Here is a 57,671-nt window from a genome sequence, read left to right as displayed (position 1 = left end):
GGGGAAGGACGGGAATTTTCCTGTCGAACCGGCCCGGGCGCTTTAACGCAGCGTCCATCAAATCCGGCCTGTTGGTGAGTCCAAGAAATACTACTTTACCTCGGTGGCTGGTATCGGACATATATTCTAGCAGTCTTTTAAAGAGCCTGTTCGACACCCCAGAGTCACCAGAGTTCTCACGACTCAGTCCGCTCTGATCCAGCTCGTCGCAGATTACCAGGCACGGAGCCAGGGCATCCAGACAGGCGAGGGCTTTGTCGAGGTTCCTTTCAGAACTGCCAACATACATGTTGAATATCTTCGAAAGGTTCAGAGCCGCGCAGTTCAGCGAGCTTTCCTTTGCAACAACCTGGGCGAGGAGTGTTTTGCCTGTTCCGGGAGGACCCGGCAGAAGGACACCCATGGGAACCCTGCGAAGGTTGCCTGCTTTAATCGGGTTGATGATGTTTCTGCGAAAGAAGTCCTTCACATAATCCATCCCGCCGATTGCCTCAAACCCCATTTCAGGATCTAAGAGCTCCAGCACTTCCCCGAATTCAGCCCTGACGATTTCGTCTTTACGGGCTTTGATAAGATCGCTGTCTACTACTCTTTCTTCCAATCTCGCTCGAAGGACTATGTCCTCTATGTGGATACGTTTTAAACCAGCGGTCATCGCTGCCGCCCGGTTGATATCCTTGATGGCCACACCGTTAATTTCACATATCTCCTTGATATACTTCAGGCGTTCTTCCATATTGGGGTACGGTATATGCACCGCCTCAATTCTGGAAGACGCTCCCCGTAAACAGGGGTGTATGTCGCCGATGTTTTCAGTTATTAAGAACACCGGCGGGCCGATGTCGATGAACTCCGGTTCCCTGGCCCACCTTTGCAGGGTGACTAAAACAGTCCTGTCCTCACCAGACATTGAAGATAAGTCAGTGGAAGGCATAACTGTCTCAGCGAACGATATTATCGCTGCTGCTAAAGGCACGCGCGTGTTGTTCGGCCCCTCTTTCGTTTGAAGAAGGACTCTCTCAATCAGGCGAAGCGCGCCGGCGGGTTCACGCGGGAGAAGGTCATCGTCTTCGGGAACCTCCATACCCAGGCTCTTAAAAAATATTTCTCTGTGAGAGGCGAGAGGAAAGGTTATCCCTCTACTGCGGTCATATTTGATCACCACATCTCTTTGGAGGCATAATCCGGATTTTTCACTGAGGTATGTCTGTACGGTATTTACTCCGTCCACCGTGTCGCCAGTGTTGCCATAGACAACGAAGACATGGGCGATTCTGGCAAGCCACTTGTTTACGATCTCCTGATACCACATACAAATCACATCCTTTTTAGCCGCAGAAAGGGTTTGCGTTTAAGCAAACCCTTACCTGTAGTTCGTTTTTATTTAGCTCATTTTTATCGCATTCTTTACCGCAGAGCAGGCACATGTACTCCGACATCTCTCTGCTCCACCAGGGCGACTCAACAGTGTCGCCGTTAATAATTAACTCTATTTCTTGCTGCATTCGCCACAGAACCTCCTTCTGACAGCAGTTCAGGCTTTTTCTTTCTGACTTCCGCTATCCCCAAGTCTTTCTCATAGGGCTGAGAGGCTTCAAGGCACTTGGTTCCGCTGTATCCCACGGCATCAATTTCCACTGTGCCGTCAAGATTGACTGTGATATGAAGTTCCATTATTACACCCCCGTTCTTACCACCAGGCGCACAGAGCCGTCTTTACGATTCTCTTTTGCAACCTGATGACCCATGAGCTTTGCCCTTCGAAGGACATTTTGAACCGCATACTCCTGCGGGATCTTTTGCTCAAGCATCGGGATTGTCATACTGGTTCCCCACCAGTCGCCAACTAAATCAAATGTGCCGTCAGCGTTTTTAATGGCACCGACATCATAATTGTCGCTAACCTGCCATACGGCATCAGCAGTAGTCTTGTTGCCCATGTAGCCGTTAACTGTTTGGCGCTCTACCATCTGAAGGTTAAGAGCTTTCATCGCCGCCTTTAACAGGGTCAATTCTTTAATTTGAGTTTTAACTGTTGTGAAGTGGGACATTGTTTTCCTCCTTAAAAAATCATGAATTTGTGAGGATTACATATTGCTCATCACCTTTTATAGGAACAAGTGTTTGCAGGTTTATCGGGCTAACGCCCGATGCTCCTTATATCCCCACGGATGAATCCGGGGGTCTTACGGACCGTTGACGATAAACCCCTTTGTTTTCGGTTTACAATACGCCGGATATACGGCCAAAAGCTGTGCCGACGGCTTTGCCAATTACTGATCCCAGTATGATGACTGCAATTGTTACCGCCGTGACTAAAAGTCCATAACCCATGAGCGCGTTTGTTTTTGGCATATTATTATCCCCCTTCGCCCCCTTGACGGGGGCAATTATTTTGCCCCCGCAGGTTGCGAGGAAGTTGAATTCTTATTTAGTTGTCTGAATAGTGCCCTTGTTAGATGAAGGACAGCCCACTTGGGGCCTATCCTCCGCTTACTTTAGATTGCTTTCTTTTGACCGAGAGCAACCAAGAATTTCTTGTTTTTGGTCTTATTCTTATTGGCTAACATCTCAATGGCACACAGGCTGACCCTGCGGCTCGCACTGAGCAGGCTTTCCAGTTTAGCAATTTTTTCTTTTTGCTCGTTGATGATATCGTACAGTTCCAATACCTGGGCGATTGTGACGCCTGTGTTCTGCGCTATTGCTAGTTCTTTGGCGTTCATTTTGCCCCAAACACCAAGTGCGGTGTGGTAATGCACACCGGCTTTTTCCGCCGCCACCTGGATGTCTTCTTTCTTTAAGGGTAATTCCTTTTTTGCCTTAACGGTGTCAATGATTGCCTGTTCAATTGTTATTGTCTTGTCTGTCTGCTTAACAACGGGTTTTGTTTTTGGCTTTTGCTGTACCCCCAGAGGCAGGCGCTGGTTAAGCTCGGGGGTTAGGATTTTGCTGTAAAAAACGTTCTTTACTCCGGAAAGCTTTACGCCGTTGTTTTCAGCAAAGGTTTTCATACCCCTGATTCTCGAGCCACATTCCTCGATCTGGGTTAAAAGCTCGCATATCTTACCGCTGTCTCCTAGAATTTTGGAAGCTGATTTTGCCCGATTTCTAGACCGACGCTTTGTCGAAGACAGTTTTTTGGCGAGACAAGGATTTTCCTGGAGTATCCTCTCAAGCCTTTTTGTAACAGACTTAAGTGTAGCCCCATGTTTTTCTGCCATAAGTCGGCAACCCTGGGTACGGGTTGCGCTGTTCTTCACGAGAGAGATTAATTCTTTGTCTTTTTTTGAATCCCAACACATACGCATATTAACTCCTTTCCCACTGCACGGGCCTTGCGGCCACATATTGCAGTGGCCGCCTTTTAATCCCGGCGGAAAGGGATGTTTTTGAAAAAAATTCTGGAGGCGGCCTCGTGAGCCAAACTACTTCCACTTGTCCTGTAATAGCATCAGGACATGGCCAACCCCTTGACTTCTTGTTTGGTTAATTAAAATATTGTTACCAGGGTGTGTTTACCAAGGTACTCTTTAACTACCAGCGCTTCGCAAGGATTGAATCCTTTCTCATAAATTTTATAAGGGTATTCAGATGCGTCTTTAGGCGGCCTCGTAAGCCAAACTACTTCTACCAGATATCCTTTTGCCTGCAAATCCAACTGCATTGTAATAGTTTCAGGACTTGGCCAACCCCTTGACTTCCATTTTGTATGTTCGTCGAGGTCAACATAAAAGCCGGGAAACTCCATCGCCGCCCTCTCTTTTACATACAACCCCTGGCAGCTATAACCAAGAGCAGTGGCACGACGAAGATGATTGGAACCATGCTCCTCTATCCATGCAGTCTTTTCTGCCCTTGATGTAATTCGTGCTGCTTCCTCTTTGGCTTTCCTTGAATTTTCAACTTCTTGTTCTTCCTTATACTCTTTTTCAAGCAAGGCTATCTCAGCGAGGTTAACTGGGTCTATCTTGATTCTTCCGATATCCCGGCAAACCTCTTTCATGTGAGCAACAAGTGAATCAACTGTTTGTGGTTCACTGAATTCGGTTACTCCGCATCCATCCCAGCACCAGCCGGGTTTTTCGGATGTCTTTACTACCACTAATCTAGTGTTGCAGTCTGCTGGGAATCTGACAAGTCCGTCTTCTTCCACCAATGCAAGTTCCAGAATCTCCGGCGTGGCCTTTGTTACAATCTCTTGAAAACGCTTGCCGTTTCCGCCGGCTAATATTGATTTCTTGCGCCCCTCCTCGTTGAGGTAGTACTCCAGTCTTGCTGTTGCTTCCATAGTTTTATCCCCCTTCTACTGAGGTTCACTCAGCTCCGGCAATCGCCGGTAGTTTTATTGGACTGACATCTCGCCGTCCTTTTTCTCCGTATCCTACGGTTCCTGAAAACAGCTTAATTCATCTTCACTTCGATCCGTTCTAATGAGATGAAGTCACTGTAGTCCAGTAATTCGTGCCGGGCCGTGATGCAGTAGATGGTGTCACCGTCCACTATCGCGCTTCCTTTGACCGTTTCACCTTTTCCGAAGACCTTTACAAATCGTCCCCAGTTATCAGCTAATTGGTCAGCCAGGAACGTTACGGACACCGGTACTTTTTTGTCGCTGCAGCTCTTAGCTATCGGGCAGTTACCACAGCCTGAAAATTGTGCAGTTTCAATGTTTTTACTCCTTTCTACTAGCAGTTGCTAGTTGTTTATTGGCAATCCACTTGGCTGCCTTGACTACGCAGTGTTTTTTGCGCAGTTGTTTTAACAAAAAAAGAACTTTTTTAAGTTCTTTTTTGTACCCCCTTCTTTGTTAGTCGGGAGCTGTTTTTTCTTGTATTACCCTTACAATCATGTCGTAAGAGCGGGGCTTGGGTTTTTAAATACAAAGGTTAATAATCATATTCAGAGGCCAACTCGGCTGCCTGAAGGCATCCACCCGGCACCACGCGGAGGTGTGACCTGTCGCCGGGCAAGCTCCCACTAAGGGAGCTGTTTGTTATTAGATTTTTGCGAACTTGATGCTTACCCTGACATATTTGCCGTCACTGTCTTCTTCGACATACACAGCCAGCCCTGATGCCGTTGCGGATACAGGGTCCGGGTTTCCGATAATGTATTTCTGTCCAACAGCAACTTCTTTACCGCTTACAATGTCATTGTAGTTCTGGTCGATGCAGTTCATTATTTCAGCCGCGTTGCCGGCGAAATTCTCAGTGAAGTATTTTTGGAAAAGACCCGGGTTAGCAGGGGTTGTGTAAAACGGCTTGTTGTAGAAATAGACGTCGTAATAGGTGCCGGTGTAGGCGCCGTTACGATCCCATCTGGTGAATACAGACAGGTTATTGTCATCCATTCTGAACCCGCCGATTACTGGCCTTGCTTCTTTGCGAGTAATATCCTCGGACATCAACACATCACACGGCTTATCACTGTCGCCCCTCCAGTAGGTCATCAGAACCGCGAGGTCGTTTACCTGCCTCGTAATGACAATAGCCTTGTCGGCCTGGCTCCACGTTACCTTCGCCATGAATTCATTGGCGACATATCGTGCAGGCAGATAAATCCTGCCATCTTTGATGACAGCGGAAGTGCCGATTAGAACCTTTATCATATTATTGTCAGTGCCGAACTCGTAATACGGCTTGCCAACAGGGACAACCATTTTCACAGAGTTGAAATTCAGGGTTACTTCCTGTTTATCCGCATCCCATACTAGGGCGGTACCGCCGATACCCAGACCTTTCGCCAGGTATCTTACAGGCACCAAAGTCCTGCCGTTATCGTCAATGAACGGAGCAGCGTCCATCTGCTCAATTTGGCCGTCCAGGGTATAATCGGTAGAACCAATCCAGAATTTCGTTTCAATTGCGGCATTTGCCTGAAGGCAGAAGCCAAAAAGCATTGCCATCGTTAAAGCTAACAGAATTACAGTTTTTTTCATGATTTTATCCTCCTTGTTTTTAACCCGCTTAGGGTTGATTTTTTAATGAAAGGACTGTTTTTAAACAATCCTTTGTTTATTAACTGGCCTTTTTAGTTTTTTTGGGAAGTTTGCCATCGTACTGAAGATCGCTTACAAGATCCTCCAATACAGACCAGCCGCAACTAATAGACTGTTCTTCAAGAGTTTTAGTGGCACGGCTGTTGATGAAAGCGTTGATATTCTCTTTGGTGGGCTTAATGCCCCGGTTCCTGAAAACAGCTTTCAGATCCTCGATGTTCCAGAGGATTTCCAAGAAGATACCTCCGTCACGGGGGATTTTCTTGGCCTTCAAAATTTCCTGAAACTCGTTGTCAAAGAATTCGTCCAAACATACCGGCGTACTTCCATCGGCGAACCTGTTTTCGTCTACAAACTCCCTTATATATCTGTCGTACTCTTTTGCGAGCATCATTGTAACCACAGCATTCATCCTATACGGCAATGGCATCACAGTGACCACCTTTCGTTTTTATCCCGCGGCAATGTCTTTAAAGTTTACTGTTGTCCTTAAATTTCCTCCGAGGGCTTTTATGTCGGCTTCGCTCCAGTTGAGCTTCTTGATCCCCTTGGCTGTCAAAGACATTACCGAGAAAGGATCAACGCCTTCCGACTTCATTTTGTTAAATGCCTTTTCGAGGCCGTCTCCATTGAAAGACCAGTATTGGCTCGGGGAAAGGGCGAATTCCCTTTTACCCACAACAACCGGGCCGTAACGCTTGACATAGGCTTTAAGTTTCTCTTTTAGGGATGTCAATGCAGACTCCAGGCGGAATATCTCGGCGCCAACTGCTGCTGCTTCTTCGATATCCTTCAGAGCGTCAGGGATTTCTATTGTTTTCCCGGTGCAGTGTTCGGCCCATCCGCAATACCTGCAGACATCACCAGGCGTGGCTGGGAATATTTCCTCCGCAGTGCCTTCTTTGGATTCAAGGCTGCTGATTCTTGACTGTATCTCACAGGCGACACCTTTTGCCCATTTTTGGGCTGCGACAATACCGTTGTCCGGCTCATAGAGGTGATCAAACACCTCTTTAGTGCGGAGAAACGTTAATTGCCCCTTCACACGCTTACCTGTCTTTCCAGCCAGGTAGCCGGCGTAAAGCCCCAACTGGTGCGTTGATGTCGGCACATATGATTTACGGTTAGACTTCCAGTCGTTCAACTCGACAAGGTCTTCCTCTTCATCGAGATAAAGGTCTATATAACCCTGTATCTCGGGGCTGAAGGGGTCATCCGGGTCAATTGGAATCTGGAAGTGTTCTTCAATCCTGCACTCTTTCCCAATGTATTTTAGTACATTGGGCTGATGGGTCATACCCAGAAGTTCATCCTTATCCAGCGACAATGGAGCGTTACCTATTACGACATCGCAAAGGTGACTGAACACTTCCCTGCTGTCCGTCTTCAGTTTTAACGCACCCTCTATTACAGAGTGGGCGCCTTTACCAAGCACCAGGGGTTCAGTGGGGGGTTCGTCAATTCGCAGGATGTACTTTGAATAAAAACAGGCTGGACAATCTTCGAATTTTGTCAGCCTGCTGAATGAGAACACCTGCATATCCATATTTATAACCTCCTTACCCTCCTGGCCAGGCCGGAGGGTTTGTTTTTAAGCCCCCTCCTGGCAGAGGTAAGGGAATTTTCTTTTTTATACAGCCGCCCCCTTAAAGGCGACATTCGCTTTTTTCGTCAAAGAATTCCTCCTTTAACCAGTTAATACTTTTTTCATTACGCGGCCCAGAATAAAGGGAAGGTTATTGGTTTCAGGCGCATATACAAGGTTGTTGTACATGTGCCTAGCGTTAGACAGGTCGCTTTCTGCACCGAAGTAGATGCCAATAACATTCACTCCAAGCCTTTCAGCTTCTCGAACAGCCTTTGCGGTGTCCGGGATGCCTTTATGTGGGGTGTAGTTTATATCCAGAGGCATTCCGTCTGAAAGGACTATCAGCAGCTTGTTTGGTTCATACCTTTTCAACAGCTCTTTGGTTGCGACTCTAATTGAATAGCCGTCGCGGTTTTCGCTTATTGCCCTGAGAGAGGGGATTTTAGAACCGTCTCGTTCATCCCATTCCACTGCCTTAAAGTGTGTCACAACAATGGTGACATCTGGGTTAAGCGAAGTAAAACCTGTTACAGCATGTTTTATTTTTAAAGCGTTACACATTTCGTGCAGGGCTACCGCAGCATCTCTGGCAAGGCCAATCTTGTTATCGCTGGACATTGATCCGGAGCAGTCAACCAGCAGCTTTACCACAAGCTGGGGAATGTCGCCTGGTTCGTCTTTTTTAGCGAAAACATTTGTGCCATTAACCTGCAGTTTCCAAAGGGCTCCTGTATCAAGAATTCCCTTTTTCAGACTGCGCCGGCGGACTGTGTGGCGAAATTCGAGGACTTGCCTGATTTCATCCACCAATTTTTTTGTTAAGCCGGTGGTTCTTTTTAAGCATTCCCTGTATTGCACAGGTTCTTTAGACAGCTCTCTGTTTCGGAAATCACATCCCCTGTGAATCCTCTCCTTGGAAATTTCTTTACTCAGCTCGTAATAATCGACTTCCTCTGTCTCCTCGGACTCAGATGCCTTTTTCTCTTTTACGGCCTCGTCTTTCATGGTGTCAATTTCCTTTTCAGCTTCTTCAAGCTGTTCTTCGAGTTCCGGGTCCACCTCGGGGATTTCGATCTCGATCTCGATTTCTATTTCCTCGGCTTCAGGTTCCGGTTCTTCGCCCTCGGACTCTACTATTTCGGGGCCTTTGAAACCTTCGGGTTCCTCGTGTTCTTCTGGCTCCTCAGTATATCCGGGGTCTTCATCAGGATTTTCAACCTCTTCGCTTTTACCGGGTTCTTCTTCGGGTTCTTCAGGATTTTCAACCTCTTCGCTTTTGCTGGGTTCATCTTTGGACTTCTCAGGCTCCTTGGATTCCTCAGGCTTATCCGATTCCTTGGATTCATCGGTTTTACCAGGCTCCTCGGTTTCCTTGGCTTTATCGGATTCCTCGGATTCCTCTGGTTTACTGGATTCCTCAGGTTTACTGGTTTCAGGCTCCTCTTTTTCGGGTTCCTTTTCAGGTGCCTCTTTAGGTTTCTCCCATTTTGACTTAGAAGCATCCTTTGGCTCTGTGCTGTCTGGTGTTTCAGATGATGGAGTTCCGCCATCCGATTTATCAGTCTTACCAGGCGAACCTCCTGAAGTGCCTGATGAATCTTTGTCTGTCTCTTTAGACTCCTCTGAAGATTTTCCAGGCTTCCTGACTTTAATTTTCACAACAAGCCTTCTTGGGTCCATTTCACCGTCAGGCGCAGCACGGGGGCTTAATGTTCCCCTGAAGCCCTTGGCTTCTCCACGAAATTCCTCCGGGTAGACATCTTTGACCAACTTGGCGATTTCTTCGGCGGACTCTAAAACGTCGCTTGTGTGTTTTGCTAGGCGGGCTTCGTTTACATAGTCGGCACACTGTCGGATCAGGTCTTTAGCCTTGTCCTCAAGCATTTCCGGTATTTTACCCACAACAGCGTAAGCACACAGGCCCATTAAAAAAGCCGAAACGCCGCTTCCGTACTCCTTGCGGTTACGGAAGATATATTCGTTGGTAAATCTAAGCCAAAGCATTGTGCCAGGATACATGTTAGACATGGCTCGCTCGATGCGGGCGTCTTCAAGGATATTGACGAGATGCTGTATAAGCGGTCCTTTCTTTACCGCATTATCCCATATTCTCTTATCGCTGAAAATTATATGCGCCGCTTCATGGGCGTTACCTGCCTTTGTCGCAATCCAGCACTCGCTCGGTTCGGCTTTAATCCCCTGAAGGATTTCTTTGTCCATATACCTCAGGTAAATATTCGTCATATCGGTTGCTGTGGAGCCTCCAAAAGACACAATCAACCTGTTGCGTTCTGTGTAGAATCTCGCTGCAGTTTGAAGGCACTGGCGTTTGATTTCTTTGAGCATATCAGTTCCTCCTAAACTATTGAGGATTCCACTGTCAGCCTGATTTGGTCTGCCTCGTACTTATCGCCGAGGCCAGCAGTCAGACAGGAGACTACGGTATCTCTTAAAGTGCCAACACCGTCATGGTATTCATTGACTGCTTGAATCATTGCCCGGACTGACACGCCTCTTTCGGTGATGTCGCCGTTAGCAACGCGGGAAGACAGCTTGGTGAACAAACATGCTAGTATATCCGCTATGCCTTCATCACATTTGGTGCACTCTTTAAACAGCTTTGACAGCTCGACTTCAGGAAGGTGAGGGACACTGATTGAACGGAAGCGGTCTTGAAATGCCTCGTTCAATTGCTTTACCCCGACATACCCGTGGTTCATACAGGCTACAAGCCGGAAGTTGGGATCGGCATCAACAGAGCCAAGCCCAGGAACGGACAGTGTGCGCTGCCAGTCGAGTAGTCCGTGCATCAGAGATGTAATTTCAGCATTCACCATATTTATCTCATCGAATACCACCATTTCGCCATTCTGAACGGCATTCAGGAGTAAACCGGGTTCATAGACAACCTTCAGTTGCGAACCGCGGAGTTTATTCAGAATGTTTTCAACTTCCACGCCTGCCGCTTTAGCAGCAGCCCTCAGCCTGGCATCGGTAACTGGGTCAATGTTGTTGTCAACCGGCTCCAGTGTTTTACCACCAAGGAGAGCGTCGAGGTTTATATCGACTCCGCCGAATACTTTAACAACCGGCAGATGAAGTATCGCGGCCAGTGTTTCAGCGAAAGTTGACTTCCCGCTTCCTTTAGGGCCTGCCAGTAGAGCAGGAACCCAAACACCCTCTTGGCAGAGGAGTGCGGATAATGCGGATGCAACCTCTATCCCACTTGCGATATAACGGGCTTCGGGAACTTTCGCTTTTTGTTCAGGCGTCAAGCGTTCTTCCTGTACCTTGCGGAAAGCAAGAACCCTATCCATAATCTTTTTGGGGATATGGTAGTGTCCAAGCCAGGCAAGTTCAGGCGGAAGTTCTACGGATGGGTGATCCTTCTTTGTGCTTTTTGGGGGTCTCGTCGATTTAACCGGCTCGGAGGGCGGTTCGGGCGGTATTTCAGGTTCAGGGTGTGCAAATTCAGGTTCAACAGGTCTATCGGTGTCTGTGGCACCCATGACATTTAAAATACGGAAGTGACCGTCTTTATCTGCCATGTGCCTGCGGGTGACATCTTCCCATTTTATATCCAGCGAGAAAGGTATTGCACTTTCAACGCTGACGTTTTTGGGAAGCCCCCAGCTCATAACGTGAGCCATTCCGCCAAGGTGCCAGCACGGATTGCCTTTACCCGTAGCAAGACATTCGTGATACACCTTATCCACGCTTTCGTCATAGACAATCAACCTGCGGGAACTGCGGCCGCTTTCGCTTGTGTACTCGATAGCGGTTATATTATCACTTTTTGCAATCCCGTGGACATTCGCTTTATTCTTCCAAAACATCTCCAAATTTTTATTTCTCAGAGGTATTATTTTCATTTACAATCACCTCGCGGTTTTTAAAAAAAATAATAAGGGCGGGATTTACCCGCCCATTGTTTTTATGCAGTTCTTGGTGCCGTTTCAAGGAACGCCATGCTGTCTACGATAATCGCCTTTTTACCTTTTTCTTCAAAAGGTTTGCCGGCGACTTGGACCTTGTCGCCTACGATTACTTCACCCAGCACATCGGCGCAACCAGAAGACTTTTCGCACATAACGATATAGTCAGTTTCTTTATCGGCGCCCTTGAACCATTTCATCGGAGTTTCTTTGCCGTCCACAACGCGATTATACTCGCTTGCATTTTTACTTACGACGAGCTCCAGTGTAACCTTGCCGTCTGCATCAGCCGGTTTTTCAGCGGGCTTTTCGGCAGCAGGTTCAGCGGGCTTCTCACCAGCAGGAGCTTCTGCAGGTTTTCCGGCCGGAGCTTCTGCAGGTTTTTCGGCCGGATTTTCACCAGCAACTTCAGTACCGATTACTGTGATGGTTTTGACAAGAACAAAGACCTTGCCGTTTTCCCTTTTGTCGCCGGTTACTTTTACGAAGTTGCCAGGTTCCAGCTTTTTCATGGCCTCTTTTATCTCGGGTTCCATGCCAATAAGACTGATCTCGTTATTGGAGATGTCAGTCCCGACGATCCCAACCTTGGTTGAAGGATTTGTTTCGGAACCGGGGATTTCCTTCGGCTCAGAAGTGATTGTGATGGTGCTTTCGTAGACATCACCTTTTGCCGATTCGGGCTTGCCTGCGGGCTTGTCTGCGGTCTTAGCCGATTCGGGCTTCCCTGCAGGTTTATCCTTGGGCTTTTCGTCTTTTGCTGCTTCAGGCTTATTCTCAGGCTTCTCGGGTTGGGTCCCCGGCTTGCTTTCAGGTTTTCCTGATTCAGCCTTAGCCGCTCCGGGCTTGCCTGCGGGCTTCTCTGCGGGCTTATTTTTAGCCGGGTCCGTTTTTGCGGGTTCAGGTTTACCGCCATTTTTCGGATCAGGCTTATTTTCAGGGTCTTCGTTGAGGAATTCCTCAGCAACGTAAATCCCTGCGAGCTGGGCTGACCAGGCCATCCTGTGGGCGGCCGCTTCAGCGCACTTCTTTAACATCGTTTCAGGCATTTTACTTCCTAAACCGCCTTCGCCGGCAGGAAGATATTCTCTGGCTGATACTTCTTCTCGCGCTGGGCAGTCCCAATCCTTGCGATAGACCTCAGCCCATGCGCCGATAAGCCTTGCCTTGTCGTCGTAATTAACGCCTCTCTTGATGCCGGACATTTTTCCGGTGCCATCCCCGACAGCCCTGAAGCCGTCTATGCCAACAATTATTACGTTTGTGGGCCTGTAAACCCCGTCAGTGCCCTTGCGCCTGCGGGATAACAGGTGAATCGTTCCGTCCAGAGGGTTTAACCCCAGTTTGCTTGCACGGTAAAGGAAACGCTGAAATTCTTCCTCATTAGCAGCGTCCTTACCAACAGTCTTGCGGATTAAAGCTACCTCTTCGGCTGAGAAATTGTGCAGTTGATTTTTTTCAGTCACGAAAATGACCTCCTTCGATTTTAGTGAAAAAACAAAAAAGACCCAGATATCAAGATCCAGGTCTTTTTGTTTTTGCTCCCTTATCAGGGAGTGGTTTTCAGTTTAGGGTGTGTTCTCAAAATGGTATGTCGTCCTCGTTAAAGGACGAGGTGCCAGATGCAGTTCCCGGCGGTTCTCCGGGAAGCGGAGCTTCGCTGCTGCTGCCGCCGTTCTTGCTGCCGATGAACTTGACTCTATCAACGATAATTTCGAAGGCTTTACGGCGGATGCCGTTGGAGTCTTCATAGGAACGGATTTCAATCTGTCCCCTTACCGCGACTATGTCACCCTTCTTCTTGTAGTTGGCAACACTTTCTGCCTGTTTAGCCCAGATAACACAGTCCACAAAGACTGTTTTGGCTTTACCGGATTCGTCCCTGTACGGGCCGTCTACAGCGAGTGTGATCTTGGTCACCGCTGTACCTTTTCCGGTGTACCTGAGTTCGGGGTCGGCTGTCAGCCGCCCAATGAGAATGGTTTCGTTTAACATGACAATTCCTCCTTTTCTTTTTTTGAGGTAGTTTTTAGTTTGACTTTGACACTCCCCATGCCTGAAGGCAGGGGATTCCTGGGTGATTAAACAAACATACATTTCTGCTATCTGAGTATGACCCCAGGTTAAGGGCTGTGCCATCAGCCCGTCCTGAACCAGAGCGTATGAGCTGTTCAGGCTGACAGGCTGTTACCACCTGCCACAGCTGCGGAAATCATTAAACCACAGCTGCATAAAATTTGTTTTTACGACTTGTACTTGTCGTCTGGCATATGCCAGATGAAGTGCCTTATATCCCCATAGCTAAAGCAAGGGGCTTTACGGCACTCTCTGGTAAAGGCTCTGAATCCAGCACTTTAATAACGCCGGGTACGAGTTCAATCACAGTCTTTGCCTCTTTTGGCAATTGAATTTTGTTGGTGCTTCCTAAGAGCACTTCAACCTTGACATAGCCGGGCCAGGGTGTAAGCGATGCGGAAATGATTTCTTTGCACTTCCATGCTAACTTAACCAACCTTCTGGCTATGACCTTCTCGTTACCTACACGAGTATTTACTGCAAATACTGCTGTCATCTGTATCCCTCCTGGTAATTTTAAAAATTACCCCCGATCTCCGGGGGCGTTGTTGTTGCCCCCGATAATCGGGTGAGCTGTTACAGATAAATTTTAATACTCCTTTCCCCGTGGCCAGACGGCCACAGAATTGACCGTCCGCTTTTCCCCGGGCGCTGGGAGATTTTTTGATTAAGCCGATTAACCACGCATATTTAAGATGGTGGTTTACGGCAAATATAAAAAAGACCTAAAGGTCTTAATTATCCCTCCAATATGAATTACCAGAGGTTCGTTTTGATTTTGTGTTTTTTCGAATCATGTTCGTAAAACTGTTATTGGGTTTGAAAAACTAAATTAAAATAAATATCATGTTTTATTCAGGCCAAGGTCATCTCAGTTGTCCTAAGACATCCACCCAGCACCACGCGGAGGTGTGACCAACCGCCGGGCAAGCTCCCGCTTAAGGGAGCGTTTAAAACTTGAAGTCTGTTATTAGACCACAAGCGCGTTTTCAAGCCGGTTTTCCCGGGCAACCCTCAGCTTTGCGGCGAAAGGGTTTTCCATCGGACGCATCGCAGCAATTCTTTTCTTGAGTTCGGGTGTCATACTTGAGCTGAACCGCAGGTAAACGAGACCGGCACTGATTCCGTGCCTTGCCGCAAACTTGCAGCAGCCAGCCCAAACTTCACCTTTCGCCTCGCGGATGCACTCGATAAGTTCTTCGTCTTTATGCAGAAAGAAATCTTTAATTTTCATTTTCTGAACCTCCTGTTTTTAGTGTAAGTAACACTTGACGTTGTTAATATCAACACACCAAACAGGTCTGCTCTTGTCTCTGTACGGCAAGCTCGCCCGTTGGGGATATCCAGGCCAGGGTATCCAACCTTTTTTAAGGCCAGAGCAGGTTGGATACTCTACTTGGATTCCATCGCCGGGGTAACAGAGAAGATCCAGGCCGTTTATACGGACAACCATCTCTGGTCACCCCCTACTGGCGATAACAAATGCAGGGCGTTGTATTTTTGGGAAACCTTTTGATCTCCGCTTCGATCCCCATGGCTCCTAATTCCTTCTTCCTTCTTATAGGAAAACGGAATGGGTCATAGTTGTCGCGCAGGTCGTTGTTGTTGCGGATGTCCCGCCTGTACCTTCCAGTGATTGCTTTCATGGCAATCTCTTTCTCACTCATTGAACGAAGGGATGAAGGCACTCCAAGGTGATCTCTAATATACATTGCTCTCCTTTCCCGCAAAAAACAAACAGCCGCCCGAAGGCGGCCGCAGTTTTTGTGCGACCGCCTTCGATTGGCCCCGAGACGGGAGGGCATATTTTTTAATATAATCATCCGGGGTTTCCGGTTGATGTAGAAAGAAAGGAACTTACCAGGCGGGCCGGTAAGTTCAGATTTCATAGGCACGATCATTTAATCGTGTCAAATGATCAGTCTTGGGTTTGTAAGATTTTTAGAGCTTTACGCCCTTTCCGGCAGCTACCCGGAAAGATAGGAGCTGGAAAGGACGCAGAGAAAAACAAAAAACCCATATCTGCCCCGAAGGACGGAAATGGGTTTTAATTAACAGGCTTTGCCGATCATGCCGGCTCTGCGGATATGCGCGTGACGCTTGACCAGAAAACCTTCTCTGGACCAGTAGAGTCCGCGCATAATTATGATTTCAACACAAATTGACACCAGCCCTGGTGCCTATAATGATTGTACCACACTCAAGATTTCCCTGTCAATAATATCTTCATTATTTTTATCGAAAAATTTCTTATCCTCAAAATCTTGGTCTAGCTCCAGTTTATCATTTTCAAGGTAATAGAAGAATACCCCGTTTCTTAACAGGTCATCCCATGTGTAACGAACTGTACCCTCAGGATTTAAACGAGCCAGATCAAGAGCCTGCTCCTGGGTTGCTGCAACCACCAGTAAGGGGTTCTTGCCGGCAAGGTTTACTGCCCGCAGTGCAAAATGCTTTTCTCTGTCTGCGAGCCTGGGCGCCACTATCATATAACTGGCTCCCACTTTGGACAAGATAGGGTAATCCCCCGTGGTATCCCATACCGAATTGGGCCACATTTTGGAAAGCTGTACCCATAGCTGATTAGCCGCCACCATTCTGAGCAGTCTGATGCTGTCCCATTTTCGATAGCGGGCATTTAAAATCTCCGCGCCCTTTTTGCCAAGACTGTAAACTGGCGGGCATCGGTCACTTGTATATTCATCCAAATAACCCTTGGCTGCCAAACGCTTCAGCACCTTTGCTGTGTTGGCGCAGCCAGTAATAATTGATATTAGATGCCTGGACAGCACTCCGCACTGCCCTATGGCTGTCAGAATCCTTGCCCCTGACTCTTCGACTATAAACCTGCCGCTGTAGTAACCGGGCCGGCACTTGAATTCCACGCCAGATCCATTAAAAGGTCCCATTAAAACACCTCCTATAAAAAAGGCCGGGGGTTAACCCGACCCTTTTTTAACTTGCCCAGCGCGACTCCCCGACAATGGTGCCGAGGATGTACCGGTTCTCAGCATCCAGCTTGGAGATGTGTACCCTTACTGGGGTGCCGGTGTCAAGAGCATGCAGCGAGAGCGGCGGGCATACAACGACAACGCTGGGCTCCAGTTCAACCTCAACCTTGCCGCCGCTGGTAATCCTGCGAACCTCGCCGGCGTATTTACCATCCTTAATGTACCTTGTAGGCACTGTCTCCCACGGGTCCGGGAGCAGGGCTTTTAAGCTGACCCTGACCTGCTTGGTTTCGAAATTGACTTTGATAACCCTTACATCAAAAGATTCGCCAGGCTTTAAGGTATCACGGGCATCATCCACCCTGCCCCAGCTAATTTCATACTTTGGCAGGAAGGCGGTCACGCCGCCTATGTCCATATAGCAACCGCTGTCGATAACTGTCCTTACGGTGCCAGTGCGAACGGGGCCGGCTTTACGGGCTTCGTCGTTCAACTCGGCAATGGCCTTGCGAACTTCCGGGGTATGTTCAACTTTCTTTTCTTCCTTCTTTTTGCCTTTCGTTTTAGGAATGGCGGCCTGGATTTTCTTTTCGATGTCCATAAGCGGATCGCAATCACGCTTCAGTTCTTCCCAGGTAAACTCGGCCATTTCCTCAATGGCTTTCTTTCTCGACAGGTAAACCTCATTTTTAGAGCGTTCGCAACGGACCACCTTAAAGGCGACTGGCACCCCTACCAGGACGGATAAATACTTCGGGCGGGTTCCGCCGATTTCGTCCGCAGGGATAATCCCCTTGATATTGTCGAAGAAAATGATCAGCTTTTCACCTTCGACGCCGTCGATCTTGCTTTGCAGGATTTCCTTGTTGAGCATGGCGGCATATAACCTGTCCCATGCTGACATTTGCTCGGTTTTCTCACCAGTAAAACCTTCGCTCATGCCCTTTTGTAAAGTTTTGATATTACGAAACAGACTTCTTAACATCATGTTTTGTTCCCCCTTTTTTTTATTTGCTGTCGGCTTTAGCGACAGTTATTAATGATTTTTTTGCTGCTGTTTCAACCAGGCGTCCCACCTCGACTATTATCTGTGCGTGTTTTAACAGGTTAGCCGCGGTGTTGCCGTCCATCGGTGTCTGCAGATAGGTTTCAATCTTTGGCTTGGCTCCAGATATCATCCTGGCCATAGCTTCAACTAAATACAAAAGAGCGGCTCCTTGTCTTTCCATCCGCTCCTTTATTTCTTCCGCCGCGTTGTGGGTGTCGATTAACTGATACTCCATTTCTTTCTTCTTAGACCTCAACGCAGACAGGCGTGTTTCCAGATCGGTTATATCGCCTTCCTTCTCACGCCTTTCTTTTAACTCTTTCTCAAGTTCCTCAATCTTGTTTTTCATCACCTCCAATACAAGGAATCCTTTTTCGTTCTGCTCCCGGAGTTTTCTCACCTCCTCCGGGGCAACTTCTCCTATGGTTTCACCAAAGAACTCAAACATTTCTTTCTGGGCTTCAGGCTCAAGGGAAGCGAGTTTTTCGCCAAGTTTTATACTTATTACTCCCTTGTCCAACATGGCCTGGTATTCTGGGATTAATTCGTTCAGTTTGTCATACAGGTGCAGGGTGCTTTTTGATACCTGGAACTTTTCGAGCAAACTCCGACTGTCGGACTTTGCCTCTTTAGTCCTGTCCCCGCCCCTTGTGATGCCCAGTATTTCTTTCTGGTGCCTGATTGCCCTTGCCCTCTGCATCGGTGTCAACTCGCGGAAATTCAGGTTTGTGTCAGTGAAAGCAAGGTCACTGTTGACGTCCTCGGGCTTAAGGGCGCAGGGTAAAGTTTTGATTCCGGCCTCTATAGCGGCGTACTTCCTCCTGTGTCCTGCCAGTATGGTGTACCTTCCGCCTTCTTTCGGCTCGACGAGCAGTGGCTGAAGAACACCTAATTCCTTGACGCTCTCTATCAGCTCGCCCAGCTTGTCCCGGTCTATTCCAAATATAGCGCTGTTGTCCGGGTGGTCATCCAAGAGGTCTATGGATATATCCACTAAAGAACTCAAACTACCACCATCCTTTTTTGTATTTTAAGCAGCTTTCGCACTGCCTTCTTGATTTGCTTCAAATATTGCCACCGCGATGGCTTCTGCGTCTTTTACAGTCATAACAGAGCGGCCTCCCCTATAAAACAGTTCATGCGGGAACATTATCCTCGTATTTCCGGGCGGTACTATATAGGAATCAATATCCTTTAACCCCTCTTCCCTGGAAAGGACAATAATTGAAGCGATTTTAGGGCGGATTTTAAACTTATCATAGAGAAACTCCTTTAAAGATAGGACATGCCCCAAGTTCTGTTTGGAGGGGCTGTTCATTGTCCACCAGCTTCCATTTTTCTTTTTAAACCAGTTCCCGTTTCTGCACATAATATCGATGTGGTTTTTCGTCTCAAGGCAAAAGATACCGCCTGGGCCGACTACCACATGGTCAATCTGGCTGCCGTAAATAGATATATCGTTAACAACGAACCAACCGTCAGGGAATTCTGCCAGCCTTCTTGCCACTATCAACTCGCCCTCATACCCACTGCGATAAGCCTTTATATCGACTTTATCTTTATCTGTTGGCTTGGGTGTTTTTATATACCAGACAGCAAGCGCAATCAAGCCGGGCCAGGCTATATACCATACAATATTGAACATAACCGAGAGTGCCAGGAATAAGAAAAAAATTGATTTTGCCACTTGGCTGTCACTGTATTTAGATTCCATGCTATCCGCTTTTTTCTTGAGCGATTCCGGCCACCTCAATGTCTGTGCCAATAAATTTACCTCCTAATATACGGATTTAATTTCAAGTCCAGTTTCAGCGAGGAACCTCGAAAGTTTCTTCTTTTTATCATGGTAGCCCGTGATAATCAGGTTGTCCTGCGCCCTGGTTATTCCCACATAGAGGACTCTACGCTCCTCCTCGATCTTTCCTTCTTCTATTGAGGCCGCGTGGGGCAGGTGTCCCTCAGTCAGGTTGACTAATATCACCTGGGGGAATTCAAGCCCCTTTGAAGAGTGAACCGTCATCAACTGAGCTTTACCTTCGGCCTTGTTGTCATCACCGAGCAGCTTTACTTTGTTCACCCACTTTATAAACTCAGGGACAGACTTAAACCGGCTGGCTATGCTCTCGATAATATCAAGCCGCTCAATTCCCTCTCCCAGACCAAAGTATTTTTCGATGTCACTGAAACGGCTCCTTATATAACTGATGACCGTCCCCACATTGGGCATTGCAACCAGCCTTGTATTTCCGATCTGGTGGCAGAACTCAACTACAGATGTCTCGTTCTCCCTGTCAGCGATTTTTATTATCTCAGACAGCGGGCTTTTACCCGTCACGGCAGACTCATACTTCTTATGGACCCTGGCCCTGCGAGGGATACGCAGGCACCCCAGAAGGGCTCTGTTGTACTCAGGGGTTCCTCTCAGGCTTGTCTGGACAACCGTGAGGTGATTAATAACCGACTCCATCTCGGTGCTCTCAAAGAGTTTTGGGCCGCTTCTGTGGACATAGTGCGGTACTTCGTGTTCTTTCATAATCACCGACAGGGCGTCGCCCTGTGTGTTGGTGCGGTACAAAACAGCTATGTCCTCAGGCTTGACACCGCCCCCTATCATCCTCTTGATGTTCAGGGCAATCCACTCATACTCGTCAAAGATATGCTTAAACTTTATAGCGCTTACGGCGGGACCGTTTATCCTGCGTGCCGCCACAATTGTCTTGTCTCTCCTCTGAGTGTTGTTCCTGATAGTCCTGTCAGCCACCTCGACGATTGCGGGATGGCAGCGGTAGTTTGTTTTAAGCTGGATCTCCCTGATGTTCGGGTAGACTCTGGACATACCGAGTATCCTCTCAATGTCGCTTCCTCTAAACGAATAAAGGAGTTGGTCTTCATCCCCCACCATAAAAAGGTTGTCCCATGCACCCACCAAAAAGCGGGTGATTACGTCCTGGGCCAGGTTATTGTCCTGCGCTTCATCAACCAGCGTGAACAGCCACCTACCCTTGGGATAGCCCTTATTCTCACCCGGCGGCGAAAAGTCCATTAAGGAATTCCTCCTCGGTGCTTCCGTGCGGAGCAGCTCGTGGAGTTTCAACAAGAGGGCGTCCTGATCAATCTGGTTGGTTTCCTGAAGGTAATCCAAATATTTTGCATATACCTCAAACAGGGCTTCCTCGGTCTTGTTTCTCGGTCTGACGCTGTCAGGCAAGACAAGGTTATTCATCTGAAAGCTGATGAAGCTGTCAATTTCCCTGACGGGTTTATTGCACTCCAGCCCATTTTCATATATCAGTTTATTTAAGACCCCAAACCGGCTTAACAGGATGTTGGGGGGCTTCCCCTTGAACTCCGTGAGGAGCATGTAGGCCAGGGCATGGTAAGTCTTGACCATTACTTTTGAGCCTTTCTCCCTGCCCAGTTTTGCTACAAGCCTTTCCTGCATTTCTTTCTGTGCTTTCCGGGTGAAGGTCATGCAGAGTATCCTATCAGGCTTAATTCCTTTCTTGACCAGGTACTCCACCCTGGAGACTATCGTTCCGGTCTTACCCGCACCCGCGGGCGCCACGCACATCGCAGGCCCAAGGAAGTGCGATGCAGCCTGCTTCTGTTCAGGGTCAAGGTAATCACTTACCTCAGCTATGCAGGGCTTTATCTCTGGAAACCTATAGCCGTTTATACTGCTTACCTGCGGGAGCCTTAACAGGTGCCTTGCCGCCTTCTCCCCGGTAAGTGGGCATCCCACGGGAAAAGGATCGGAAATAGAGGTGATCTTTTTTATGAGAGCACCTACATCCTTAATTGCGTACACTGCCGGATCACTGCTCAGATAGTGCGGGTATATGGCGTAGTGGTAGAGCTTATAAATGTCAATATGGTTAATAGGGTTGATGTTGCTGTAAACAACCGGGCTGCCCGTGGTTTTCACAGGGGCGGTTAACTGGCTGACATCAATACCCTTCCTGTCGGCTGTTAGAATAACTGCTCTCAACCTTTCACCTCTTTCTGCCGCGTGGAAGCCCCTGTCTTCAAGCATGGGGAGGAAACGCGGCGCGGGCGTTAGCCCGCTATTTCTTTCTTCTCATAGTGCCAGCCGGCGTTTCTTTGCAGTACCTGTAGATATTTCCAAGATGTACCCTGGCAGATACGCTTACCGCTACCGTCTTTGATATCAAAGTAACCGCTCGATCTTACTGCTACTCGACCTATCCAATGGCCGGTGTATTTGCCTTTGGGGATACTTGCCACTACTGTATCCCCCGAGTGACCGAGGTAACGTAGCCACTCAAGGCTCAGGCGGGTCAATAGTTGGGCTTTTGCAAGCCCCCGAATTCATTCGTGGGGTCTATTGACCTCCTTAAAAATCCCTATATAAATAGAAAACCGGCCAACCGGCCGGTACTCTTATTATCCATATAATTAATTTCTGATTACCCAGATGAAAAACCAGTAGGCTTACATAATACCCTCAAATCTTTCATAATGTATGGGCGCATATGTGGCGATACGGATTTCTCTGTCACCACATCAACTTTTGTCTGAAGGCAGTCTTCAAGTTCATGTTTCATATACACCATCTTAAAAAGCGTTGGCTTCGCATCCTGAGCATATTCTACCAGGATGTCGATGTCGCTGCCCATCTCGCCCCTCGCAATGGAACCAAAAAGAAATGCACGGCTCACATTGAATTTTTTTTAGAACAGGGACTGCCTTTTCCTTGATTTCTTCAATGGTAATCATAAAACTCACCATTTTTATTTTTTTACCGCTTCGATGAATCTTTGAACCAGCTCGGGGACGAACTGAGTCCCTGCCGACGCTTTCAGCTCAGTTATTGCATCCTCATGGGTCATAGCCTTCCTGTACGGACGGTCACTGGTCATAGCGTCGTAGGCGTCGCATATGGTTAGTATACGGCATTCCATGGGAATTTCCTCCTGTTTCAAGCCTAGCGGGTATCCACTTCCGTCCCACCACTCGTGGTGCTTTAATATCCAGTCGGCGATTGGGGCCAGGTCAGGAGAGGCCATGGCGATGTGGTATCCTATTTCGCTGTGCCTCTTCATGTCGTCGTATTCTTTTTTGGTGAGGCTTCCGGGTTTATTTAAGATATTGTCGGGTATCCCCACCTTGCCGATATCGTGGAACCTAGCAAACAACCTCAGGTCAGGAATCCTGTTTTCAGGCACCGAGATCGCCCGGGCCAGGGCAACAACCATTTCCTCCAGCCTGTCAGCGTGTTCCCTGGTGTCCATATCCCTTGCCTTCAAAGTCTTCATTAGTGTCTGAACAACCGCACTGCGGGCGCTGTGCCTGCTGTGAAGCTTTTCGCGGTACATGTTGTTGTCGGCTTCCATAAAGAGAGTCTGGACGTCAATAGCGTCTTCCGTGACGGCGTACCCGATAGATATACTCAGGGGAACCTTTCCGTTTTTGGTGTTGTAAGCCCTGACAGCCTCCCTTATCCTCTCACTTTTCTCTTCCAGGTCTTTCTCGGTGACATCAGTGAACAGCAGGGCAAACTCGTCTCCGCCCATCCTCGCTATAATACCTTTATCGTCAAAACACCCCTTGATGACGTTTGCGGTAGCAACAATCATCGCGTCCCCAGTGTTGTGACCAAGGGTGTCGTTGACCAGTTTAAGCCCGTCAACGTCGCATACGATTATACCTGCTGTTTTGTAACCACCAAGTTTTATTGCTTCTTCTTCGAAGTAATGGCGGTTATAAAGGCCCGTCAGCGAGTCATAAAGGGCATATAGTCTTAACTGCTCGGTTATTCTTTTACGCTCGCTGATGTCTTGGATTGACTCGATGGCGCCTATAACTTCCCCACTACTGTCGTATATTGCGGAAGCAGTGCCGCGAATATACAACCCTTTGTCTTTATGCTTAAAAACATATCCCTCTGCAATAACTGATTTGTCTTTCCTGCTGACTGTGTCGTAGCAATCGTCGTATATTAAATCGGGATTAAACACTAGGTCTATCATGGTTGGCCTGCTTTCACCATAAAACACAAGAGAGTAGTCATCTCTACCCAGCATTTCTTCTCTGGTTACACCTGTCATCTCCTCAAGGGCGCGGTTCCATTCAATGACCCTGTTGTCCTTATTGATGACGAAAGTGGGATCAGGGAGAAATTCGATTATAGAATTAAGCCTTTGGTACGCCGCCTGCCGGTCTGCTTCAAGCTTCCTATACTCGGTCATATCCGTAAAGACACCGAAACAGCCAATTGCCCTCTTGTCCGACGTGATGAGGTTGGTGTGCAGGCTCACAGGGATCATCCGCCCATCTTTGGCACGCAGTTCGAACTCGCCTTTCCACGGTTTACCTTTAATAATTGTACGATATACTTTTTTGGCGGTGTAGGGGCTGTCGTATATTACTGGCGCGCCCCCGGCTAAATTTATCTCGCTTAAAGTATATCCTGTAAGATTTAAAAACGCTTCATTCTGATACAAAGCATACCTGCCTTTTAAATCAGTCAATAGAGCAGGATTACTGGTGCTGTCGAGCGCTTTTCTGGTAAGTAAAAGGTCTTCCCGGTTTTTCTTCAATTCCGTTACATCCGAAATGATGCCAGTTACCTTGGACCTTTTACTCTTAATATCAATTAACGAGGTGGCACGCGCGTGGCGTATCCGACCGTCTTTATGAACTACCCGAAAATCAACAGTGGATGTGGTTCCCTTGAATGACCTTTTAAGGGCTGTCACAACATCCGGCAGGTCATCAGGATAAACAAACGTAGATACATGCTTCCCAAGTATTTCGCGTGCATCAATTCCTGTGAGCTGTTTTATTGTGGGGCTTATAAATAGTATCTTGCCCTGGTTATTTACCCTATAAATAACGCCTTTTATATTCTCAACCAGCGTATTGAATTTTTCTTCTTGATCCTGGATAGGTTTAAAAAAACTTATTCTTTCCACTGGTTTCAGTTTATACACTTCCTTTCGTTGAATTTTACAACCAGTTTATCAGGAGAATATATTAATTCCACAAACAACCATAGTTTACAGATATCTTTAATGCTGTAAGCTATGTATTTATTTATAACTTCGGTAAAATATTTCCTTACTTAACTACGACTGGATAATAATACAATATTCATTCGGGCGGGCGTAATATTTCAGGTGCGGGACGGGCGTAATATTCAACGGTTTTCAAGAAGTCTGTCGTTTTGGACAGTATCAGGCTTCCATGGCCGATTAAGTTGACGCAGAAATTTGCTTGAGCCGCGTCAGCCAGGGCTGTTATCTCTTCGAATTCCTCCAATGCCCCGCACGGGATCGGCGTGGATGTGAATGGCGCGTCTTTGATATAAACATGCGAGTGAACCATGTAATTTACGTTCTTAAAGTGGTTGTAAAGCCTCACCTGCACAGGGGTGTCCACGCTTGGCTTATTCTCGCCGAAATAAAATATGCAGTCCGGTTCGTGTTTTAAGGGGACTGCAACGAACCCCTCTCTGCCAATGAACCTCTTATCTATGTTCCTGCGGGATACAAAGATATTCCCTCCTGCCCTGAAGCTCGGGAACCCTTTCTGGCAGCGGAAGGAGGCGTTTCCCAGGAATCTGGTTACCACTTTATCCGGATTTATCATCTCATGGAATATTTCGGCATATTTTCTTATTATATCATAAAATTTCGTTATATTAGGCGGTTCCAGCTCCGGACCTAAGCAAACAGACTTAGAGCGGGTGAACCTGGTCAATTCTGAAGCCCTTTTCAGCATCGCTTTCGCCAGGTGTTTAAAGTCCTCGGTGAAGTCGCACCAGACTACTGCGAGGGGGTCTAACACCCTTCCCTTAATCCTCCCTGTGGAAGTATCTTTGGCGAACTCAAGTAAAAGATTGCTCTTTAACTTCAAGGCGTGGTTTATAATGTAGCTCAACTTGTACTGGCCGTCGGTGTTACGTTTTGAGTGGATGACGATTTTGTCCGGGTAGAGCGATTTTATGTTACGAAGCTCCTTCGGCATGTCGTTTGATACATTCGCAAACCAGCAGATAGCATCAAAATTACCTAGGGTCTTATAAATCCTTACGAGATCCTCATAGTGTCCGCCGTTGACCACATAAATATTTTCGAGGTCTGCAAACATGTTTGCGATAATTTTCGATTTATGCCCGCCCTGATTGTCAAAAGTGCCTCCAATTACGATAGTTTTCAAATAAAACACCTCCTAATAAATAAAGCAACCTATCCGGCTGCTTCAATCTTTTTTATGATTTTTTTGGCTTCCAACACAGTTATCCTGGTATAATTAGTGTCTATACCAAAAAGGACATCCACCCTATCGGGGTTTTCGGCCCAACCCCTGCCTTTCTTGTAGTCCTCAATAATACCATTGCTGCATCTTACGATGTAGTCAAGGTACTTATCTGACTTAAAATAAATAATCTGATTCATAAATCCCTCTGGGCGAACCACCCCATAAAGCCATTGAGCAGATGATTAGTTCACAAGCGATCTCCGCCCTGGTTATCGAACCCGCCTCAATGACAACCTCCTTCTGGCCAGCAAAATCCGAGACTTTTTCGCCCCTCTCCTGAAACAATATTTTAAAGTTCTTGCCGTTGATTACTTCGGGCAAGCCAGCAACTCTGGAAATTAGTATTAAACCGGTTCTGTAAAGTTTTCTTTCTTTTTTCAATCAAATATCCTTTCAAGTATCCAGACGCCTGGCGGATCACTGAAGTACAAATCGCAAATCATGCCCTCCTCGCACTCGCATCGGTAGCGAAGGGGTTCGGGGTTTCTCAGCTTTGACCACCAGTGCTGGTCTTCTTCTCTGGGGGTGCAGCACGTAATGGCATACCATTTGTTATACCATCTCAGTCTTACGGGACGCTGCTGGCTGTTTAGCTCAACCTGGACGGGTGCGTTGTAAAGTTTAGACATCATTTACCACCTGTTCCATTATAACAGAACGGCTGTTCTGTCCGCAACTACTTTACCGGCCTGACTGTAACCGGCAGTTCATCGAGATATGCGAAAAACCCGTAGATGTCCTTGTTGAACGCGACGGTATTCGGTGTTTCGATGTAAACACACCACTCGGGCATGCTCAGCAGCACTCATGGGGGATGTTTCCAGTTATCGGAGTAAACAAAACGTCTTTGTAGACATCCATGTCAAACCTGTAGACGCCCTGTGATACGCGCCAGGCACATAAAGCCCCCATTATATTTACATCGTCTGTAGACTCTTTTTCGCCGATAATTGCGAGAACACATTCTGTCGGAAGGTAGCACCACTGAGGCCAGTAGTGTTTCTCGTTATTTACGGCACGGTATTTATCAACCTCTTTCCATGCGCCAGGGTAGCGTTTTGAATATTGATCCAAAAGGTCTTTTGGTCTCATATAATCACCCTGTATAAATATAACACATCAGTGATTGATTTTGTTTATTAGGATGTCGAGGCGCTGGCGGAGGTTAATTACAGCCCGGAGCCTTGTAGTGTACCTTATTTTATTGAATTTTTCCAGCCGGCTGCCGAGGTTGGCGTTGATTTGTTCCATGTCGCCGGTAATAAGTTCCCTTAAAGCAACCGGGTCTAAGGGAGCCGCGCTACAAAGTATTTCAAGCAGGACTACTTCTTCTTCCATGACCGCGGGGAGTATCTTTTTGCCCCGTGGCTTTATATGCAGGGTTCTTATAATAAATTCTTGTATGATATCAGATTCGGGAATTGACAACATATCACTCCTTAATTATTATTCAGCAGCACCCCGGACAGGGCTGCCACTACTTTTGCCGGCGCATACTCGGCTATCTGCATTAAAGCAAATTCTACTGGCATTTTCTCAGGGCGGTGTTCCCTGTAGTTGGTTTCGTGATCGAATGTGTTGCAGGCGGCGATGACGAGCATCTCCACTGAAGGTTCCTGCAGTTTATCGGGATAGCCGAGTCCACCGGGACGCTCATGGTGTCCCCTTACCAGATTTGATACATCACGGGAAGGGATTATTCCATAAGCCATTTCCTCTCCCAATATCGGGTGAGACTTTACTATCCCCCAGTCTTTAGATTCGAGAGCGTACTTTTTAAATAGTTCTGGCGGCCAGGTTGTTTTACCCAAATCGTGCATGTAGGCTGCCGCCGCTACCGATGCGGGATCGGGAAGGCGCAGCGATTTGGCGACATCCATGGCCAGTTTTGCCACCCTGTAGCTGTGGGCTTCAAGCAGGGGGAGTTTTTCAAGACGCTTCATAGCCTGTGACAGATAACTCAAACAGTCACCAGCTCTTTCTGAAAACGCTCTATGAGAGCAACTGGGGAATCCGCAATTTTCTCCATCCTTACTTTAAGACCTGCGATGACCGAGGTAAGGACGGGGTCAGTCACATCCGCCACCAGGTTGTAGTACCAGGCGCCCGGATGTTTTTCAGGAAGTGTTCGGAATAGTCCCCTTAGCTTTCTCACCCCTGCTGAGAGGTGCTTCTGGACATTGTCCGCATTTACCGGTATGTTTTTGCCCTCGCAGTAATAAAGGAGAGCTGCAAGCAGGTTCCGCTCGCACATATACCAGTAATGCTCCTTCCTCCTCCTGATGAAGGTGTTTACCTTCATGGCCCTGTTGAAAAAATCAGCAGTGGACCAGTTGGTAAACTTAACTTTGGGTGGGCAAATCGTGTCGTTCTTCATAATACGCTCCTTAAATAGTATCTTTAATAAATAAAGCCGGGGAAATCCCCGGCTTACCAGAAACTGCTTCGCTGAGTCTGAGGTACTTCCTCAACCTCGTCATCTATGACGTAGTCATCATCGTCATCGACATAGGCTTGCACTTCAATCGGCTGGGTTTCTGTTCCCCTGCGGGCCTTAAACCTTTCCGCCCAAGGGGGAAAGTAATCTTCCGTGTGCATCTCGATCAGTTCTTCCGCCCAAGGGTAGTTTTTGTAGAAAAACTTCTTGAGCTTTATGATTTTACCGTCTGCGATGCGGAGAATAGACTCGTCGGCCTCCATGCGTGATAGTTCGGACGGGTCCATCAAAGCTCTCTTGCTCGGGGCGAGCTTCATCTTGCCCTCAAGCGGGTTCATGCCCTGCAGCCCTTTCTTTCTGTCCTCCGATTCGACTATAACCGTGGTGTTGCCCAGTACATCGGACATATACTTGGCTGTGGCGAATTCCTTAACGCCGAGTATGAGCCAGTAGTCGCAGTCACCGAGGATTACCTCCCAGGTGCGGTTAGGGTATGCCTGCTCCAACTGGGGAATGTTCTGCACGATGATCGAGCAGGCTATGTCACGGCCTCTCATAGTGGAGAGCTTTTTTGTGAAGTCTGGTATACCAGATATGTTGCAGAACTCGTCCAGAAGGAAATTCACAGGCACGGCGAGTTTCTTGTTTCTCTGTTTGTCAGCGAGCTGGGTCAGGTTCGTGAACAGGAAGCTGAAGAACAAACTCGCAAGAAAGTTAAATGTGCTGCCGGTGTCGGAGAGGATGCAGAAGTAAGCGCACTTCTCTTTACCGGGCAGTTCGAGGTCTATGCCGTCTTCATCGTTTGACGAAGTAAGCTCTCTGACCAAATCGTTTTGGAACACCCCTAACCTGTTACCAAGCCCCATAACAACGCCAGCCCTGACCTTGCTGTCTGCCTCACGGAATAAGTTGTAGGGCAATCTAGCCGGGTGGTTGGAAGGCAGTTCCGCGAACGTAGCGTCCAACTGCTTCGAGTCACCGCTGGCAAGTAAATTGTAAAGCTCGCCCAGGTTTCGGTTGTGGACGGGGTATTCATGGGTGACGTACATAACGAGAGCCTTCAAAAGGTTCGTTTCCGCGTTGTCCCAGAAGTCGTCGCCGCCTTTCTTGCCGGCTGCCTTGGTGTTGGCGATAACGATGTTTACGAAGTGCTGGGCGCTGATGTCGTCGTGGACTTCCTTTAAGGGGTTCCACTGGTCTGAGTTAATCATTTCAACCAGGTTGAATATCTTCACTGTGTACCCACGGTCTTTAAACCAGAGGGCGAAGTCCTGCGTAAGCTCACCTTTCGGGTCCGTGACGATAACGCTCCAACCTGACGCAACCGCCTGGAACAAGTTATTGCGAATATATGTGGCTGACTTGCCGGTACCGGGAGGGCCGAACACGACGACGTTCTTGTTGCTGCTCGTATTTGCCTTTAAGATAGCGGGCTTATTGTCAGCCGTGCCGAACATTATACCAGGCGCGAATTTATTTGTGAGGTATTTTTTAACCTCACTGGGTTTGGCGAATTTAGAGGAGCCCTGTATGCCATCCTGGTCTTTGTTCCTCTTGAACATGAAGTATGCCAGGCCAAACACTATAGCTGTGAGGATATTTCCGGTGATCCAGCTTTTATAGACCTTCGGGTAAGGTATCTCTGCTCCCAGTGTGTGGATGAAAAAGTGCCACGACGTTTTAAAGGGGTGCAGGATGAAATAATCCGGCCCAGGTAATTCCGGTGGGGCGACTCCTTTGAAGGCGGCTGTCGCGTTACTGAAGATATTCACGATAGCGGAGCCCAGTGTGCTGAATATCCACACATCAAGGATGTATACCCCAAGGATTATCCCTGCCCATCTCAAAATGGTTGTGAATTGGAACTTGTCGTTTAGGTTCTTTATGAAATCCTGCGCCTTCTCGCTTTCCTCGAATTTAATCGTGAGAGAGTCAACAACCGGCTGAAGCCGGTCTTTAAACATATCGAAGTAACGGATACAATCCTCCTCCTCTCTATTGTTTTGTGGCTGTCAGGAGTGACGGCCTTAGAATTGTCCTTGGCACGGGTTTAAAGCGTGTCAGGTCATCGGAGATTATGTGGAACTTTGCGTGTGGGAACAGTTCCCGAAGGTATTTGCTGGTGTTGTCCGTGCAGACGATGTTGACCAAGCGTCCTTCGGATTTATGCCCGAACCCGTTGTAGTAGTTGTGGAGATACTTCATCGCCACGGCATCGTGGAATGCCTGTACACACACATAGTCGTCTTTGTACTTGTATTGAGCAAGCTTCCTGTGACTGTGGGTAAGACCGGGGAACCGTTGGAGAAGGAGACTTGTGAATTCGGTGCCGTGGTATCTGTCCAAGAGGGTCAAACTCGTGTTGCTGTGGACGAGGAGAATTTCGTTCATTGTAGGTTCGCAGGCTTTAACTTTCTCGAACATGGTTTTTATTGCAGTGTCGGACCTGTAAATTATGACTGCCCTGTCGGGACAACCGTTGTCCTGAGGGAGTTCCTGCAGGTCTTTCCATACAAATCCTATTCTGTCCTGGTCAGGGTCATCGTAGAGGAGTTGGTAGATGCCGTACCTGATGCCCCCCTTCCTTATGACTGCCGCAATCTTTGAACCTCTGTTGATTTCGATTCTGCGTTTTATCTCTGTCCCGAATTCAATCTCCCAGTCGGGCAAGTCGAATATGAGCTGTGCCATGGCTGCCCGGTAGGGTCTTTCCCACTTTTTTATCCTAACCCTCTTTTCCTGGTTTAGAATACCCGAACCCTTCTCCGTTATCTCCACATAGCCACCGCTTCTCGATACAATATGGTTTGTACTCAATCTTACCAAGCGCTTCAGGTACAGTTTTGTTTCTGCACCATATATCATTTTTGCTTGTTCATTTGTAACTGCACCACATCTGTTAATCAGGGTGAGTAATTCTATATCTTTTGGGGTTATTTCAAATCCCAAATTTCCACCCCCTTTAGCTGAAGTTAGCTTTGCGAAAATATAAGTCGTTTTTTCACACCCTGCCCTATCCCTTTGCGAATTTGCCCTTTGCATAAATTCGCCTTGAAGTAACCGTTTAATCCGTTGAATTTACTCTTTTAATCCAGATTTTCGCCGGGGGTATTTTTTTGCTGTTTTTACCCCGTTTTTTAGGGGTCAAAAAAATTATCAATTTTAAACCGGGTATTTTTTGAGGTTTTTTACCCCCTTTGGCGAACAATTTTTTCTGCTGGCGCAGTGGCCAATTCTGGGAATTTATTACTCAGTTCTTCAACATAAATTTCCGTCCTTGGATTCTCTTTATCTACCCCTCCGATTATACTCACCGACATGTTTGACCAGGAGTCGGTTGCCACAATACCAGTGTACTTTAAGGCATCAGGGATGAACTTAAAAACACGGTTATCTACGTCCCAGATGCAATCGCGAGGTATATAAGGTACGATAATACAGTGTGCCTGGTTAAACCTGATTTCCCTGTCCTTCTGTAGTTGGTTAATAGGCCTTGCAATGCTTACCTGCCACATCTGTCGCAGTAACAGAACGGCTTTCTTGTCTCCTAAAAGGCACTTTCTCGGCAGGTAGTCATCGACTACTATTTTAAGCGTTTTGCCGTCGTATTCAGCATGAGAATTAATCATTTTCTCGATGCTTATTTCCGACTCAAACCCGTGTTTCTCAATGTCTTTGCGAATAGACTGCAGCATACTCCATGCTTCCAGCCGGATTTTTTCAGCCCTTATATAGTTTTGTTCCAGCCACTCAATTCGCTCGTGAGGCAAGGTGCCAAGTGCAAATATTTCATCTATATCTCTTTTTGTTGGACCGATTAATTCCTTTGATATAGCCTTGTCCTCCTTTATAAGTCCATAAGATTTGATAGGGCTTTTTGGAGAGCCCTATCAGTATCGCCAGGGGCTTCTCCTTCCTGCTTTTTAATAGAAGGAATGTCCTCTTTGACGATAACAGGAATGTCTTGCTTGACAGCGGTGGAAGGATTTTGAGGAGCCAGGCCCGTAATGGACTCCAGCTTATTATTCAGTTCACGAATAGTCCCTTCCATGTTCCTGCCTAATTCAATCCATTCCCTTAACTTTTTCCCGCGATCACCCTTTGGGTATTGGAATATAGGGTCATCCGCCGGAAGTCTTAGTGTTATATGTTTTGTCAATTTGTGTTACACCTTCCTTCTTACAGCCCCAAGGGTTTAATGAGGTTTTAGGGTAGATTTGTAACACATTTTCAGGTTTCGCCATTAGTTGTGTTACAAATTTCCCCGAAATTACCCCTTAGCCCTTGTCTTTATTAACATGAGGCTGTGTTACAACTAAGCGGTTTTGTCGCTGGCTGCCAGCCCCAACATTTTATAGAATCCCATCGCGTTAGCGAACTGGGGATCGTCCACAAGGACAGCTTTTGGTAGTGTTTCTCTTATTACAGTCCCCAGCTCCAGCGCCCCGCCGCCGCTCAGATAGACATGGTCAAGACGGTGTATCTTCTCAACCCAAGCCTCGTTGACAGCGTTGCTTATGGCTTTGCCGGCGTAATTCCTTGCCTGTTCAATCATTGTTCTTATATCCATTACCTCGCCACGGTATGTTATCTTGCCCTTATTCCACACCTCAATGCCTTCGGTAAGAGACAAAGGCTCTCCTGTCATATCGGTAAAGCTATCGATGAACAACTGGATAGCTCTTGAAACACCGAGGTTAACTGACCTGAAGTATTTCTTCAGCGGAATAATATTATCGCCGTCCTTCTCAAACAGCACCAAATCGGTTGTGAAGAATCCGATATCCAGCAATCCCACTAGCCCTTCTTGCGGAAGAGACTGAATGGAGTACATGGCTCCTATTCCCTGCGGGAAGCAGGTTGTGTTGATGAAGGAGATATATCTTTCAGGTCCGTTGTCAACCCGGATATAGCAGTTAATCCGGTTGAAAGCCCTTGCGACTTCTTCCCTGTATTCCTTGTTTTTAAAGGTTGATATAGGAAGACCGATTCCAAGGCGAACCTGGTTTTCGACTCCTGCAAGGTAGGCTGCTGTGAGGGCAAGCATAATACTTGCTTCCTTGGAAAACTTCTTGGAGTCCAGACTGAACTGGACTGCCCTGCCCTCTTTGATAGCCCTCTCGCCAACCAACATGCTCATGTAGTTTAAATCCCCGGGCCTCTTTATCTCCAGAAGATGTCCAACGTTTTTAAACATATCAATATCGTCTTTCTGCCCTGGTGCTATCACCGACGGCAGTATGATTTTACGGTTTCTTGAGTACGCTTTGGTATAACCAAAACCCAAGTCAATTGCTATCATTATCTAACCTCCTGTTTAATTATTGCGTCCCTGAAGGACGATTTCCCATTCCCCGTAGATACTTCCTTTTGTTACAACTACGCCCTCTGAATAAGGCGGTGCAATCAGCTCTGTAGTCCCTTCAGCACTTGTGCCTGTTAAGTTCATACCTACTACTGTACCTTCAGGGCATGTCTCAAGGCTGGCGCTGGTCCAAAATTCCACGCTCCAGCGGTTAACCGGATTGCCGGTTGAATACATTGGGTTGCTTGTAACCCCGCCCGGCAGTGTGTCTGGTGTGTTTGTGCCGCACTCCTCAAACGGAGTTGAAAAACTAGGCAAATATGCCGTTATGGGTCCGATGCTGTCAACCAACAGAGTTACTTTCGCCCCGGCCTTGACTCTGGGCAACTCTGTTTGTGTCATGCCAGCAGTTATAACGATGTGAGTTATTTCATCAGTCGGTGTTGGGGCTATCTGCCCATCCGGGGGACTCACTATCCCTGCTATCCTCGGGCGCTCAAAAGCCACTACGCAGAAGTCCCCGTAATCTGACCAGGGCGATGGTGCTCCAGCCTGATCCCACACCATGACACGGTATTTAAACTCATATGCCCCAGAACTCCAAAGGGAGCCAGGGACATCAGGCGCCGTGCTTGTGGTGACGGTATAGCTGTTTAGAGCACTTACCACCTCTCCAGAGTCCTGAACCGCCGCAAGGTCTGACGCTCTTACGACTTCCACGAGATATTTACTCTGGATGTCTCCCATATCGGGATCGGAAAACGTCCATTCCAGTACAGGAGTGGTTACCGCAAAGCAACTCCCGTAAACAGGTAGTACCGGGGGCAGGGGTGCAGCATTACTGTCAACCCTTACTGCCACTCCTCCTCTTGGGTCAGTGGCTATCACAGGTGTTACAGTAGCGTCGGTTGTCTCCAGAACAGCCTTCCATTTTATTGTAGTACCAGGTGCAACATTAGCCCACAGGCTTGCTGTAGATACTTCAGGTTGGGTTACAGTGGCATCTCCTATCTGTGTCCATGTTCCTCCATTATCTGAAGTTACCTCGCAGACTGAGCCTATTCCTGTGCCTCTCACCCTCCATCTTGTTACCCAGTTGGTTCCATCCGCAGTTACGGACCATGTGACAGATGTGTTATTTGGCAGTATATGAGCCGCCCTCACACGCACATAGTCGGTTTCTGTAGCCGGCGTGAACGCCAAGGACTGCACAACCGCAGAGGAAGTGTAGCCATCACCGCTCACGATATTTGATACCGTTACAGATAAGTCGCTGTTGTATATCAGCGACGAACCGTTCCATTGGTAGTATTTAACTTCAGTTCCATCTACGATAATTCTGTCGAAGCTACCAGGCCTTACCGCAACAGCTTTCGGCGCAGTTAATCCTGCAGTCACAGACAAGGTTGAATTATAAGCCATACCAGAGCCGGTAAAGCTGTAATGCTTAACCTGTGTCCCGTCTACTACAGCTACATCATATCCGCTGTTGGGGTCTGCCACAGCAAACGCCTTCGGATCAGTTAGCCCTGTTATCTCAAGTGCGGGATTGACAGCCATACCTGAACCGTTGTAGTTAAACCATCTAATCTTTTCAGGCTCCAAAATAGCTGTATCATATCCACTTGCGCCCAAGGCCACATCTATCGGGTTTGTCAGTGTTTCAGTTGGTTCAAGTATTGCGTTCTCTAACATCGAACCACCTGAAAGACTGTAGTGCTGAACCTTCCCTCCCGTCAGTACGGCAACCTGGTCTGAGCCGGCAGCGCCGACTGCAGTAGTGCCTGTAAGTCCTGATATCGACAGGATTGGGTTCTCGACCATACCAGAACCGCTAAAACTGTAGTGGGTTATACCCTCGCTATTAGCCATTACCACATCGGGATACGGGTCAGGCGATGCTAAACCCATGGGACTTGTTAGCCCCGTAACGGATAGGATTGTATTCTCAACCATGTTTGAACCGTCAAAAGAATAATGCTTAATACCGTTGTCTGTCAGGACAACATAATCCATTTCCCCCGAACCCCAGAAAGAAATTATGTCTGGTGCTGATAGCGGGGGTAGGGTAATTTCATTATTGAAAGTGTCAACATCCGCTGTTGTAACTGCCGCATCCACCGTTGTCGGGGTATCTGTAGTTGTGATTGCGTAATCCCATGTTTCAGCCGATGCTGGTGTTGCCCTCACAAATACCAGTATTGCAATTAAGACTAGAAGTTTAAGAACTTGATACCTCAACGATCTTCCATGTATTAAGCCTTGCAAAGGTCACCACCACCTTTACATCCCGCCCGTCTACCATATAATCCGCACGGCAAACAAGCAGTTCTTTGTTCTGCCATAAAGGGGTCAATGAGGCACTTTCCACGCTCTCAAAAAGCGGTGTGCTGCCGAGCATGACCACACTTCCCTCTTGACTTCTGCGGGCAGGCCCAGCCAGGTATTGCACTGAATTTTGTTTGTTGCCCGCAAGGGATTTAATATAGTCATTGAATACAGCCTCGGCTGATTTAACATCATCCTGCGATATGGAACCACTTCCGATTAGCTGGGGTCCAACAGCCTCTATCTTATATACCTTCCAATCACCATCAGTTTTACTTAAACTCATGCGGTGCCAGGATATATCTACATCCCCGTTAATATCTGTCTTTGTAGTGGCTACTACTTCGCTCCAGTTTGGTGACTGTGCCATTGTTTGCACTTTCATATATAGAACTGCCGCTGGAGAAAGCCCCTTCTTATCAGCGTTACTCAGGTTGTATAAAACCTTCCCAGACGACAGGGCTTTAGTACCTTCATAGTTCTGCTCCGCTATAAGACGAATAAATTCTCCGGCCGTTTTCTCGTGTTCGGCGGTTTTACCGCACCCAGATAGAACGAGTATAGCGACGCATAAAACCAGTAGTTTAATTTTCATTTTCATAAAATCCCCCTCAAAAATTAGTCCTTATAAAATTCAAATAACCCCAATTGCTTCGGGGTTATTTGTAATATTATGCTCTTGTCTATTGGCATTGTCTACTTACCCAAACTCTTTAGAGTTTTTATAATCTGAAAGGTTTTTTTGCCTACATCCGCCCAATTATCATCAATTGAGAATTTTCCATTTTCTATATCCTGCTGCAAGTTAATCTGATCCTTTGTTATATTCCAAACCAGTTTTATTAGGTCTTGGGATGAAGTAATTCCATAGAGCGATGGCATTAATTCAATTAACTGTTTAGTGGTCCCAAAGCACCAGTTTAGCGCTTTTCTACTGGTCTGCAAATCAAATTCAAGAGTGTCATATAATAGCTTTTCCAAATCTTCTACAGTGTTATTTTGGGGAGGATCGGTGACTTCAAACGGTATCGGTTTAACTTTTATAGTCGAGTTTACTGCCAGATATTCGCCAGGCTTTAAAAATTTATACCTAAATCTCCCTTGTAGACTGACTGTGTCTCCTGGGATTAAATTGGATAGTATTACTTGATAGTCAACTTTCCTTATTAGATTTGGTTTATAGTTATTTATATTGATGCCATTTATTAAATATTTCTGATATTCATTGCTATAGGTAAACCAATCAGTTTTATCCAACTCAAAATTAACTAAGACTGATTTATCTACATATGTTTTAGAGCCGTTCCACCCTGAGGATACTTCCTCGGTATAATTCACAAGCATTGATAAATAGATTGTGTCGGTATAGTTGAATTCGGTATTGGGAGTAAGTATTTTGTAGTTGGATGTAGTTATCGGAGCTACGGTACTATAAACCAGCACGGCTGACCTGATTTCAGATATATTGTTGATACTCTCCCTTGTTACTGGGGGAGATGTAACATTGCCTTGATACTGGAGATTTATTGTTTTATCGGACCAACCGCTTAAATTACCGGCTATTGTTTTCGTGTGAGTATTTATTGACCCTTTAAAGAAAGGATCATTAAATGTATTAGACGGTTTGTTCAGCCATTCATAACCTGATAAAGTCAATTGTCCTTCAGGTGTATAATTTACATACATGTAGCAACTGCCAAAAGGTACATCGTTGTCTTTTGGCCCGAACTCAAAGAGCCCATTAAGCCCCACATTGCTTTTTTCTATTGTTAGCGTGGCATTAGACTCACCTTCAAAACTGTTCCAGGTTCCTTTCCACCTACCGATTAATGCGTCTTCAATTGATACATAGTCTGTATTAATTATTACAGTCTGTGATGCGCTCTCCCAGTCAACTTTACACCCCAATGCCTCGCTAACAAAACGCACTGGAACCATAGTACTTCCGTTTACGATTTGAGCTGGCGGGTCAAGAATTACGGACTGGCCGTTCTTATACGCAGTTGAATCCCCGATTTTCAGTTCTATGGTTGTGCTCCCTTTAGTGGCTTTAACGGTCTGGGTCTGTGCATCCCATTTTACTTCCGCTCCCAGTGCCTCAAATATACTTCGTAGAGGGACCATGACCCTACCATTGATCATTACCGGTGCTTGAGGAAAGTTCTGTTCCACATTATTAATAAGTATTTTTATAGCACCGCTAGGTTGTGGCTTTATAATACCGCCTTTCCTAGTTAGTCTGAATTTATAATCATCATAACCTACAATTGTTCCGATATATGTACCTTTTTCTAAATCAACCTGGCCTAATAGGTCAATCATAATGTAATCGGACGGCCTGCTTATCCATTCTTCTTGAGTAAGCTTAACAAGATTGTATCCTGAAGTAAACTGAACTTTCATTGAGAAACTGCCATAGGGAACCCCCGGGTTATAACTTGTGGGACCGAAGTTAAACAATGCATGTGGTTGACCGTTACTTTCTTTAATTTCAAGATCAAGCTTTGTCTCGCCTTGTGGAGCATCATAGGTTCCACTCCAAGTACCCAAAAGGTTCTTCTTTGTTAAGGTTGACGGCTTTCGCTCTAAATGAAATACATGTGAAGGTAATTTCCCAATAAGATTTCCCCTAAATACCCCAGTTGACTGATCAATAGTCCCTTCAAGGTCAGCAAAATAATAATTTGATGGATGGTTTACCCATTGGTCTCCAATTAACCTGTATTTGTTTTCCCCGAGATCAGTTACGATCATTGTATAACTTCCAATAGGAACACTTGTATTATTTGGTAGTGGGCCAAATTCGAATAATGCAAGCATATTTCCATTTTGGCCTTTATTAACTGTCAAAGTAAGCGCAGTCTCACCCTGGTTGGCCACATACGTACCTGTCCAAGTGCCAACTAATTGATTGTCACCAACTCTAATTATATCTTGGTTTGAATTTATTTCTTTTGGTATTATAGGAATACTAAAATAACGTGTTGTGTTTACATCCCAGCCATTGTTTGTCCAAATCCACCTTGCGTTTTTATCGACTTGCTCTGGTGCACCTCCAGCAGGTCCTCGCGACGTGGTAGGAAACTCATATTTTATGCCAAATCCTTCTTTGCTTACCTGCCAATTATAGGTATCAGTTACAAGGTACTTACTTCCATTAGCAAAAGTAAAATTGTCATCCCTTATTGTAAAATCGCCTATAAACCCGGCAATATCTCCCAAGTCAACAGCCTTGACATTTAAATAATTAATTACATTGGGTGTAAGTGGTATAACAACATTATAATTTTCTCTCCATTCATCTCCTGTTTTGATTAACATACCATTTTCCACATCTGATGTACTTACATACAGTTCAAATCCATTATCTACGGTTAAATCAGCTAATATAACATTACTGGTAGGCTTTTCAACTATTCTATTTGAGTAACCCCAAAAGAATAAATACTCACCAGATGAATTGTTTACTATCTTTACATTGTGCTTTTTTATTTCGCCTTGTCTTAATATAGCTAATTTTTGACCGCTATCATGTCTGTAACTTTTTGTGTCTTTCAAGTTCCAGTCATGAATTAAATTACCATCAATGTAAATAAGTACTGATGAGGATCTTGTCCATGCACCTCGGGTACTAAGTTCAATTATAATTTCATCAGTAATAGGAGTTATAAATTCAATAGTTGCACCTTCTGACTTTGTAAATTTATCAGTTCTTGCCTCTCCTGCATAGTTAAACCATTTCTGTTCTTCCCATTTTCCACCTTTATAAACAATATCTGATTGGATACACGAAACCTCGTTCCAGTTATAACTATCATATTCTTTTTGACTTAATAAATAATTGTCCGCTAAACTCGAGGCAAATGAAGTTTTAGCAAAACACAAGAACATCAATAATGATAACAATAAAGTTAAAATTTTTGCCAATTTATTGACTAAAGCTATAGCTTTTCTTTTAATTTGCATATTGTTTAAACTCCTCAATATTTAATATATTTCTTGTTTATATTAATATTAAATTATTTATGTCTTCCTGAATGTTTAACATAAACATCAATTCCTCTGGACTTAATATTATTTGCCGCATTGTTTGCATCCTCTGCATTGTTGTACTTTCCATAAATTAGGGCATACCAACCAGGTGCAAGGTTTGACCAATCTGATGAGTAGATCATATAAGTTTTAAACCCGCTTTGATTTCTTAATTCCAACTCACGTAAAACATCCTGTGAGTCTTGCGAACAAATTCCTATCACCAGATAGCCCACATTAGTATCTTCTTCAATTGAAGGTCCATTAGAAGAATGTACAGAGTTCTCGGTTCTCATGATTGGCTTATCCCCAGTGAAGTCAAGGTATCTTCGTTCTAGAATTGACCCTTGTTTGTTCCTGATATAGAAATAAAGACCAGTATCATTTCTTTCATAATTAAAAGTGCTTTCTTCTGAAAAGTTACTGCCCTTTAATTCAAGTAGAGATGTATTGCTGACATTACCAACTTGAATCGGTTCCCAATTGTTGTTAGAATATTTATATGTCTTTAAATACAAGTTCCTTGTTTCATCACCATGTCTTTCTTCACCGATAACAGCATAGTAGTTACCCTTAAATTCAAATATTTGAGCAATCACTATTTTGGGAATATTGGTGGCATTGGTTAGTGCTTCTAAAGCCTCTGTTACTTTAACAATACTATTTTCATAATTCTGTATGTATACCTTTGTTGATCTTCCCATATTAGGCTCCCTGGATCCATATTCGACAATTCTGGACCAGGTATCACCTGTTCTAACAGGTTCACTTATTTTCAAATACATGTTAGATTCTTGACCAACTATTAAATTAGCAGGCATTCCGATGGAGCTGTAATTGTTGATTATTGAAAATAATATTTTATGACATTTTTTATTGATTTCGCTATTAACGGAACCTGGTTGACTACTTTTAAATTTTACGTCTTCACTCTTTAATTCTTGAATAAGATTATTTATACTTGGGTCGGTGACGCCTTGACTTTCACTTTTTGTTGAAGTATTACTCTGACACGCAGTCAGGGAAAACAGACAAAAAAACAATAATAAGCTAAAAATCTTTTTCATATATTTCCACACCCTTAAATCTAAAAAATACCAATGTATACCGTCCAGGAAGAATTTATTCAATATGCCAAGTTTATTTCACAGCGCCATTCTAGTGGAGGTAATAGGTAAGTTCATTAATGCGCTCTGCCCACTACAAAGCTGTTCTGCCTTCTTTTCTCTTCTGTTTATGTCATCTTTCCTGTGATCCTGGATAAAACAATATTTATTATTAAGCTCGATGGCGGCCAAACCTTCAGAGATTAAGTTATTTTTTTGAGTATGTACCTGCCTTTTTACCCATGACGGTATGTTCCATCTTTCCTGTATTATTTATAGATGCATATACATCGCCAATACCTGTGTGTATAGCTAAAAAACCATCCTTATATGTAGATGGAAACTTACCATCCTTATCCTCCCAATAATATGAATCCCCGTTACTAGTTATTGTAGCTACATCATTTTTATCTTTGTCATTAACCCATTTCCCAACAAACTCATTACCCTTAGCGCAACCCATTATGCTAATGCTCATTAATATCAATACAGCTACAAATAATACAGCCTTTTTTGGCATAAATCATACCTCCCCAAAAACTGGTCTTTTGTTAGTATAAAGGTATTAAAACTTGGTTTCTCCTCGCCAACCTGAAAACAAAGCAGGGTATTTCCGTGCTCCTCAGGTTCTTTCTAAGTTATATGTTTTAATTTAATAATTACTTGTATAACTTGTTAATAATTATTTGTATAACTTGGGATTTGCAAAAATCGGATCTATTCCTCCAAACCCTTCTTTCCCATAATGAATAAAGACAATTTTTAATTGATTGACACCTGCTACATTTAAATCAACAAAATATGGAACTTCGCCTGCCTTAATTATCGGACTTTCGTAAATCATATTGCCATCACCATAAACGATTGCTTTTGTTTCCCTATCATTACCATCTGCCATCCCAAAATATCCGCTAATTTTTGAATAAGACGAGTTAAGGTTATATACAATATTGGCATCAGAATATACACCTTGAAATCCTATTCCTTTGTTATAATATTTCCCAGCAATTTTAAACTGATTATCAGGGAAAACCCAACCCTGTTTCCAAACATCAATTTTTAAATAAATTGGGTTGTTAGTTCCTGCATAATCAAGAGATGTAAGATCAGTACCTTTAGTATTATTATTAACTGGTGCTGCATATTGATCTTTACTGGTGACAATAACCGCATTCCGCGATGCATCCCAGGTAACGGTTGCTCCAAGTGCTTCTGCCAGGTACCGAGCAGGTATCATTGTCCGGCCGTCTATTATTTGAGGCGGCACATCACTTTGTATTACTTTACCGTTTACTATCAACTGTATGGATTGTGCTGCATATAAAGAAACTGCACCAAGTAAAAATACACCAATGACAATGCCTAATAATATCAATAATACTTTTTTAAACATGTTATCACCCTTTACATAAATTATAATTACTAATTATGGAAATCGGTTACTTCATACTCTTAACGCCCCCTATTACCAACATTCAGACAACCGATTTAAACTTTCACAAATATCCTTGGATGTTCTTAATATAGTTGTGTAGATCATCCGTCTGGTCTCGTAAGAGTACTTGAATTAAACCGTTAATTCCAGCAGTTGTTATCCCAGGACCGGACAATGATGGGACGCTTTTTGCCCCATTTTCATTCTTAACTTTAAGATATAGAATGAATTGAATTTTACCTAGGACTAGGCAAAATAATCGTATTATCATGTTTTGCTGCATATCCAAGATCTACAATTTGACCAGATAAATTCATCCCCGTGTAACCACCTGATATGAATTTTAAAGGAGTTGCAGCCTTAACATAAGTATCAAATATTTTCATCTTTCCTTTATCAACTATATATTCCGATATACCTTCTACAGCAGATGTATTAATAATCGTTAATATTTCTTCAAAAACCTCTTCGAAATCTTTATTTGGATCTTTTAAAAAGTTAACAATTTCTGTTTTAGAGTTTACTGCTAGACGGGACTGAATTCTTAATGCCATATCCTCAAAAGCACCGACATCTTTGGGATTATTGCTTCCAAATTGGTCAAATACCTGTAGCGTAATCGTTAAAAAATTATAGTAAATAACCCATTCACATTGAGTAACATTATTGGTAATTCGAATTGTACCACCTTCAGGAACAAAAATATTATCAAGTACTGTTTTGGTAGATGAAGGATGAAAATCATTCCTGATATCACCAAATTCATATTTATCCCAAAAATCTTTAAACACGTCAATAAAATCATTTGCATATGCGATGGCGGGATTAGAAGGAGTTCTATTACCTACTATAATTCTTGGCTGTTGTGGGAAGATAATGGTTTTGCCTTTTTTATCAATAACCTCTAATATTCCATCACAATAATTTTTATTGAACACATTCATACTAACTATCCAACCATTATTTGTTGGTTCTGCCTTAAAGCTGTCGATAATAAAACTATCATTACTTACATTTATTATTGGTGTTCCTTTTTGGTTTGTCTTTACTGTATTAATATCAAACAAATAATAAATATTCCCAGGAGTAGTAGTAGGATTAGTAGGATTAGTAGGATTAGTAGGATTAGTAGGATTAGTAGGATTAGTAGGATTAGTAGGATTGGTAGTACTTATTATAACAGTCTTGGTTTCCCCATCCCATTTCACTTGAGCCCCCAACGCCTCGCTGACAAAGCGAACTGGAACCATCGTGCTTCCGTTTACTATTTGAGCCGGAGGATCAAGTGATATAGGCTGGCCGTTCTTATATGCAGTTAAATCGCCGATTGTTAAAACTATTGTGGTATCTCCTTTAGTTGCTGTAACAGTCTTTGCTTCGTTATTCCATTCTACTTTTGCTCCCAGGGCTTCAAATATGCCACGCAGAGGCACCATAACCCTGTTGTTGATCATAACAGGGGGTTGGGGAAAGTTCTGTGGAACGTTGTCAATGAGTATTTTTATATTTTCATTTGATTTTGATCTATCTGCAATGGCGTAAAGATTTCCATCGTAACAACAAAAATAAACTGTACCGTCCGCACCTATTGCCGGCGACAATACAACCTCCTCCCCTGTATCTAAAGACCACTTTTGGGTACCATCTGGATTTATAGCATAAAGACTAGTTAAACCAGATAAATATATAGTTCCATCCGCACCGATTAATGGGTAAGTGTTATAAAGCTTTTCCTCAAAAAATTCCCATTTCAATTTTCCATCAGGATTTATCGCGTGTAAATAGTGAAAGTCATATTGCACATAGATAGTACCGTCTGTTCCAATTGCTGGTATAGAAGAGTATATACTATTTGAACTAATAGACCACTTCTTAGAACCATCAGGATTTATCGCATAAAGTTTATGACTGAAAAGTTTACCTACTCTAGCCATAAAACTAACATAGATGGTACCGTCAGAAGAAATTACTGGTGAATCAAATTCTCCAGGGCCCAAGAATGACGGCGAATCAACATATTCATCATATTGAAAAGTCCATTTTAGGGTGCCATCAGGATTTATTGCGTATAATTTGTTTCCTCCAACGTATATAGTACCATCAACACCGATTGCAGGAGATCCATATAAAGAATAACCCGTTAGACTCCACTTCAGGGTGCCATCAGGATTTATAGCGTATAATTTATTTTTATCATCATAAACATAGATAGTACCATTCGAACTGATCACCAAATATGCCTCAATTTCACCATCCGTTAGATAGGACCACTTCAGAGTACCATCAAAATTTATAGCGTATAGTTTTCCTTTATCATCACCAACATAGATAGTGCCGTCTGCACCGATTACTGCTGGATACCAATGAACTTCACCCTCTGTTATATAAAACCACTTCTCAGTACCATCAGGATTTATAGCGTATAATTTGTTGTCAGCAGAATTTACATAGATAGTACCATCCGACCCAGTCACTGGAGAAGAAAAACAATTCTTATCTGAGAACTTCCATTTCGCTTGGGGATTCTTCGGTCCAATAAATCGTGACTGTCTGGACCAGTTGAAAACTGTAGGCTGGGCAGCATTATGATCATAAGCACCTGCCTGGTATCCTGCACCCTGTTCAAACTGCGTATTTGCATTAGCTAACTGGGGAATGAAACAAGTAACCCCCAAAAAGCCTAACAATAATACTACTGTTAAATGATAAATCCACTTTTTCATTCATATCCCTCCGAAATATAAATTACCTTCTTTTATCTATGTAATCAATGAACTAATAAGTTTCCCTATATTTATAAATTGCAACACGAGGAACACTAAACCGAACAATAAACATCCTTAAGAATGCCATTTTCAAAAGAAAAAACTAAACAACAACTGCCAGCTTGATATGATATCCAAGAATCATACCAAAGAGTACCTGTATAGTTTGAAGGATAGCTTAGTCCCCGAGGATATGCTTGTAATACCTTCTCAATAGAATCTCCTAGTTTTATACCTCTTTCAGTTTTCCCGTTATTCCTTAGGTGAGGATAAGGATAACTTTTGTCTTTATAGTAGTTAATATCATCATCAAAAGCATTATCAATTTCACTGTCATCAAGAAGAGCATAGTCAGTAATATAAATACTTGTATAAATATACTTGCTTCTATCGGTCTGACCTGAACTATATTTAACAAAGTAACCCATCGCTTCAGAGATAAAACGTAGAGGAATCATAGTATGGCCATTAATTATTTTAGGAGAGGCGTCTAGAGGAATAGATTTGGAATTAATGGTAGCCTGATTTACACCCACAATCATACGGATATTAATATCTTCGCCTTTAATGTTTTTCCCCGTAAGCTCAATCGCCTGTGTAGCCGGTTCCCAAATAACGCTGTATCCAAGAGCTTCAGCAATTTGCCGTAGTGGTACCAGCATCCTGCCATTCTCAATTATCGGATTCTCAGTAAAATACGTTGTTTTTTTACCTCCAGCATCATAATTAAAGAAATTTGCACTCCAGTACCCTTTAGGAGCATATTCAGATTCGACTAATATACCAACACGCATTCTATCCTGGGCAGTGGCAATTCCTGCAAAAGAAAAAATTAAGACAAATGTCATTACAAACAATATCAACTTTCTAAACATGTTAATCCTCCTTGTCTATATCCTAAATTATTGAGAGCTTATATGATTTGGAAGGTTTTTATTATGTCTTGGGACGAAGTGATTCTATAGAGCGATGGCATTAATTAAATTTTTTATTTGGGCCCTAGAGTTTATCCTCTCCCTTTCCAAATCAAGGCAACTCCCATACTGCGACGTATCCCGTCGAGTCCCCTGCAGCTAAGTATTTCCCATCTGGGCTTATAGCAACAGATGTTGGAGTATCGTGAGTGTTGAAAATGGTCTTGCATTGGTCACTGTTTAAATCCAAAATCTTTATTGCATTATCTATACGTTCACCCAGAACAAGAACGCTCCCGTCAGGTGAATAAGTCAACGCTGACAAAAAGGAGTGTCCTGCCCCTTTTAGGGTCTTCAATTCCTCTCCCGAAACCACATTATACAATTTAATATTACCGTCACTATTGCTATCGTTTATAGCCATGGTTTTCCAATCTGGTGAAAAAGCAAATGAATATATTTCTTTGTAGTCAGATCCATTTAGCTCCTTCATTTTGGTTCCACTGGCTGCATCCCAAAGTATGACGTTCCGATCATAAATGAATGTAGCTAATATTCTGCCATCTGGAGATAATGCCTCCAACAAACCTTCATTAATATTATTTAACTTTTTTACAATCTGCCCGCTGGCATAGTCCCAAAACCTTATCTCACCGAAATTACTACCCCCTGAAACTAGTGTCTTTCCATCCGGTGAAAAGGTAAAAAAAGTATTCTTCCAGTTAATCCCGGAGAGCGTTCTGAGTTCATTTCCGGTAACTACGTCCCAAAGCTTTATATCACGTTTATTACCTGAACAGATATCTAATGATGCCAATACTTTTCCATCGAGTGAGTAGGCCAAATGATTTGAATAATTATAGAAATTAATTAGTTTTTTCCCACTTGCAACATCCCATGTCATTAACCCAGTCGTTGAGCCAGTTGCTAAAGTTTTACCATCCGGTGAAAAGGCTATCGAAGTATAACCTTCACCCGAATCCAATTCAAATTTTAATTTTGCGTTGGTCCATGCAGTTAATGCTGTTCCTGACTTGTTAATCCCTTTTCCAGTACTCTTGTTACATGCACAAAGTACAATTAATGAAATTATTATCATGGATAATGTTCCTAATAGAGTGATTTTATTTGTTTTTATCATAAGGTCTACCCCCCTTATAGCACCTTATTCTGTGAGGCTATAATATTTAATGTCTTTATGAAATACGAACTTACCTAACCAATTTGTCATTTAATTATCTCATTTTAAATCAAGGCACTGCCCAAACTTCGAGGTATCCATACTTGTCCCCAGCAGCTATACATTTTCCGTCAGGGCTTACAGCAGCTGCTGAAGTAGCATATTTAGTATTGAAAACATTTTTACTCTGACCACTGGCTAAATCTAATAAATTAACATCTCTGCTGCAACCACCAAAAATAAGCGCACTGCCGTCGGGATAATAAGCTAACACATCTATTCTACATTCTCTCTCTGCCACTTGCATGACCTTCAATTCCTTCCCTGAGGCCAAATCATACAATCCAATTCTGCCTGCATGACCACCTAAAGCTAAGGTTTTCCAGTCAGAGGAAAAGGCAACTGATGTTATATAATTACTAGGTCCATTTATCTTCTTTATTTCATTTCCACTCGAAACATCAAAGAATGTGACATTAAAAGTTGAAATCAATGCTAAGATTTTTCCATCTGGTGAAAATACAATACTACCTCCATTTTCAAGTTTCCAGCTATTTATGGCTTTTCCACTTTCAATGTCCCAGAACTTTATTTCATAATTCGGATATGATAATTGTCCTGACACTGCCACCTTTTTCCCATCAGGTGATATTGCAATGGATCCAGACAGCATAGAAGGAATACCAGATATTGTTCTAATCTCCTGTCCCGTAACTGCATCCCAAATTTTTATGAAGAGGCCAGATATCTTTGAAGACGAACATAATGATGCTAACATTTTACCGTCAAGAGAATATGCTAGACTTAAATACCCACCTTCTGGATCTAATATTTTTTTTCCAGTAACCACATCCCAAGTCATTAAATCAAATGCTCCTGTAGCGAAAGTTTTTCCGTCTGGTGAAAAAGCTATTTGATTAACCTCTCCATTTAATTCTTTTCCAAATTTTCTAGTTGCATTTGACCAAATATTTAATGCTGTTTTATTTGTCTGTCCAGTATTTTGGGTAGAAGTATTTACAGAATTGCCAGTATCTGTTGTTCTTGAATATGTATATCCTTGTTTACCCATTATAGAGAGCTCTATCTTACCTGTTTTATTATTAATAGAAGCAAATATATCCCCAAGTCCCGTGTGTATAGTCAAAATACCATCCTTATATGTAGCTGGAAATTTACCATCCTTATCCTCCCAGAAGAACGAATTGCCATTTCTTGATATTGTAGCTATATCAGTCTTGTTTTTATCACTAACCCAATTCCCGATAAACTCGTTACCATTACCTTTATTACACCCCGTTATGCTAATGCTCATTAATATCAATACAATTATAATTAAGACAGCTTTTTTATTCATATATCATACCTCCTAAAATAAACAAAAAATATATCTGTATTGCTTATACTATCAAGCCTTAAAAAGGTTATCACCTCACTTTATAAATTCATAAAACATAAAAACACGCCCCATATTAAAGGCGTGCCGGTTTCACTATAGCTACTTGCAGTAAAGGTGACCAGTTTAATGCTGCAAATCATTGCTTCACACCAATTTGTACAATTATATAATTCTAGTATTTACTGCATTTTCTACCTAATTATATATAACACCTTTATATTATCTTGTATACATCTCGATTCTTTTCGACAATATTTTTATTTTAAATCAATGCGGCAAGTAGAATTATTAAATTATGAAATCAACAGGGAAACCAGCAATAATACTTGTTTCCCTGCTACTTACACAATACTAAAAAATTTTTGCAGTCAAAAAACAGGAGTTTTCCTGATTTAAGGCTGTTTGAGTTTAAAGCATAGCTGGACAAATCAATATAAGCTTTAGATTTATGATTTTTAATGATATTCCTAATAAATAAGCCGATTTCTACGCAGCTACTATAATTAAATACTTGGATTAACCATTACAATAATATTAGCATCTAATTCCATTTGACTTATTTTACCTAAAACAACCCTAAATTCCGAATACCCTAATTTCCCAACTTATCTACACGTTTTTTCTCACCATCCCATATCAAAATCGACGGTACTGATTTCAGTTCTTCAGGTAAACTTATTACCCTATAATAACTTTCGCCGGCAAGTCCGTTAATAGCAAGTTTCTGCTCTACTTCGCTTTTATTCTGGTATAGGCTGACTAAATAAGGTCTTACCTCCGGGTTCATCCCTGAAATAACTTTCAGGGGTTCATCGCAGTGCTTTCAGCTTGGAGAAAAGAATAATACCGGTTTATCTCTTGTGTCTATAAGGATGGGTTCTCCGTCGGAGATGACGCTTACTGTTGAGTTTGCGATCATGATAGGGTCCGCCTTGGTTTTCGCTCTGCCCGTGTAATATATTAATGCAGTTGATACCACAAACAGTATTACTGCAAATAAGAGAAGACGTTTTTTCAAGTTTTATCACCACCTAAACTGTTTTAATTCTGGCCGTAGACCACCGTATAATATCGTAGTTAGGGGTCATAACCGCCTTCATCTTGACTATTACAACCGCCATGCAGCCTGGTGACTCTAAAGTAACCTGCCTGTCCCCTGCCCCACCTACCGATATGCCAGTGTCAGAGATGCCACATGCAACAGGCAGTTCGCCTGTGTCAACCTCGACTACAGAATAACCCCCATCGGCTGTTACCACCTGTCCTTCAGGGACATATGGGTTTGTGCCGTTTATTATCACCAGTTGGTACCGGGGAGTTTCTGCCACGCCTGAGTTTAATTCAGGCTTAAGGGTTGTTTCGTCCAACCCAAGGTTTGCAGCTAACTCTTTACGGAAAGCTGTATCAGCCCTATCAGGGTCTATCCTTATGTCCATATTTGCCTGTGCTTCATTATCCACGCACATAGCCCCAGCCCTCACAGCACTGTCTACGGCCTGCTGGAGGTCAACCGATGTGTAGGTATTCCTCGCTGTTTCAGTCACCCCTATAAGGGCTATTATCAGCAGTGGAAGCAACACAAGGACTAAAGTGGATAATGCGCCTTCCCTGTTACGGATCAACTCTTTCACTGAGCGCCCTCCCTTTTACATCAATAGTAAACGGCCCGGGGGCAGGTGAACCTATGAGCTGTGCCAGTAGAAACGGTTGAGGGTCAGGTTCGCACATAATTTCAAGGTAAATTTCGCTTCCATCCAAGTCATCTGAATTTCTCAGAATCCGCGGTTCACCCATTGATTCCTTCGCCGAAGTATTAATAGTTATGTTGTTGAATTGTGCTGCGGTCAATCGGCTTATAAGGGATGACTCGTCATCAATAGTCAGGCACCCCTCTAACCTCACCCTGTCCAGGTAATACTGCTTAATGAATTCGACTTGGCTTATTCTCTGCTGTGTGAGCCAGTAATCTATCGAGCCGAAGATCATAAAAGATATCAGACCGGCATAGATGATAAATTGGATTGCCGCGTTACCGCTTTCATCTTTAAGGAGATTTCTTTTAAAGAGATTTCTCAAAAGCCACTCCCCCCAAAACTGCGGATATTATTTGATGCGGTTGTGTGCATATTTTGCAGTGACGGCACAAGAGCTACCAGCACAGCCGCAGATACCGCCGCCGCAATAGCCACAATTATCATCATTTCAGCCATGCCGTAGCCACGCCTGTCTTTTATAAAAGCAGTCAGCGTACTGGTCATGCGCGTGTTTTTTATAAGATTAATTATTTTCATAAAACACCTCCTATAAATAGAAAAAGCGGGGTTGCCCCCGCTTATATCTACCAATCCTGTACGATTGTATCAACCTTGTCGCCGACTGTATTGGCGGTTGTGGGGAACTTGTCTTGGAATACAGTACCCACCGCAACGCCTACGGCGCCGAGTATGGCGATGATCACCATGAGCTCTACCACGCCGTAACCATTCCTGTCGGACCAGAACGCTCTAATTGCTTTTGCGAACTGACTGTTAGCGATTTTTTTCATGGACTCGGTCTCCTCCTTAAATTATTTAAAATATTGAAATCCCTGCTGCATTAAAGGAGCTGGAAAGGTGATGATACATACTTCCCAGGAACATTCCCAGCACGGCTATTGCGGGAAGTACCCTGTGTAGCATGAAATACATCGGACGGCTGGATATCTTCATCCGGGCCGCCACCTGTCTTAATTTGTCAATGTTCTGTGCCTCTCGCTGTATCACCCCCTCTAAGTTTTTGGTACCAGTTTGATTAATCCTTATAAGTAAGGAAACTAATACATCTGCCTCTGGAACCCCGATCTCTTTCCTCAGCATTTCCAGTGCATAATCGGTGTTGGCTGACCACCGTATTAAGCAACTCATTACCGCTTCGTTTAACTGCGGGGTTAATGACTTTGCCGCAAACAAGGCTTGCTTCAGGGACATGTTTGACCTCAGGTACATTTCAACGGCCTCGAAAAGCACTGCTACCTGGCGCCTTCTTGTGTACAGTTCGGCTGTTTTTCTGAAAGCGTAAAATCCTTTACTTGCTCCAACACCGAAAGCCAGTCCTATAAACAAAAGCATACCAATATAACTTGTCCCCTTGCCGAGCAGGGCTAACATTGCTGCACCGACAAAACCGCAAATAACAATATTTCTGTCTTCCTTTGTCATGCCGCCCCCTGTAATGGGGAGAAGGTTTTTCAGCTTACCTTTTATGGTGTCATTCACCAGAAATTGTGATAATGATGCTTTTTTCTTTAACTGATCTGAAATAAGCCAAGCGAGTGAAGCGGAGGTGATGCCCAGACCCACAGCTTTACCGAGTATATAAACATTTACCATGCTAGGCATCAACCCTTTCTGTTATTCTTGACATTACAGCCCATGTGATAACACTCAGGAACACCATACTTACAATTATTCTTCCGAAAAACGTACCTGACAGAAACTCGTGAGCGTCAGGCACCATGCTCTGAATCAGGAAATAAGACGGTAGCGGAGCTATAACCATTATCAGCGACAGCATCCTCTCACCGTCCACCTGTGAGCGGTTTTCCCTTTCGAGTATTTCCCGTGCCGTTATCCTTGCGATAAGTTCGTGAAATAGCGGCAGTATTAGCGTGTTGTTTTTTACCTGCTTAATGAGCTGGATGAACATTATGCCGTAATCGAAGTTCAGGTCTTTTGCCATTTCAATCAGCACAGTATCTACCGGGATGCGGGCCTGAAGCATTTTTTCTGCCTTTTTAAACACCCTTCCTAAAGGATTCGGGCAGGTTGCCGCTACCGCAGCTATTCCTTTTTCAACCTGAGGTGTGTTTGAATACGATGACGCGAATATCCTTACGGCCACAGCAAGCTGTGATATCATTTGGTGTCTAACTGACCTGTCTTTAAACATAAAAAACTGGTCAAGTGATAACACCACGGAAACCGCTAGAAAGGCTGTTATTACAATACTCTTAAAGACAACCATCCCAACGATAATGCAGGCCAGGCAAATAGCCACAAGCAACAGCCAGAACTTCCATCCCGCTAAGCCAATGTTTCCTTTTTTCTGATACCTTTCAAGGTCTTCAATCCATTTTGTAAAGGCATCTTTCGCTACCACCGACTGGTATTTATCACGCGTTTTCCTCCCAAGCATATCTACCAGGGAAGGCCGGTACGCCACCTTTATAATTATAGGCACAAGGGCGGCGGCTGTAATACCAAGCCCCAGGCTTATCATCAGCGTGGTGTCGGCAGAGACATTCGAAATGAATATTTGGATATGATTCTTAATGATTATGAGGTAAGCGCCGATTTCCAAAGGGCATCCACCTCTCTTGTAGACGGAATATACCTGGCCATCTGGTTAATCAGGTAATTTGATGGCTTGTTCTTTAAAACCCATTCTCCGGGTCCAAGGTAATCCTCAGTTGAGGGAACCCACTCCAAAAGAGTTTTATAAACCACTTTAGAGTTTTTTTCATCAACGCATATTTCCGTCAACCTTACTACTTTCTTAATACCTCTTTCAGTATCAGAGAACAACTCAACGGCGACATTGTATGCCCTAGCTACACGAATCTTTGCCAGTTCAAAAGGAAGCGTCAAACCTTCTTCCAACATCAACATCGCTGTACCTTCCACTGCTTCCTCGGCAGAGCTGAAGTGAGCCGTGGCCATTGAGCCACGAAGTACACGGCAGGATTTAATTGCCTCGACAGCTTCGCCGGCGCCCCGGAATTCGCCGATGATAATAACATCAGGAGAAAGCCTGAAAGTGGTTCTGAGAAGTTCTTTCAGCGACGAACCTTCAAGGTTGGCATGTTCTTCGATTTCGATAATGTCCCTGTCAGGATAGTGTTTTCTTAAAAGCATCTCCCTGTCTGACTCAAGGGTGATTATCCTTAGCGACGGGGGCAGTTCTTTTACCAGGCGGCGCTGAAGAGTTGACTTACCTGAACCAAAGCCTCCGATAATAAGGATGTTAGCCCTGCCTCGAACCAGGAATTGAAGCACATCCCATGTCTTCTCGTCAAGAGTACCTGTTCTACACAGGTTCTCCACGGTCATTTCAAATGTGTCGTGCTTCCTAATTATCGCTACGGTAGTTTCAGTAACCGGCTTACCGAGAGCAGTTAGCCGTGAACCGTCCTGACGGACTGATTCAACAACAGGTGTTGTTTCTGTCAGAGATATGCCTACGTCGTGAGTGTAGAGTCTTGAAATTACCCTCCTTGCGTCTTCCGTATCATTAAATCTCACACCCGCTCTTTCGTTCTTACCTCGTTTGGAAACAAATATCTTGTCATAGTCGTTAATCCGGATTTCATCGATACTCGGATCGCGGTATAGTTCTTCAACCACACCTAGACCCCATGCCATACGGTAGATTTCCTCTGCGGCAATGTCAAAACTGTATCCTTCTACGATAATCTTGTTGTCGTACAGTATCTGGGTGATAATCTTTATGGCTTTTTCTTTAGCCCCGACAAGGCCGCCAACGGCATCGTCGAATACTGCCCCATCGCTTTCTGACTTTACAAGGGCGTTTTGCACCAGCTCTATCGCTTTTTCCAGGCCCACTATTTTTTCTTCTGGTTCTATTGGAGCCTGTGGTTTTTTCTTTTTCCAGAACATATTATTTGGTCACCCCTTTTAAGGTCTGGGTTTGTGTTGTTTTAGGGCTTTGGGCTGTCTGGATTGCAACCGGCTGTGATTCTGAAAACTTTTTTACAAGAGCCACAGAAGTGTTTTTGGGTGATCCGCCTGCAACCACCCCGCTGACCTCCTCGGGCTTCACCATAAGCCGATAGATATTACTGGTACCAGTTGGAGTTTTAAACGTATTGTTTATGGCTGCTACGGTTGCACTTTCGGTTTTCCCATCACCAACCTCCACAATCCTTGCGTTTGCCGCCACTGGTTTTGCAATAGCCTGTCCGGTTGCATCAACCTGAATCCAGTAAACATCAACTATATCCCCCGGCTGTGCGCCGGCAGACCTTGCCTGGTCAACATAGACACTTACAACATTGAGGTTCGGGAGTTTATCAGCATCACTGATATCATTCAGGCTGATAGGAACTTCCTTCTGCAGGTTGTTAACCGCAACCTTGCCGATGATTTCCTCTGTTTGCGTTGCCACTGAAGACAGGTCTGTGCCTTTGGGGAATTCCTTCATAACGATGTCGTTTCGCGTGATTGAAGTGTACGCAGAAATTTCAATCAACGGCACCGGCACAAGTATCGTTTCCTTGGCTTCGGCTTTAAGCCCCCCTTGTTTGAAATAAAAAAACCCTGTTGTGCTTAGACCGACCATAAGTGCCACCAAAGCTACTACTGGCACTTTGCGAATAAAAGAAAACATTTTATACCCCCTCATTTTCTAAGTTTTATTTTTAAAAATAATGTTCTTAATAAATAAAAAAGAGGAGTCGTAGCCCCTCTTATAATCCAAACGCCGTCATTGTCTGTGTTGTTATATTACCCGCAGCGTCCTGCACTTTAACTGTAATCGTGTGCGCTCCATCCGAGAGTGGCACAAACAAGTAGTTATCAGGAATATTAACCCATTCTCCAAAGGTACCGTTGTCTACTTTAACCTGGGCCTGCAGTTGCCCAGAAGAGTTGTCTGAAGCTGAAACAACTACAGTATATACCATTTGTAGTACAGGTAGCTCCATTCAATCCTCTAAGGCTTATTATTGTTGGGGCTACACTGTCATCTGTGATAGTGCTGTTGATAGTGTTCACAGTGGTTGTAAGATTATCAATATCCGTCTGTATATTTGGTATCAATGTATCCCTGACATAACTCGCATCTTCAGAAGCGAGATAAGCCAGGTACGCCGCCGTATTTCCGCCATACGAAGTATTTGTCGCAGCTACGTTTGCAACGTCATAGGTCTTATACAGTCCTTTTGTTGTGTTATTAAGGATATTGTAATTATTCAAGGCTCTTGATGCCGCTGTGTTAGCCTCGGTATAAGCATTCGTGGCGTTTGTGGCTGCGGTGTTGGCTGCGGTTAGGGTTGCTTCCAGGTCAGACTGCTCTGCTATGTCTGAGCCATAGTAAATTGTCATATCATTGCAGTAAAAAGATGCGCTGCTCACCGATGTATTACTTGTCTTTGCATAAATATATAGTCCCGAAAACGGTGTACTCGCAAAACTTTTATCAAAAGTCCTAAAATCTGCCGCATTTGATGTAAATGAATGAATTACATTTCCGTCGGAATCCCGGAATTGCCAATATATAGTAGTGGTGCTGTTTCCATTGCCTCTAAAAGAGCCTCCTACTCTGTAAACACTATACGGGTATGTGTTTAAGCTATAAATAAGGTTGTAGTTGCTTGATGCCGATGGATTACTTACGGTTTTAGTCTCTGATTCAACAGTCACTACAGCCTGAGGCATTATTGCCGCATAACAAGGCGCCACCATCAGGCATATCATCAGAACCATGATTATAAAACTCTTTGTCCACTTAGATTTCATCTTGAAACCCCCTTGATAATTTAAAGAGAAAAGAGAAGAGGCATCCCCCCTTCTCTAATACCTCTCATTTAGGCTTTCTTCAAATCTCCAGCCTTTCTTTCCGGAGTAATCATATTCCGGCCAGAATCCGTCATCGTTTCTCATGTGACTTCCCATGTGTCTCGATGCCAGCAGTTTAATCCATAATTCGTCGGTTGTCCTTGTTGCCACACCGTCCTCAAAGTAAGAAAGCGGTTGCAGTAATCTGTTTTCGGTATTAATTAAACCAACGTTTTTTGTGTAATACTTCTTGCGGTCATCGTCGCGATATATAAGCTCTGACCTGTTGAGGGTAAGAATTTGCTCTGTCACGTTGCTCGAACTGAATTTTATTTGTCCGGTGCGGATCGCTGCTTCACCTTGCCAGTTGATGTATTCAAGGGTGCTTTCAATAGCTTTTTTAATTTCTTCTTCTTTTATAGTTACATCGCGTTCTCTTTTTTCTCCGTCCTGAGAATATTCTTTCACTGCTTCGTCGTCTATCAAAATTTCTGTTGTAATATCCCTGTCATATATTATGCTTGACTGGTCAGGTCCGAGATATATTGTATCGAATCTTGCTATTGTTGGATCATAATCTTTGTCCGAATAATCCGGGGAGTTTACATCAATATCTGCGTCATAGCGATGTCCGAGGTAGCTTTCAATTTTATTAACCGCATCATAGATGTTCGGCAGCGCCATGGTTACGCCTGTGAATTGTACGCCATAGCTATCCGGATTCTCCGCTGTTAAGGTAACATGATGGTTCAGCGTAATCTTCCAGTAGCTATAATATTTTCCATTACTCTTACCTTCAACTTTTTCTACGGTGTAGTTTTGCATCTGATCGTTAACTGAAATATGCGGTCTTTTTACAGTAGAGGCGGCAACCGCAAAACCGGGCTTGACCTCTTTTACCAGCCTGCCCACATCTGTTGAGTTTTCGTTTGGAACGAAGCGATAAAACTCAACGAATATCGGGGTGTAAAACAGAGCAGGTATCCCATCCCTTGAGAACGTCGGTGTGTCCTCATAGTTAAGGTCAAAAGTAGAACCTCTTTCTGCCCCTGAATAGTCCATCAATGCCGGTCCAGCGGCGTTTATTATTTGGGTTTCAGGCCCGTTGGCTAATGTCGCACCTACGTTTTTACTTTCGTAAATCTTAAAACTTCCGTTTTCAAGAGTTTTCTCATCGACATACGGAAGTGACCCAGAGGAATAACTGGTGTTTAATATGTTTTCTAAAGTAGTTTTGACATTTAGAGTGTTTCTTGAGTCGGAGCTGGGCGTAGCTTCCCATCCGTTTCCGGTGAATTTAACCCTGCCGTCAAAGTACCAGTTTCCTTTGGTGTC

59 protein-coding genes and 1 riboswitch (2 of these 60 only partly in view) are annotated in these 57,671 nt (G+C 44.4%); all 59 genes read right to left on the bottom strand.

What is annotated here, in order from left to right:
* Positions 1-1,312 carry the 5' portion of an ATP-binding protein gene (locus ACOBQJ_RS03580; RefSeq protein ID WP_421070356.1) on the bottom strand. Its footprint begins 359 nt before the window's first position, so the window shows 1,312 of its 1,671 coding nt (coding positions 1-1,312); the start codon lies at positions 1,310-1,312; its stop codon lies off the left edge, out of view.
* 16 nt (positions 1,313-1,328) lie between these two features.
* Positions 1,329-1,505, bottom strand: a complete 177-nt coding sequence (locus ACOBQJ_RS03575) for a hypothetical protein (protein ID WP_421070355.1) — start codon at positions 1,503-1,505, stop codon at positions 1,329-1,331.
* On the bottom strand, positions 1,477-1,674 hold the full coding sequence (locus tag ACOBQJ_RS03570) for a DUF2997 domain-containing protein (RefSeq protein ID WP_421070354.1): 198 nt from the start codon (positions 1,672-1,674) through the stop codon (positions 1,477-1,479). The genes ACOBQJ_RS03575 and ACOBQJ_RS03570 overlap by 29 nt, the downstream gene beginning before the upstream one ends.
* Before the next feature lie 2 nt (positions 1,675-1,676).
* On the bottom strand, positions 1,677-2,051 hold the full coding sequence (locus tag ACOBQJ_RS03565) for a DUF1257 domain-containing protein (protein WP_421070353.1): 375 nt from the start codon (positions 2,049-2,051) through the stop codon (positions 1,677-1,679).
* A gap of 172 nt (positions 2,052-2,223) precedes the next feature.
* Entirely contained in the window at positions 2,224-2,355 is a 132-nt protein-coding gene (locus tag ACOBQJ_RS03560; protein ID WP_421070352.1) for a hypothetical protein, read from the bottom strand.
* Between the two features lie 143 nt (positions 2,356-2,498).
* A complete protein-coding gene (locus ACOBQJ_RS03555) occupies positions 2,499-3,224 on the bottom strand; it encodes a hypothetical protein (RefSeq protein ID WP_421070351.1) in 726 nt (241 codons plus the stop codon).
* 269 nt (positions 3,225-3,493) lie between these two features.
* Positions 3,494-4,291, bottom strand: coding sequence for a hypothetical protein (locus ACOBQJ_RS03550; RefSeq protein WP_421070350.1), 798 nt, complete (start codon positions 4,289-4,291; stop codon positions 3,494-3,496).
* 113 nt (positions 4,292-4,404) lie between these two features.
* Positions 4,405-4,599: a hypothetical protein gene (locus ACOBQJ_RS03545; protein WP_421070349.1), complete on the bottom strand. Its 195-nt coding sequence runs from the start codon at positions 4,597-4,599 to the stop codon at positions 4,405-4,407.
* Positions 4,600-4,999: 400 nt separating this feature from the next.
* Positions 5,000-5,941 carry a copper amine oxidase N-terminal domain-containing protein gene (locus ACOBQJ_RS03540; RefSeq protein WP_421070348.1) on the bottom strand — a complete coding sequence of 314 codons (942 nt, stop codon included), beginning with the start codon at positions 5,939-5,941 and terminating at the stop codon, positions 5,000-5,002.
* A gap of 79 nt (positions 5,942-6,020) precedes the next feature.
* Complete coding sequence (locus ACOBQJ_RS03535) at positions 6,021-6,431, bottom strand: hypothetical protein (RefSeq protein ID WP_421070347.1); 411 nt, start codon at positions 6,429-6,431, stop codon at positions 6,021-6,023.
* 21 nt (positions 6,432-6,452) lie between these two features.
* On the bottom strand, positions 6,453-7,547 hold the full coding sequence (locus tag ACOBQJ_RS03530) for a PD-(D/E)XK nuclease family protein (protein WP_421070346.1): 1,095 nt from the start codon (positions 7,545-7,547) through the stop codon (positions 6,453-6,455).
* A 141-nt stretch (positions 7,548-7,688) separates the two neighbouring features.
* Positions 7,689-9,935 carry a vWA domain-containing protein gene (locus tag ACOBQJ_RS03525; protein ID WP_421070345.1) on the bottom strand — a complete coding sequence of 749 codons (2,247 nt, stop codon included), beginning with the start codon at positions 9,933-9,935 and terminating at the stop codon, positions 7,689-7,691.
* Positions 9,936-9,946: 11 nt separating this feature from the next.
* Positions 9,947-11,425 carry an AAA family ATPase gene (locus tag ACOBQJ_RS03520; protein WP_421070344.1) on the bottom strand — a complete coding sequence of 493 codons (1,479 nt, stop codon included), beginning with the start codon at positions 11,423-11,425 and terminating at the stop codon, positions 9,947-9,949.
* 98 nt (positions 11,426-11,523) lie between these two features.
* Positions 11,524-12,990: a recombinase RecT gene (locus tag ACOBQJ_RS03515; RefSeq protein ID WP_421070343.1), complete on the bottom strand. Its 1,467-nt coding sequence runs from the start codon at positions 12,988-12,990 to the stop codon at positions 11,524-11,526.
* A gap of 115 nt (positions 12,991-13,105) precedes the next feature.
* Positions 13,106-13,519 (bottom strand): single-stranded DNA-binding protein, encoded by a 414-nt coding sequence (locus ACOBQJ_RS03510; protein ID WP_421070342.1) that lies wholly within the window; start codon positions 13,517-13,519, stop codon positions 13,106-13,108.
* Positions 13,520-13,811: 292 nt separating this feature from the next.
* Complete coding sequence (locus tag ACOBQJ_RS03505) at positions 13,812-14,096, bottom strand: hypothetical protein (protein WP_421070341.1); 285 nt, start codon at positions 14,094-14,096, stop codon at positions 13,812-13,814.
* A gap of 474 nt (positions 14,097-14,570) precedes the next feature.
* Positions 14,571-14,834 carry a hypothetical protein gene (locus ACOBQJ_RS03500; protein WP_421070340.1) on the bottom strand — a complete coding sequence of 88 codons (264 nt, stop codon included), beginning with the start codon at positions 14,832-14,834 and terminating at the stop codon, positions 14,571-14,573.
* Between the two features lie 232 nt (positions 14,835-15,066).
* Positions 15,067-15,267 carry a hypothetical protein gene (locus tag ACOBQJ_RS03495; RefSeq protein ID WP_421070339.1) on the bottom strand — a complete coding sequence of 67 codons (201 nt, stop codon included), beginning with the start codon at positions 15,265-15,267 and terminating at the stop codon, positions 15,067-15,069.
* A gap of 513 nt (positions 15,268-15,780) precedes the next feature.
* Positions 15,781-16,509 (bottom strand): hypothetical protein, encoded by a 729-nt coding sequence (locus ACOBQJ_RS03490; protein WP_421070338.1) that lies wholly within the window; start codon positions 16,507-16,509, stop codon positions 15,781-15,783.
* Positions 16,510-16,555: 46 nt separating this feature from the next.
* The gene (locus tag ACOBQJ_RS03485) at positions 16,556-17,539 is read right to left on the bottom strand and encodes a S1 RNA-binding domain-containing protein (protein ID WP_421070337.1); all 984 of its coding nucleotides are present in this window, start codon (positions 17,537-17,539) and stop codon (positions 16,556-16,558) included.
* A gap of 19 nt (positions 17,540-17,558) precedes the next feature.
* On the bottom strand, positions 17,559-18,605 hold the full coding sequence (locus ACOBQJ_RS03480; RefSeq protein ID WP_421070336.1) for a ParB/RepB/Spo0J family partition protein: 1,047 nt from the start codon (positions 18,603-18,605) through the stop codon (positions 17,559-17,561).
* Between the two features lie 24 nt (positions 18,606-18,629).
* Positions 18,630-19,364, bottom strand: coding sequence for a nuclease-related domain-containing protein (locus ACOBQJ_RS03475; protein ID WP_421070335.1), 735 nt, complete (start codon positions 19,362-19,364; stop codon positions 18,630-18,632).
* Between the two features lie 12 nt (positions 19,365-19,376).
* The gene (locus ACOBQJ_RS03470) at positions 19,377-21,632 is read right to left on the bottom strand and encodes an ATP-dependent helicase (RefSeq protein ID WP_421070334.1); all 2,256 of its coding nucleotides are present in this window, start codon (positions 21,630-21,632) and stop codon (positions 19,377-19,379) included.
* A gap of 394 nt (positions 21,633-22,026) precedes the next feature.
* Positions 22,027-22,236 carry a nucleotidyltransferase family protein gene (locus tag ACOBQJ_RS03465; RefSeq protein ID WP_421070333.1) on the bottom strand — a complete coding sequence of 70 codons (210 nt, stop codon included), beginning with the start codon at positions 22,234-22,236 and terminating at the stop codon, positions 22,027-22,029.
* A 114-nt stretch (positions 22,237-22,350) separates the two neighbouring features.
* Positions 22,351-24,534, bottom strand: coding sequence for a PAS domain S-box protein (locus ACOBQJ_RS03460; RefSeq protein WP_421070332.1), 2,184 nt, complete (start codon positions 24,532-24,534; stop codon positions 22,351-22,353).
* A gap of 178 nt (positions 24,535-24,712) precedes the next feature.
* Positions 24,713-25,780, bottom strand: a complete 1,068-nt coding sequence (locus ACOBQJ_RS03455; RefSeq protein WP_421070331.1) for a class II aldolase/adducin family protein — start codon at positions 25,778-25,780, stop codon at positions 24,713-24,715.
* 29 nt (positions 25,781-25,809) lie between these two features.
* Complete coding sequence (locus ACOBQJ_RS03450; RefSeq protein ID WP_421070330.1) at positions 25,810-26,019, bottom strand: hypothetical protein; 210 nt, start codon at positions 26,017-26,019, stop codon at positions 25,810-25,812.
* Positions 25,997-26,263, bottom strand: a complete 267-nt coding sequence (locus tag ACOBQJ_RS03445) for a hypothetical protein (protein ID WP_421070329.1) — start codon at positions 26,261-26,263, stop codon at positions 25,997-25,999. The genes ACOBQJ_RS03450 and ACOBQJ_RS03445 overlap by 23 nt, the downstream gene beginning before the upstream one ends.
* A complete protein-coding gene (locus ACOBQJ_RS03440; RefSeq protein WP_421070328.1) occupies positions 26,260-26,514 on the bottom strand; it encodes a hypothetical protein in 255 nt (84 codons plus the stop codon). Before ACOBQJ_RS03440 ends, ACOBQJ_RS03445 begins: the two co-directional genes overlap by 4 nt.
* 163 nt (positions 26,515-26,677) lie before the next feature.
* Entirely contained in the window at positions 26,678-26,974 is a 297-nt protein-coding gene (locus ACOBQJ_RS03435) for a hypothetical protein (protein ID WP_421070327.1), read from the bottom strand.
* Between the two features lie 27 nt (positions 26,975-27,001).
* On the bottom strand, positions 27,002-27,313 hold the full coding sequence (locus ACOBQJ_RS03430; RefSeq protein ID WP_421070326.1) for a hypothetical protein: 312 nt from the start codon (positions 27,311-27,313) through the stop codon (positions 27,002-27,004).
* 8 nt (positions 27,314-27,321) lie between these two features.
* On the bottom strand, positions 27,322-27,846 hold the full coding sequence (locus ACOBQJ_RS03425; RefSeq protein ID WP_421070325.1) for an HD-GYP domain-containing protein: 525 nt from the start codon (positions 27,844-27,846) through the stop codon (positions 27,322-27,324).
* Positions 27,843-28,259 carry a hypothetical protein gene (locus ACOBQJ_RS03420; protein WP_421070324.1) on the bottom strand — a complete coding sequence of 139 codons (417 nt, stop codon included), beginning with the start codon at positions 28,257-28,259 and terminating at the stop codon, positions 27,843-27,845. Before ACOBQJ_RS03420 ends, ACOBQJ_RS03425 begins: the two co-directional genes overlap by 4 nt.
* A 53-nt stretch (positions 28,260-28,312) precedes the next feature.
* Positions 28,313-30,124: a VirD4-like conjugal transfer protein, CD1115 family gene (locus tag ACOBQJ_RS03415; protein ID WP_421070323.1), complete on the bottom strand. Its 1,812-nt coding sequence runs from the start codon at positions 30,122-30,124 to the stop codon at positions 28,313-28,315.
* Positions 30,125-30,314: 190 nt separating this feature from the next.
* Positions 30,315-31,268, bottom strand: coding sequence for a hypothetical protein (locus ACOBQJ_RS03410; protein ID WP_421070322.1), 954 nt, complete (start codon positions 31,266-31,268; stop codon positions 30,315-30,317).
* 239 nt (positions 31,269-31,507) lie between these two features.
* Positions 31,508-32,089 carry a hypothetical protein gene (locus ACOBQJ_RS03405; protein WP_421070321.1) on the bottom strand — a complete coding sequence of 194 codons (582 nt, stop codon included), beginning with the start codon at positions 32,087-32,089 and terminating at the stop codon, positions 31,508-31,510.
* 77 nt (positions 32,090-32,166) lie between these two features.
* Complete coding sequence (locus tag ACOBQJ_RS03400; RefSeq protein WP_421070320.1) at positions 32,167-32,478, bottom strand: hypothetical protein; 312 nt, start codon at positions 32,476-32,478, stop codon at positions 32,167-32,169.
* A gap of 156 nt (positions 32,479-32,634) precedes the next feature.
* Positions 32,635-33,621, bottom strand: coding sequence for a hypothetical protein (locus ACOBQJ_RS03395; protein WP_421070319.1), 987 nt, complete (start codon positions 33,619-33,621; stop codon positions 32,635-32,637).
* A gap of 15 nt (positions 33,622-33,636) precedes the next feature.
* Complete coding sequence (locus ACOBQJ_RS03390) at positions 33,637-35,892, bottom strand: hypothetical protein (protein ID WP_421070318.1); 2,256 nt, start codon at positions 35,890-35,892, stop codon at positions 33,637-33,639.
* The gene (locus ACOBQJ_RS03385; protein ID WP_421070317.1) at positions 35,846-36,547 is read right to left on the bottom strand and encodes a hypothetical protein; all 702 of its coding nucleotides are present in this window, start codon (positions 36,545-36,547) and stop codon (positions 35,846-35,848) included. The genes ACOBQJ_RS03390 and ACOBQJ_RS03385 overlap by 47 nt, the downstream gene beginning before the upstream one ends.
* Positions 36,548-36,648: 101 nt before the next feature.
* The gene (locus tag ACOBQJ_RS03380) at positions 36,649-39,918 is read right to left on the bottom strand and encodes a copper amine oxidase N-terminal domain-containing protein (RefSeq protein ID WP_421070316.1); all 3,270 of its coding nucleotides are present in this window, start codon (positions 39,916-39,918) and stop codon (positions 36,649-36,651) included.
* A 53-nt stretch (positions 39,919-39,971) separates the two neighbouring features.
* Positions 39,972-41,051 (bottom strand): hypothetical protein, encoded by a 1,080-nt coding sequence (locus ACOBQJ_RS03375; protein WP_421070315.1) that lies wholly within the window; start codon positions 41,049-41,051, stop codon positions 39,972-39,974.
* Positions 41,052-41,298: 247 nt separating this feature from the next.
* Positions 41,299-41,610 carry a hypothetical protein gene (locus tag ACOBQJ_RS03370; protein WP_421070314.1) on the bottom strand — a complete coding sequence of 104 codons (312 nt, stop codon included), beginning with the start codon at positions 41,608-41,610 and terminating at the stop codon, positions 41,299-41,301.
* Between the two features lie 162 nt (positions 41,611-41,772).
* The gene (locus ACOBQJ_RS03365) at positions 41,773-42,483 is read right to left on the bottom strand and encodes a stalk domain-containing protein (protein ID WP_421070313.1); all 711 of its coding nucleotides are present in this window, start codon (positions 42,481-42,483) and stop codon (positions 41,773-41,775) included.
* A gap of 278 nt (positions 42,484-42,761) precedes the next feature.
* Positions 42,762-45,248, bottom strand: coding sequence for a stalk domain-containing protein (locus ACOBQJ_RS03360; RefSeq protein WP_421070312.1), 2,487 nt, complete (start codon positions 45,246-45,248; stop codon positions 42,762-42,764).
* 95 nt (positions 45,249-45,343) lie between these two features.
* A complete protein-coding gene (locus ACOBQJ_RS03355; RefSeq protein WP_421070311.1) occupies positions 45,344-46,165 on the bottom strand; it encodes a copper amine oxidase N-terminal domain-containing protein in 822 nt (273 codons plus the stop codon).
* 151 nt (positions 46,166-46,316) lie between these two features.
* Complete coding sequence (locus ACOBQJ_RS03350) at positions 46,317-47,345, bottom strand: WD40 repeat domain-containing protein (RefSeq protein ID WP_421070310.1); 1,029 nt, start codon at positions 47,343-47,345, stop codon at positions 46,317-46,319.
* Between the two features lie 109 nt (positions 47,346-47,454).
* A complete protein-coding gene (locus ACOBQJ_RS03345) occupies positions 47,455-48,741 on the bottom strand; it encodes a WD40 repeat domain-containing protein (RefSeq protein ID WP_421070309.1) in 1,287 nt (428 codons plus the stop codon).
* Positions 48,742-48,856: 115 nt separating this feature from the next.
* A riboswitch (cyclic di-GMP riboswitch) is annotated at positions 48,857-48,939 on the bottom strand.
* An 875-nt stretch (positions 48,940-49,814) separates the two neighbouring features.
* Positions 49,815-50,414: a pilus assembly protein TadG-related protein gene (locus tag ACOBQJ_RS03340; protein ID WP_421070308.1), complete on the bottom strand. Its 600-nt coding sequence runs from the start codon at positions 50,412-50,414 to the stop codon at positions 49,815-49,817.
* Positions 50,395-50,859: a TadE/TadG family type IV pilus assembly protein gene (locus tag ACOBQJ_RS03335; protein WP_421070307.1), complete on the bottom strand. Its 465-nt coding sequence runs from the start codon at positions 50,857-50,859 to the stop codon at positions 50,395-50,397. The genes ACOBQJ_RS03340 and ACOBQJ_RS03335 overlap by 20 nt, the downstream gene beginning before the upstream one ends.
* Complete coding sequence (locus tag ACOBQJ_RS03330; protein WP_421070306.1) at positions 50,856-51,074, bottom strand: hypothetical protein; 219 nt, start codon at positions 51,072-51,074, stop codon at positions 50,856-50,858. The genes ACOBQJ_RS03335 and ACOBQJ_RS03330 overlap by 4 nt, the downstream gene beginning before the upstream one ends.
* A 47-nt stretch (positions 51,075-51,121) precedes the next feature.
* Complete coding sequence (locus ACOBQJ_RS03325) at positions 51,122-51,328, bottom strand: hypothetical protein (RefSeq protein ID WP_421070305.1); 207 nt, start codon at positions 51,326-51,328, stop codon at positions 51,122-51,124.
* 25 nt (positions 51,329-51,353) lie between these two features.
* Positions 51,354-52,121: a hypothetical protein gene (locus ACOBQJ_RS03320; protein ID WP_421070304.1), complete on the bottom strand. Its 768-nt coding sequence runs from the start codon at positions 52,119-52,121 to the stop codon at positions 51,354-51,356.
* A 31-nt stretch (positions 52,122-52,152) separates the two neighbouring features.
* Positions 52,153-53,121 (bottom strand): type II secretion system F family protein, encoded by a 969-nt coding sequence (locus ACOBQJ_RS03315; protein WP_421070303.1) that lies wholly within the window; start codon positions 53,119-53,121, stop codon positions 52,153-52,155.
* Positions 53,097-54,437 carry an ATPase, T2SS/T4P/T4SS family gene (locus ACOBQJ_RS03310; RefSeq protein ID WP_421070302.1) on the bottom strand — a complete coding sequence of 447 codons (1,341 nt, stop codon included), beginning with the start codon at positions 54,435-54,437 and terminating at the stop codon, positions 53,097-53,099. The genes ACOBQJ_RS03315 and ACOBQJ_RS03310 overlap by 25 nt, the downstream gene beginning before the upstream one ends.
* Position 54,438: 1 nt before the next feature.
* Entirely contained in the window at positions 54,439-55,167 is a 729-nt protein-coding gene (locus tag ACOBQJ_RS03305; protein WP_421070301.1) for a hypothetical protein, read from the bottom strand.
* Between the two features lie 79 nt (positions 55,168-55,246).
* Entirely contained in the window at positions 55,247-55,462 is a 216-nt protein-coding gene (locus tag ACOBQJ_RS03300) for an Ig-like domain-containing protein (RefSeq protein ID WP_421070300.1), read from the bottom strand.
* Positions 55,398-56,297, bottom strand: coding sequence for a hypothetical protein (locus tag ACOBQJ_RS03295; protein ID WP_421070299.1), 900 nt, complete (start codon positions 56,295-56,297; stop codon positions 55,398-55,400). The genes ACOBQJ_RS03300 and ACOBQJ_RS03295 overlap by 65 nt, the downstream gene beginning before the upstream one ends.
* Before the next feature lie 54 nt (positions 56,298-56,351).
* Positions 56,352-57,671 carry the 3' portion of a hypothetical protein gene (locus ACOBQJ_RS03290; protein ID WP_421070298.1) on the bottom strand. The gene runs 897 nt beyond the window's last position, so only the last 1,320 of its 2,217 coding nucleotides appear in the window; its start codon lies off the right edge, out of view; its stop codon occupies positions 56,352-56,354.

Origin of the sequence: Pelotomaculum propionicicum (assembly GCF_048984525.1) — a bacterium.
In the GTDB taxonomy this organism is placed as follows: Bacteria; Bacillota; Desulfotomaculia; order Desulfotomaculales; family Pelotomaculaceae; genus Syntrophopropionicum; species Syntrophopropionicum propionicicum_A.
The sequence above is the reverse complement of the archived record's forward strand: the minus strand, read 5'-3'. Positions and strand labels throughout refer to the sequence as shown.

Bases quoted from the DNA above. Each gene is read 5' to 3' on its own strand.
- ACOBQJ_RS03575 (WP_421070355.1), bottom strand. From the start codon at position 1,505: ATGCAGCAAGAAATAGAGTTAATTATTAACGGCGACACTGTTGAGTCG.
- ACOBQJ_RS03570 (WP_421070354.1), bottom strand. From the start codon at position 1,674: ATGGAACTTCATATCACAGTCAATCTTGACGGCACAGTGGAAATTGAT.
- ACOBQJ_RS03565 (WP_421070353.1), bottom strand. From the start codon at position 2,051: ATGTCCCACTTCACAACAGTTAAAACTCAAATTAAAGAATTGACCCTG.
- ACOBQJ_RS03560 (WP_421070352.1), bottom strand. From the start codon at position 2,355: ATGCCAAAAACAAACGCGCTCATGGGTTATGGACTTTTAGTCACGGCG.
- ACOBQJ_RS03555 (WP_421070351.1), bottom strand. From the start codon at position 3,224: ATGGCAGAAAAACATGGGGCTACACTTAAGTCTGTTACAAAAAGGCTT.
- ACOBQJ_RS03550 (WP_421070350.1), bottom strand. From the start codon at position 4,291: ATGGAAGCAACAGCAAGACTGGAGTACTACCTCAACGAGGAGGGGCGC.
- ACOBQJ_RS03540 (WP_421070348.1), bottom strand. From the start codon at position 5,941: ATGAAAAAAACTGTAATTCTGTTAGCTTTAACGATGGCAATGCTTTTT.
- ACOBQJ_RS03535 (WP_421070347.1), bottom strand. From the start codon at position 6,431: ATGCCATTGCCGTATAGGATGAATGCTGTGGTTACAATGATGCTCGCA.
- ACOBQJ_RS03530 (WP_421070346.1), bottom strand. From the start codon at position 7,547: ATGGATATGCAGGTGTTCTCATTCAGCAGGCTGACAAAATTCGAAGAT.
- ACOBQJ_RS03525 (WP_421070345.1), bottom strand. From the start codon at position 9,935: ATGCTCAAAGAAATCAAACGCCAGTGCCTTCAAACTGCAGCGAGATTC.
- ACOBQJ_RS03520 (WP_421070344.1), bottom strand. From the start codon at position 11,425: ATGTTTTGGAAGAATAAAGCGAATGTCCACGGGATTGCAAAAAGTGAT.
- ACOBQJ_RS03510 (WP_421070342.1), bottom strand. From the start codon at position 13,519: ATGTTAAACGAAACCATTCTCATTGGGCGGCTGACAGCCGACCCCGAA.
- ACOBQJ_RS03505 (WP_421070341.1), bottom strand. From the start codon at position 14,096: ATGACAGCAGTATTTGCAGTAAATACTCGTGTAGGTAACGAGAAGGTC.
- ACOBQJ_RS03500 (WP_421070340.1), bottom strand. From the start codon at position 14,834: ATGAAAATTAAAGATTTCTTTCTGCATAAAGACGAAGAACTTATCGAG.
- ACOBQJ_RS03495 (WP_421070339.1), bottom strand. From the start codon at position 15,267: ATGAGTGAGAAAGAGATTGCCATGAAAGCAATCACTGGAAGGTACAGG.
- ACOBQJ_RS03490 (WP_421070338.1), bottom strand. From the start codon at position 16,509: ATGGGACCTTTTAATGGATCTGGCGTGGAATTCAAGTGCCGGCCCGGT.
- ACOBQJ_RS03485 (WP_421070337.1), bottom strand. From the start codon at position 17,539: ATGATGTTAAGAAGTCTGTTTCGTAATATCAAAACTTTACAAAAGGGC.
- ACOBQJ_RS03470 (WP_421070334.1), bottom strand. From the start codon at position 21,632: ATGCTTGAAGACAGGGGCTTCCACGCGGCAGAAAGAGGTGAAAGGTTG.
- ACOBQJ_RS03465 (WP_421070333.1), bottom strand. From the start codon at position 22,236: ATGGGCAGCGACATCGACATCCTGGTAGAATATGCTCAGGATGCGAAG.
- ACOBQJ_RS03450 (WP_421070330.1), bottom strand. From the start codon at position 26,019: ATGAATCAGATTATTTATTTTAAGTCAGATAAGTACCTTGACTACATC.
- ACOBQJ_RS03440 (WP_421070328.1), bottom strand. From the start codon at position 26,514: ATGATGTCTAAACTTTACAACGCACCCGTCCAGGTTGAGCTAAACAGC.
- ACOBQJ_RS03435 (WP_421070327.1), bottom strand. From the start codon at position 26,974: ATGAGACCAAAAGACCTTTTGGATCAATATTCAAAACGCTACCCTGGC.
- ACOBQJ_RS03430 (WP_421070326.1), bottom strand. From the start codon at position 27,313: ATGTTGTCAATTCCCGAATCTGATATCATACAAGAATTTATTATAAGA.
- ACOBQJ_RS03420 (WP_421070324.1), bottom strand. From the start codon at position 28,259: ATGAAGAACGACACGATTTGCCCACCCAAAGTTAAGTTTACCAACTGG.
- ACOBQJ_RS03395 (WP_421070319.1), bottom strand. From the start codon at position 33,621: ATGATAGCAATTGACTTGGGTTTTGGTTATACCAAAGCGTACTCAAGA.
- ACOBQJ_RS03385 (WP_421070317.1), bottom strand. From the start codon at position 36,547: ATGAAAATTAAACTACTGGTTTTATGCGTCGCTATACTCGTTCTATCT.
- ACOBQJ_RS03380 (WP_421070316.1), bottom strand. From the start codon at position 39,918: ATGCAAATTAAAAGAAAAGCTATAGCTTTAGTCAATAAATTGGCAAAA.
- ACOBQJ_RS03375 (WP_421070315.1), bottom strand. From the start codon at position 41,051: ATGAAAAAGATTTTTAGCTTATTATTGTTTTTTTGTCTGTTTTCCCTG.
- ACOBQJ_RS03370 (WP_421070314.1), bottom strand. From the start codon at position 41,610: ATGCCAAAAAAGGCTGTATTATTTGTAGCTGTATTGATATTAATGAGC.
- ACOBQJ_RS03365 (WP_421070313.1), bottom strand. From the start codon at position 42,483: ATGTTTAAAAAAGTATTATTGATATTATTAGGCATTGTCATTGGTGTA.
- ACOBQJ_RS03360 (WP_421070312.1), bottom strand. From the start codon at position 45,248: ATGAAAAAGTGGATTTATCATTTAACAGTAGTATTATTGTTAGGCTTT.
- ACOBQJ_RS03355 (WP_421070311.1), bottom strand. From the start codon at position 46,165: ATGTTTAGAAAGTTGATATTGTTTGTAATGACATTTGTCTTAATTTTT.
- ACOBQJ_RS03350 (WP_421070310.1), bottom strand. From the start codon at position 47,345: ATGATAAAAACAAATAAAATCACTCTATTAGGAACATTATCCATGATA.
- ACOBQJ_RS03345 (WP_421070309.1), bottom strand. From the start codon at position 48,741: ATGAATAAAAAAGCTGTCTTAATTATAATTGTATTGATATTAATGAGC.
- ACOBQJ_RS03330 (WP_421070306.1), bottom strand. From the start codon at position 51,074: ATGAAAATAATTAATCTTATAAAAAACACGCGCATGACCAGTACGCTG.
- ACOBQJ_RS03325 (WP_421070305.1), bottom strand. From the start codon at position 51,328: ATGAAAAAAATCGCTAACAGTCAGTTCGCAAAAGCAATTAGAGCGTTC.
- ACOBQJ_RS03310 (WP_421070302.1), bottom strand. From the start codon at position 54,437: ATGTTCTGGAAAAAGAAAAAACCACAGGCTCCAATAGAACCAGAAGAA.
- ACOBQJ_RS03305 (WP_421070301.1), bottom strand. From the start codon at position 55,167: ATGTTTTCTTTTATTCGCAAAGTGCCAGTAGTAGCTTTGGTGGCACTT.
- ACOBQJ_RS03300 (WP_421070300.1), bottom strand. From the start codon at position 55,462: ATGGTATATACTGTAGTTGTTTCAGCTTCAGACAACTCTTCTGGGCAA.
- ACOBQJ_RS03295 (WP_421070299.1), bottom strand. From the start codon at position 56,297: ATGAAATCTAAGTGGACAAAGAGTTTTATAATCATGGTTCTGATGATA.